At 46.8% G+C, this 48,678-nt stretch carries 43 protein-coding genes; 17 read left to right on the forward strand and 26 right to left on the reverse strand.

Annotated features, from left to right (window positions below; genetic code table 11):
• Window positions 1–99: 99 nt before the first annotated feature.
• The 11 genes from QUB24_RS26180 to nfi all read right to left on the reverse strand — a co-directional run bounded on the left by QUB24_RS26180 (window position 100) and on the right by nfi (window position 13,357).
• Entirely contained in the window at window positions 100–1,389 is a 1,290-nt protein-coding gene (locus QUB24_RS26180; RefSeq protein ID WP_333156540.1) for an HhoA/HhoB/HtrA family serine endopeptidase, read from the reverse strand.
• A gap of 91 nt (window positions 1,390–1,480) precedes the next feature.
• On the reverse strand, window positions 1,481–1,666 hold the full coding sequence (locus QUB24_RS26185) for a hypothetical protein (RefSeq protein WP_333156541.1): 186 nt from the start codon (window positions 1,664–1,666) through the stop codon (window positions 1,481–1,483).
• Between the two features lie 594 nt (window positions 1,667–2,260).
• Window positions 2,261–3,343, reverse strand: a complete 1,083-nt coding sequence (locus QUB24_RS26190) for an AI-2E family transporter (RefSeq protein WP_333156542.1) — start codon at window positions 3,341–3,343, stop codon at window positions 2,261–2,263.
• A gap of 261 nt (window positions 3,344–3,604) precedes the next feature.
• Window positions 3,605–4,675, reverse strand: coding sequence for a D-alanine--D-alanine ligase family protein (locus QUB24_RS26195; RefSeq protein WP_333156543.1), 1,071 nt, complete (start codon window positions 4,673–4,675; stop codon window positions 3,605–3,607).
• A 197-nt stretch (window positions 4,676–4,872) separates the two neighbouring features.
• Window positions 4,873–6,213 carry a tRNA (N6-isopentenyl adenosine(37)-C2)-methylthiotransferase MiaB gene (gene miaB, locus QUB24_RS26200; protein WP_333156544.1) on the reverse strand — a complete coding sequence of 447 codons (1,341 nt, stop codon included), beginning with the start codon at window positions 6,211–6,213 and terminating at the stop codon, window positions 4,873–4,875.
• 195 nt (window positions 6,214–6,408) lie between these two features.
• Window positions 6,409–7,560 (reverse strand): DNA cytosine methyltransferase, encoded by a 1,152-nt coding sequence (locus QUB24_RS26205; RefSeq protein ID WP_333156545.1) that lies wholly within the window; start codon window positions 7,558–7,560, stop codon window positions 6,409–6,411.
• Window positions 7,561–7,684: 124 nt separating this feature from the next.
• Window positions 7,685–8,113 carry a hypothetical protein gene (locus QUB24_RS26210; RefSeq protein ID WP_333156546.1) on the reverse strand — a complete coding sequence of 143 codons (429 nt, stop codon included), beginning with the start codon at window positions 8,111–8,113 and terminating at the stop codon, window positions 7,685–7,687.
• A gap of 399 nt (window positions 8,114–8,512) precedes the next feature.
• Window positions 8,513–10,516, reverse strand: coding sequence for an FHA domain-containing protein (locus QUB24_RS26215; RefSeq protein WP_333156547.1), 2,004 nt, complete (start codon window positions 10,514–10,516; stop codon window positions 8,513–8,515).
• A gap of 247 nt (window positions 10,517–10,763) precedes the next feature.
• On the reverse strand, window positions 10,764–11,294 hold the full coding sequence (locus QUB24_RS26220; protein WP_333156548.1) for an FHA domain-containing protein: 531 nt from the start codon (window positions 11,292–11,294) through the stop codon (window positions 10,764–10,766).
• Window positions 11,295–12,019: 725 nt separating this feature from the next.
• Window positions 12,020–12,250 carry a KGG domain-containing protein gene (locus QUB24_RS26225; protein ID WP_006631632.1) on the reverse strand — a complete coding sequence of 77 codons (231 nt, stop codon included), beginning with the start codon at window positions 12,248–12,250 and terminating at the stop codon, window positions 12,020–12,022.
• A gap of 453 nt (window positions 12,251–12,703) precedes the next feature.
• Window positions 12,704–13,357, reverse strand: coding sequence for a deoxyribonuclease V (gene nfi, locus QUB24_RS26230; RefSeq protein WP_333156549.1), 654 nt, complete (start codon window positions 13,355–13,357; stop codon window positions 12,704–12,706).
• Between the two features lie 203 nt (window positions 13,358–13,560).
• On the opposite strand from nfi, the gene QUB24_RS26235 reads away from it, so the two are divergent.
• The 4 genes from QUB24_RS26235 (at window position 13,561) to QUB24_RS26250 (ending at window position 19,105) form a co-directional block, all read left to right on the forward strand.
• Window positions 13,561–13,785, forward strand: coding sequence for a hypothetical protein (locus QUB24_RS26235; RefSeq protein ID WP_333156550.1), 225 nt, complete (start codon window positions 13,561–13,563; stop codon window positions 13,783–13,785).
• Window positions 13,786–14,083: 298 nt separating this feature from the next.
• On the forward strand, window positions 14,084–14,917 hold the full coding sequence (locus tag QUB24_RS26240) for a prohibitin family protein (protein ID WP_333156551.1): 834 nt from the start codon (window positions 14,084–14,086) through the stop codon (window positions 14,915–14,917).
• A gap of 411 nt (window positions 14,918–15,328) precedes the next feature.
• Window positions 15,329–18,340, forward strand: a complete 3,012-nt coding sequence (locus QUB24_RS26245; protein ID WP_333156552.1) for an EAL domain-containing protein — start codon at window positions 15,329–15,331, stop codon at window positions 18,338–18,340.
• A gap of 48 nt (window positions 18,341–18,388) precedes the next feature.
• Entirely contained in the window at window positions 18,389–19,105 is a 717-nt protein-coding gene (locus tag QUB24_RS26250) for a Uma2 family endonuclease (protein ID WP_333156553.1), read from the forward strand.
• Between the two features lie 159 nt (window positions 19,106–19,264).
• On the opposite strand, the gene QUB24_RS26255 is transcribed toward QUB24_RS26250, so the two are convergent.
• Together QUB24_RS26255 and QUB24_RS26260 are read right to left on the reverse strand one after the other, a co-directional pair.
• Complete coding sequence (locus QUB24_RS26255) at window positions 19,265–22,441, reverse strand: SNF2-related protein (RefSeq protein ID WP_333156554.1); 3,177 nt, start codon at window positions 22,439–22,441, stop codon at window positions 19,265–19,267.
• Between the two features lie 107 nt (window positions 22,442–22,548).
• Window positions 22,549–22,998: a hypothetical protein gene (locus tag QUB24_RS26260; RefSeq protein ID WP_333156555.1), complete on the reverse strand. Its 450-nt coding sequence runs from the start codon at window positions 22,996–22,998 to the stop codon at window positions 22,549–22,551.
• 379 nt (window positions 22,999–23,377) lie between these two features.
• Between QUB24_RS26260 and QUB24_RS26265 the strand changes: the two genes are divergently transcribed.
• Window positions 23,378–23,890 (forward strand): rhodanese-like domain-containing protein, encoded by a 513-nt coding sequence (locus tag QUB24_RS26265; protein WP_333156556.1) that lies wholly within the window; start codon window positions 23,378–23,380, stop codon window positions 23,888–23,890.
• A gap of 448 nt (window positions 23,891–24,338) precedes the next feature.
• Here QUB24_RS26265 and QUB24_RS26270 read toward each other — a convergent pair whose 3' ends face one another.
• Window positions 24,339–24,773: an NUDIX domain-containing protein gene (locus tag QUB24_RS26270; RefSeq protein ID WP_333156557.1), complete on the reverse strand. Its 435-nt coding sequence runs from the start codon at window positions 24,771–24,773 to the stop codon at window positions 24,339–24,341.
• 54 nt (window positions 24,774–24,827) lie between these two features.
• The gene (locus tag QUB24_RS26275) at window positions 24,828–25,601 is read right to left on the reverse strand and encodes a peptidase (protein WP_333156558.1); all 774 of its coding nucleotides are present in this window, start codon (window positions 25,599–25,601) and stop codon (window positions 24,828–24,830) included.
• Window positions 25,602–25,675: 74 nt separating this feature from the next.
• Between QUB24_RS26275 and QUB24_RS26280 the strand changes: the two genes are divergently transcribed.
• Window positions 25,676–25,828, forward strand: a complete 153-nt coding sequence (locus QUB24_RS26280) for a hypothetical protein (protein ID WP_333156559.1) — start codon at window positions 25,676–25,678, stop codon at window positions 25,826–25,828.
• Here QUB24_RS26280 and secG read toward each other — a convergent pair.
• The 3 genes from secG to QUB24_RS26295 all read right to left on the reverse strand — a co-directional run bounded on the left by secG (window position 25,823) and on the right by QUB24_RS26295 (window position 29,240).
• The gene (gene secG, locus QUB24_RS26285) at window positions 25,823–26,062 is read right to left on the reverse strand and encodes a preprotein translocase subunit SecG (protein WP_333156560.1); all 240 of its coding nucleotides are present in this window, start codon (window positions 26,060–26,062) and stop codon (window positions 25,823–25,825) included. The genes QUB24_RS26280 and secG overlap by 6 nt on opposite strands.
• A gap of 334 nt (window positions 26,063–26,396) precedes the next feature.
• On the reverse strand, window positions 26,397–27,995 hold the full coding sequence (gene gpmI, locus QUB24_RS26290) for a 2,3-bisphosphoglycerate-independent phosphoglycerate mutase (RefSeq protein WP_333156561.1): 1,599 nt from the start codon (window positions 27,993–27,995) through the stop codon (window positions 26,397–26,399).
• 429 nt (window positions 27,996–28,424) lie between these two features.
• Complete coding sequence (locus tag QUB24_RS26295) at window positions 28,425–29,240, reverse strand: retropepsin-like aspartic protease (RefSeq protein ID WP_333156562.1); 816 nt, start codon at window positions 29,238–29,240, stop codon at window positions 28,425–28,427.
• Between the two features lie 112 nt (window positions 29,241–29,352).
• Here QUB24_RS26295 and QUB24_RS26300 point away from each other — a divergent pair, with 112 nt between their 5' ends.
• The 4 genes from QUB24_RS26300 (at window position 29,353) to QUB24_RS26315 (ending at window position 33,947) form a co-directional block, all read left to right on the forward strand.
• Window positions 29,353–31,353 (forward strand): hypothetical protein, encoded by a 2,001-nt coding sequence (locus QUB24_RS26300; protein WP_333156563.1) that lies wholly within the window; start codon window positions 29,353–29,355, stop codon window positions 31,351–31,353.
• Between the two features lie 215 nt (window positions 31,354–31,568).
• Window positions 31,569–32,333 (forward strand): MORN motif-containing protein, encoded by a 765-nt coding sequence (locus QUB24_RS26305; RefSeq protein WP_333156564.1) that lies wholly within the window; start codon window positions 31,569–31,571, stop codon window positions 32,331–32,333.
• Between the two features lie 102 nt (window positions 32,334–32,435).
• Window positions 32,436–33,149 (forward strand): MORN motif-containing protein, encoded by a 714-nt coding sequence (locus tag QUB24_RS26310; RefSeq protein WP_333156565.1) that lies wholly within the window; start codon window positions 32,436–32,438, stop codon window positions 33,147–33,149.
• A gap of 177 nt (window positions 33,150–33,326) precedes the next feature.
• The gene (locus QUB24_RS26315; protein WP_333156566.1) at window positions 33,327–33,947 is read left to right on the forward strand and encodes a DUF6391 domain-containing protein; all 621 of its coding nucleotides are present in this window, start codon (window positions 33,327–33,329) and stop codon (window positions 33,945–33,947) included.
• An 84-nt stretch (window positions 33,948–34,031) separates the two neighbouring features.
• Here QUB24_RS26315 and QUB24_RS26320 read toward each other — a convergent pair whose 3' ends face one another.
• The gene (locus QUB24_RS26320) at window positions 34,032–34,760 is read right to left on the reverse strand and encodes a Uma2 family endonuclease (protein ID WP_333156567.1); all 729 of its coding nucleotides are present in this window, start codon (window positions 34,758–34,760) and stop codon (window positions 34,032–34,034) included.
• A gap of 194 nt (window positions 34,761–34,954) precedes the next feature.
• On the opposite strand from QUB24_RS26320, the gene cax reads away from it, so the two are divergent.
• A complete protein-coding gene (gene cax / locus QUB24_RS26325; protein ID WP_333156577.1) occupies window positions 34,955–36,055 on the forward strand; it encodes a calcium/proton exchanger in 1,101 nt (366 codons plus the stop codon).
• Between the two features lie 260 nt (window positions 36,056–36,315).
• On the opposite strand, the gene QUB24_RS26330 is transcribed toward cax, so the two are convergent.
• The 3 genes from QUB24_RS26330 to QUB24_RS26340 form a co-directional block, all read right to left on the reverse strand.
• On the reverse strand, window positions 36,316–37,032 hold the full coding sequence (locus QUB24_RS26330) for a Uma2 family endonuclease (protein ID WP_333156568.1): 717 nt from the start codon (window positions 37,030–37,032) through the stop codon (window positions 36,316–36,318).
• A gap of 98 nt (window positions 37,033–37,130) precedes the next feature.
• Window positions 37,131–37,775: a hypothetical protein gene (locus QUB24_RS26335; RefSeq protein ID WP_333156569.1), complete on the reverse strand. Its 645-nt coding sequence runs from the start codon at window positions 37,773–37,775 to the stop codon at window positions 37,131–37,133.
• A 175-nt stretch (window positions 37,776–37,950) separates the two neighbouring features.
• The gene (locus QUB24_RS26340; RefSeq protein WP_333156570.1) at window positions 37,951–39,648 is read right to left on the reverse strand and encodes a DUF655 domain-containing protein; all 1,698 of its coding nucleotides are present in this window, start codon (window positions 39,646–39,648) and stop codon (window positions 37,951–37,953) included.
• Between the two features lie 158 nt (window positions 39,649–39,806).
• Between QUB24_RS26340 and QUB24_RS26345 the strand changes: the two genes are divergently transcribed.
• From QUB24_RS26345 to QUB24_RS26355, 3 genes are all read left to right on the forward strand, one after another.
• Window positions 39,807–40,208: a DUF7682 family zinc-binding protein gene (locus QUB24_RS26345; protein WP_333072821.1), complete on the forward strand. Its 402-nt coding sequence runs from the start codon at window positions 39,807–39,809 to the stop codon at window positions 40,206–40,208.
• A gap of 110 nt (window positions 40,209–40,318) precedes the next feature.
• Window positions 40,319–41,509: a cysteine desulfurase family protein gene (locus QUB24_RS26350; protein ID WP_333156571.1), complete on the forward strand. Its 1,191-nt coding sequence runs from the start codon at window positions 40,319–40,321 to the stop codon at window positions 41,507–41,509.
• 237 nt (window positions 41,510–41,746) lie between these two features.
• Entirely contained in the window at window positions 41,747–42,403 is a 657-nt protein-coding gene (locus tag QUB24_RS26355; protein WP_333156572.1) for a hypothetical protein, read from the forward strand.
• A gap of 71 nt (window positions 42,404–42,474) precedes the next feature.
• Here the strand turns inward: QUB24_RS26355 and thiL are convergent, their stop codons facing one another.
• The 3 genes from thiL to QUB24_RS26370 form a co-directional block, all read right to left on the reverse strand.
• Window positions 42,475–43,470 carry a thiamine-phosphate kinase gene (gene thiL / locus QUB24_RS26360; RefSeq protein ID WP_333156573.1) on the reverse strand — a complete coding sequence of 332 codons (996 nt, stop codon included), beginning with the start codon at window positions 43,468–43,470 and terminating at the stop codon, window positions 42,475–42,477.
• A 32-nt stretch (window positions 43,471–43,502) separates the two neighbouring features.
• Window positions 43,503–43,817 (reverse strand): hypothetical protein, encoded by a 315-nt coding sequence (locus QUB24_RS26365; protein WP_333058575.1) that lies wholly within the window; start codon window positions 43,815–43,817, stop codon window positions 43,503–43,505.
• A 242-nt stretch (window positions 43,818–44,059) separates the two neighbouring features.
• Window positions 44,060–45,184 carry a peptidylprolyl isomerase gene (locus QUB24_RS26370; RefSeq protein ID WP_333156574.1) on the reverse strand — a complete coding sequence of 375 codons (1,125 nt, stop codon included), beginning with the start codon at window positions 45,182–45,184 and terminating at the stop codon, window positions 44,060–44,062.
• A gap of 439 nt (window positions 45,185–45,623) precedes the next feature.
• Here QUB24_RS26370 and efp point away from each other — a divergent pair, with 439 nt between their 5' ends.
• The 3 genes from efp to QUB24_RS26385 all read left to right on the forward strand — a co-directional run bounded on the left by efp (window position 45,624) and on the right by QUB24_RS26385 (window position 47,362).
• Window positions 45,624–46,181, forward strand: a complete 558-nt coding sequence (efp, locus tag QUB24_RS26375; RefSeq protein WP_041622404.1) for an elongation factor P — start codon at window positions 45,624–45,626, stop codon at window positions 46,179–46,181.
• A gap of 200 nt (window positions 46,182–46,381) precedes the next feature.
• Entirely contained in the window at window positions 46,382–46,939 is a 558-nt protein-coding gene (accB, locus tag QUB24_RS26380) for an acetyl-CoA carboxylase biotin carboxyl carrier protein (RefSeq protein WP_333156575.1), read from the forward strand.
• A gap of 30 nt (window positions 46,940–46,969) precedes the next feature.
• Window positions 46,970–47,362 carry an ArsR/SmtB family transcription factor gene (locus QUB24_RS26385; protein WP_006631662.1) on the forward strand — a complete coding sequence of 131 codons (393 nt, stop codon included), beginning with the start codon at window positions 46,970–46,972 and terminating at the stop codon, window positions 47,360–47,362.
• Between the two features lie 122 nt (window positions 47,363–47,484).
• Here QUB24_RS26385 and QUB24_RS26390 read toward each other — a convergent pair whose 3' ends face one another.
• The gene (locus QUB24_RS26390) at window positions 47,485–48,240 is read right to left on the reverse strand and encodes a GerMN domain-containing protein (protein ID WP_333156576.1); all 756 of its coding nucleotides are present in this window, start codon (window positions 48,238–48,240) and stop codon (window positions 47,485–47,487) included.
• Between the last annotated feature and the right edge of the window lie 438 nt (window positions 48,241–48,678).

Genomic DNA, 48,678 nt, shown 5'->3' on the forward strand with positions numbered 1-48,678 from the left:
GTTCCACAAAAGATAAATTTTCTTGTGGAACAGGCCGAAAAGCCTGTTCCTAAAAGGCTAATTGAGAATGGTGCAACATATGAGTTGCAATCAACAATTCTACCGCTGCTGGTCCGCTGGAAAAGCACCCGCTTTCACCGCCACAGTAACAGGTTGTCCGCCGCGGCTTAATTCAAGCTGCAGATCGCTGCCCACTGTACTTTTCTCGACAATTTGCTGTACGCTGCCAGCATCAGTTACTTCTGTACCGTTGATTTTCTTGATCACATCGGCAAGACGAACTCCAGCTTGTGCCGCCGGAGAATTTTTCGCAACTCCCAAAACTAACACACCTTTATCTTCAGTCAGCCTCAATTTGGTGTTGGGATTTTGATTAAATTCTTTCTTGATTTCGGGAGTAATGCTCAACATCCGAACGCCGAGATAAGGATGTTCTGCTTTTCCTGCTGTTACTAATTGATTGGCAATTTGTTGTGCTCGATCGATCGGAATAGCAAAACCCAATCCTTGAGCGCCTTGAATAATCGCCGTATTCATGCCGATAACTTGACCGCGCTGGTTCAGCAGCGGCCCACCAGAATTGCCGGGATTGATCGCAGCGTCGGTTTGAATAAAGCTGACGCGCTTGTCGGGAACACCGACATCGGCGCTAGAACGGCCTGTAGCGCTAATAATTCCCACAGTCACAGTATTGTCCAAACCGAGGGGATTGCCGATCGCGATCGCCCATTCTCCGGGCTGTAACTCTTCAGATTTGCCCAAACTCACCACAGGCAAATTGTTAGCTTCTATTTTAACAACAGCCACATCAGTAACTGTATCTACGCCTAAAACTTTGCCGACAAATTCGCGGCCATCCTTCAGTTTTACCGTCACCGTATCCGCCCCGTTAACGACGTGAGCGTTAGTCAAAATGCGGCCATCAGAACCAAAAATAAAGCCCGAACCGGAACCCCGTTCTACCCGATTTCCCGGTTGAATGGGAGAGTCTGAACCGAAGAAGCGGCGGAATTGCTCGGGTATCTCATCTGGAACTTGGTTTGTCACCGTGCGAGACGAATTGATCCGCACCACTGCCGGGCCGACTTCCTGCACAACTTTAGTGACAAAATTAGAGTCTTGAGAGGGCAGTATATTGGCAGGCAATGCTGAGATTGGCGCTGTAGTTGAAGGTTCAGCTTGAATGGCGTTAGAACTTCCAGGAACTTGAGAAGTTAGGGCGTTGCACCCAACAGTTGCGGTGGAACCGAGCAAAATGAGAGATAAAAAAGCCAGTTTTTTCGGCAAAGAAGAACGGCGAGAACGCACAGTTGTAGCAGGCATATTTTTAGTTGACATAGTATTGAGTTGGTGGGAGTTAGAGGGAAAGTTATAATTAGGATTTTGCATTTTTAGCACCTACTGTAATTAAATTAGAACTAAAGGTTCTTTAATTTTTATTCAAGCATTTATGATATCTGCTTGACTGGTGGGGTTTACCCTACAAGCTGGGGTAGAAACCGGACAGTCGTAGGCAAATTGTTTGTGGATTCGAGCTTTTGAGTGCGATCGAACTGGGTCGGCACTGGCGAATTGCTGTCTGAGTGCGATAATATAAACTACGGTAGCCAGCTCGCATATTCCGCATTTCCCGCGAACTGTTCATAGGATTGATATCCGAAGTCATGCGATTTTAGATTTTAGATTTTAGATTTTGGATTGACTTGCGCGAGATAAATTCGGGGGCTTGAGGATTTGAGATTTTAGATTTTGGATTGATTCCACGGATCAATCACGTGGCGGGTACCATCAAGAATTTCTTGGTCAACAACTATCTTGCACTCAAAAAAACCAGGTTTCTACGCAAAATCTTCGTTGTGAGCGATCGACGTTAACGTAGAAACGGAGTTTTTGAGCCCGCCTGCATCCAGGAAGGATAGCAGCTAAAGCACCGGAAAGCCTCACCCTACAGCAGGAAGTAAAAAACCTGTAATATCGTTTCCGGTTGTATCGGAATGATTTAACCGCAGAGGGCGCAGAGAACGCAGAGGGAGAGAATACAGAGAGGAATACAGGACGATGCTACCGGATTTGATATAAAGCCTCAAGCTAAAGTACCAACTAAACCTAAGTCAATCGATTTGAGATTTTAGATTTTAGATTAAAGAATTGAAGCATTGACCCCACGGATAAATTCGGGGGCTTGTATCCTGGATGCTTTCGGTCAAAATAGCCTGCAAAAACTATCTTCAAATCTAAAATTTGAACCGATGGATTAATTTTATTGCTCCATAGGTTCAATGGAACTAACCGAATCAATTTCCCTCGACTTGTTCCTCGAACTTTCCAAAACATCAACAGTATTCTTAATAAAACCAGCCATCGGCACAGCCACTAACAAACCTGCTACTCCTGCCACTTTAACCCCCACCAGCAGCGCCACTAAAATCCACACAGGATTGAGACCGATAAAACCGCCTAATAACCGAGGAGCAACCCCGCTTTCAATTATTTGCTCAATTACTGTAGCGACAGCTAAAACTGTGACGCCGAGCCAAAAGTTGTTTAATGTGATCAGCAAACTAACAATGCAAATACTGAAAGGTGCCCCGAAGGGAATCATAGTCATTACACCCACACCCAAACCGAACAGCAATCCGAAGGGAACTCGTAAAATTAAAAAAGCAACAGTGATAGACAGTCCCATCAAGCCCGCCAAAGTTGCTTGGCCGACGAAGTAGTTGTGGAAGCTGCGCGCCAGCAACTCTCGCAATTGAAGGCTATGCTTGGAAGGAAACCATTTAAACAATCCTTCCCATACGCGATCGCCGTGCAAAAGCAAGTAGAATGTCACGACTATTGTGAGGAGGAAATTCAACAGACTGTCTGCAGCACCCAAGCCAAATTTGAGAATTTCCCCAGTGAGAGACTGCAATTGAGATGAAAGTCGATCGCTCAATTGGGTAGTCAAACCGCTAACATCAATGCGGAGATTGCGATTTTCTGCCCAATTGTGGAATGCTTCAATCTGTTCTGTGCCAGAAACTATCCAAGTCGGCAGTCGGGTGGCGAGTTCAGTGATTTGGTTTAGCAGAATCGGGGCCAGAGTTAGACCTAAAACCACCAATAGCAGTAAAGTCAAAAACAATACCGACAAAACTGCTCGATCGCGCTTCAAGCCGTATCTGTGCAGAAAGCGCACGGGATAATCTAGCAAAAAAGACAGCACTGTAGCCACTACCAAAACTGTAATCAGGGCGCGAAAATATTCAAAGACTAGGAGGGCTAACCAGCAGTTGAGTACCGCTAGGGGAAATACCAGTCCGTAAGTCCACCAATGCGACAGTTGAGTGAAACGTCTCATCTAAGTTAACCGAGTTAAATTTTGAGATGCAAGATGTGAGATTGACGCTGCTATTCGCCGTTCTCAGTTAAACATTTTATGTTGCTTTTCATTTATACCAGCCTGCTAAAAATTCCCAGTTGCTAGACCTGCAGCGGAAATATGGCTGCGGGCAGGCACTGCCTGCCACAACCATGTTATATTGTTTCCGCTGGTATGGATATATTACCTGCGAAAATATTTTTTTTTCGGTTGACACGGCAGCGGTTTGCAGCGCGCGATTCAACCTTTTTCCCCGTGGCGTTCGAGAGCTAATTGAATTAAACGGTCTACTAATTCAGGGAAAGAAATGCCGTCGGCTGCCCACATTTGCGGATACATACTGGTAGATGTAAATCCAGGAAAAGTGTTGATTTCATTAATCAAAACTTCTCCGGTTGATTCAATGTAGAAAAAGTCTACTCGCGCCAAACCGGCAGCGTCTATAGCCAAAAATGCTTGCACTGCCATTTCTTGGATTTGCGAGACGATCGCACCGCTGACTTTTGCCGGGATTGAGCAGTCGGCTTGTCCCTGGGTATATTTAGTTTCGTAGTCGTAGAAATCGCTTTGAAAAGTAATTTCTCCCACGGTTGAAGCTTGGGGATTATCGTTACCTAAAACTGCACATTCTAATTCTCTAGCCACCACACCCGCTTCGACAATTATCCGCCGATCGTAGCTAGCGGCGCTGTCGAGGGCTGCTTCTAACTCAGCGCGCGATCGAGCTTTAGAAATCCCCACCGACGAGCCCAAATTAGCTGGTTTGACAAAGCAAGGATAGCCCAAATCTGCTTCAATTTTATCACAGAGTTTGGGGAAAACGCAAGGATTAGACCAGATTTCCGAACGGTTAACAGCGATGTATTTTACCTGCGGCAAACCAGCGTGAGCAAAAGCCATTTTCATGGCAATTTTATCCATTCCCAGCGCCGAACCTAAAACCCCCGAACCGACAAAAGGAACTTGCAATAATTTCAGCAATCCTTGCACCGTACCGTCTTCGCCGTTTGGCCCGTGCAAAACAGGGAACCAAACATCTACAGCATTAAAATTAGGAAACTGTCCAGCGGGAGAGTCGTCTTGTGCTGTTTGTTCCTCTATTTCCAGAGGTTTTCCGGTGGCTAAGACTTCTTGAGGTAATGTTCCCGACAGCCAGCGGCCGTTTTTTTGGATGTAAAAGGGCAGAACTTCGTATTTAGAGGCATTTTCGTCAGCAGCGAGGGCACGGGCGATCGCCCGCGCCGAACTAATTGAGACTTCGTGTTCGCCCGATCGCCCCCCGAACAATAGCCCGATCCGCATCATTGTCATTTTTCTATACTCCCGCTACTTTTTGACAAATATACACGCAGAGAGCGCAACGAAGGCACATACGAACCGCTTTAAAACTACTTATCTCCTCCCTTCCACTCTTCCTCTGTGTCCTCTGCGCTCTCTGCGGTAAAAAAAATTACATCTTCTTAGAAAAGTTCACCAGTAAGCCGTCCCCTATCTCATTCCGGTGCTATTTAAAGCATTTCCCCCGTCAAACTAAAAGCGCGAATATCGGTAATTTTAACCCGCACAATTTTCCCCGCCAATTCAGCAATATCACCCTTAAAAAATGTGAGACGATTGCCGCGAGTGCGCCCCATCACCTGAGTTGGATCTTTGAGATTCTGGACTTCCACCAAAACCTCTTCAGTACGTCCGAAATAGCGCTGCGATCGTTCCATCGCCGTTGTTGTCACCACATGATTGATCCGCTGCAGGCGATCGGCTTTCACCTCCTCACTCAACTGATCTTCCCACAAAGCCGCCGGCGTCCCAGGGCGAGGCGAATAAGCCGCAGTATTCACCAAATCGAAACCAACGTCTTCGATCAACTTCAAAGTCTTCTCAAACTGCGCTTCCGTCTCCCCAGGAAAACCGACAATCGCATCCGCAGTAATCGAAGCATCCGGCATATAACGGCGAATTGTATCAATAATTCGGCGGTATTTTTCCTGAGTATAACCCCGCGACATCGCCTTCAAAATATCATTATCTCCCGACTGAAAAGGAATGTGAAAATGTTCGCAAACCTGCGGTAATTCCGCACAAGCCTTAATCAATCTTTCCGTAAAATAGCGCGGGTGGCTAGTAGCAAATCTGAGGCGATCGACTCCCGGCACATCCTGCAAAAAATAAAGCAAATCCGTCAAAGTATGCTGGTTGCTGCCGTCCGGTTTGCTTCCCGGCAAATCGCGTCCGTAAGCATCAATATTTTGCCCCAACAAAGTTACTTCCTTGTAACCTTGACGGCCCAAATCCTCCATTTCCGCGCGAATTGCCTCCGGCATTCGCGACTGTTCAACCCCGCGAACATTCGGGACAACACAATAAGTGCAGCGTTCATTGCAGCCGTAAATTACATTCACCCAAGCAGTCACCTTGCTGTCGCGGCGCGGCTTAGTAATATCCTCCATAATTTCAACAGCTTCAGTCGCCACAACTTGATTGCCCTCAAAAACTTGTTCCAGCAAATCTTCAAGTCGGTTAGCGTGTTGTGGCCCCATTACTAAGTCTAATTCCGGCACTCTCCGCAGCAGCGCTTCACCTTCCTGCTGCGCGACGCATCCAGCTACAATTAAAGTTAAACCCGGTTCTTGGCGTTTGCGATGAGCTTGCCTTCCGAGGTTAGAATAAACTCTTTGTTCGGCATTGTCGCGAATTGTGCAAGTATTGTAGAGAATCAAGCTAGCTTCGTTCGGGTCTTCCGAGAACTCAAAGCCCATATTTTCCAGAATGCCGGCCATCCGTTCCGAGTCGGCTTTATTCATCTGGCATCCGAAAGTAGTGATGTGATAGCGGCGGGGTTTAACGGTCATGGCGAATTGCAGGCAAATAAAAAATATAGGTTTTCAACCTTAACACTTTATTATAACACTTCTCTGTTAAACGACATACGTCTGGGAATTGGGAATTTTAATAATTATAGAGTGTGCAATGCGCCCCTTATCGCTACAAATAGTTTTAGATACCGACAAAATCTGCGAAGTCGGGTATCTGGATCTTCTGTTTTTTTAGTGAGATAAAAACTGTAAAATTGTTTTGGCAATACCTTGGGCAGCCAAATAAGGAACCCCATTGCCAACAGTTTTAAACATATTAGTCAACGTCATCTTAGTCGGCAGTGCAAACTCTTTGGGCAGTGACTGAATAGCCAGTGTTTCTGCAACAGAAAGCCGGCGAAGTTTGTAAGGGTGCAAGTGAACTTCGTTATTGCCGTAACAAGCTGTTGGTGAATAACGCCATCGGTGCAATCGCTTGAAAGATTTTTTTGAATCATCTCCTTCATCAACGGAAGCAAACCGCTTAAGGCCTGCTTTGGGTTGAAAATAGTTTTTGGCATTGGGATGGTTGAGAACGTCATTTTTTTGGAACCAAAATTCTACCGTTAAATCTTGGGGAATGCCATCAGGACAAGGCACGAAACCATCACCTGCAAAGGCAGTTCTATCCGGCCAAGGATGAGAAAAAATTTCTGATTTGGGATATAATATCTGACTTTGCCAAGGAAATAAACTTTCGGATAACATTTGGCTTTTTTCTTCTAGGGAAATGCCCAGATTTTTGACAAAGTTTTTTCTAATCCCAATCAAAATAATTCTATCCCTATCTTGCGGAACACCGTATTCTATCGCATTAATTAAACGTTCGGCAAAAACGTATCCCGAATCAGCCAACTGATTTTTGAGTGCGTCGTAAAAAGCTTTATGTTTTTTGGTTCTCCACAAACCTTTGACATTTTCAAATAAAAAGAAATCTGGCTGCTGCTGACAAATCAATTCAATGTATGAAGCTGAAAGTTGACCTTTATCTCCTTCCCCACCCCGGTTTTTGCCACCAATAGAAAAGTCAGGACAAGGTGGCCCCGCGATAAATCCTACAATATCGTGATGCTTGCGGGCATCCTGCATCAATTCCCGCAGGCGAAAAGCTGGTTCTCCCCCTACAAGTCGAGTTACATCTGCTTCCTCTCCTTCGCAATATCCGTATTCTGGTAGCGGCAAATTCAGGCACTGCCGAGAATAGCGGTATGCTTGCATGAAAGGTGGGAAAATTTCATTGACATACGCTACATTAAAGCCGATCGACTCAAAACCCAGATCGAGTAAGCCAGAACCCGAAAAAAATGAGAATATACAGGGGATGGGGAATTGGGAATTGGGCATGGGGAATTGGGAATTGGTAATTGGTAATTGACCGGGGCGGGGCGGGTTTATGAGATTATTAATTTGAGGCAATTATTATTTGTAAAAAACCCCCTACAGGCATCACAAAAATCACACAATATTATTACAACCATTGGCCGCCTCGGAAACGCCAGTGGGGAAACAAAATCCGCATGAGTGTTTGCGACGCCAGATAAATAGCTAGCCACACTAAACTATAATGCAAAGCAAAAGCTCCCAAGTCAAAATCTTGTGCAGGTATCCCCGGCAAACCGATAACTTTGATTAAAAATAACACAAAAAGCGCTTCCCAAATCCCAGCGAGTAATTGAAACGCGCCGGGCCAATCTCGATCCCAGCGGAACTGCTGGATGTAGATATATAAAGCATCCCAGCCGATGCCAAAAATCGCTACATACCCTAAAATCCAGAAAAAGATTGAGCCTGATTGGGAGGTAATTAAACCCATAAAAAAGGGCAGGGTTACTAAAACGCCTACGGTTGCAAATAACAGTAATCGAGTTTGCCAGCGGCCGAATAAGGTGGGAGTCATGCGATTTTAGATTTTAGATTTTAGATTTTAGATTGAATGGGAAGGTTGTTCGATTTTAGATTTTGGATTTTAGATTTTAGATTGAAGGCGAAGCTCTTTTAAATCAGTTAAATCTTACATCTTTTACCATTTGTAAGAACAGGCAAGATGCCTGTTCCACAAAGAGTGAGTTTTCTTGTGGGGAGTAGGGGTTGGGCCGGAGAGCCCTCCCGTAAAAAACCTATTGAAATACTGCAATATCTCAGTTAAGCTGTTGGGCATCTAAATTGTATTTTTTTGGCGGGCTTTCTGGCCCACCCCACAAGACTTTTCTTAAACTTGACTATACAATTTAAATGCACTTCAGCTTAAATCTATTAAATCCCCTACATTGCTTGTTGCCGAACTTCCTCTTTCCAGTTAGTCGGGAGATTTATTTAAAACCCACTTCAACCACTGCACGAACGATCGCCAAACGCTCAATTTCCGCACACCAGGAGCTCGGTTAGCTGCCAGACTTTCAACGGAACGCAAGGCAGCGTATTGCAAGCCCAAAAAACTGTCTACTGGCGCGTAAGGCCCCCCCAAAGTAATCGCGCCGGCTGCGTATACCCGGCCTTCTGTGTTGCTAGCAGAAAAATTCCGCAATTCGGGCACTTCAAAATCGTTGTTAACACTCAGCCGGCCCAAACCGTTGAGGGGAAGATTATATTGAGCTACCAAATCGTTTAACAGGGGACTGGTTTTTACCTTAGCGTCCAAACCCGTAGCATCAATAATAAAATCAGCTTGTAACTTAATTTGCCCCTTGAGTTCCTTCTCCTGAATGTACGTCACCGTGCGGTTTTGACTGTCGCGCTCGACTCGCTCGACTTCGCCGAAGGTAATTTGATACCATCCTTGACTTAAACCTTCTTTGACAATCCGCCGCCAGTCGCTGCGCTGGGCTGTGGTAGTGCCGCCCCAGTCTGTGAGCAACTGCGGGCGAAATTCCGGGGCGGCTTGTTCCAAAAGTACGCGGAGTTCCCCGCCCCAGCAAGCTTTCGGCCAGTTGAAAGGTTGAAATTCGTAGTGATTTTCGACTCTTCGCTCAGCGAGTTTAAATTTGTTACCTTGAGGTTTGGGCGATCGCATCAAATGCAATACTTGAATGTTGCCGTTCCGCTGTCGCGCTTCGTAAATCCGCTGCACAACGCGCGAAGCCACAATTCCCCGGCCTCTAATTAACACGCTGCCGCCCCTAGCCTCCAATTTTTCGTAAACACTGTCGTGGCTTTCGTAAGCGTTGACAACCGACTCAAAATCCTGGGTTTTTTCGCGATAAGCTTGCAAGTCGGGCAGAAATTGAATGGCGGGATAGCCGGTGGCTAAGTGTACGTATTTGGCGATTAAAAAAGCGTGATCGCGGTGATCCGCATTCGATCGAGAATAAGCGATCGCGTACCTGCCGTCATCTGTTTTGCGAATTCCCCGCACTCTACCGTAGCGAAACATTTGATTCCACCCAATTCGATCGACCTCCCTGTCAATAGAATCAAACACATTCCCCGCGCGAGGCGTATAAGTTTCGGCAAAAGTCGGTTCAGCAAACACCTGCCACATCAACTTCAACGACATTCCCAAACGCCCTTTGAGCAATTCCTGCCAAGCTTCCCGCAAAGCATAGGGAGGCCAGCCCCAAATGTTGTCTGGACAAGAGTCAGAATTCGATCGTAGGCGTTCCCGCAGCGGAATTTGGGAATTCAGGCATAGACGCAGGTAGCGGGCGTAAGGCTGGCTTTCCATGCCCAAAACTGCAATTCGATCTGTTTTCACACCGCAAATTCTCAGCAAATCCACCCAAATAAAGCTGCCCAAACCGCCGCCAACGGCAGCCCAATCAACTTCTGCCACAGGGAGTCCCATAGATTCTAGCGAGCGCATTGACACTTGAGAAGCGTGCAAAAATGCGATCGGCGGAAATTCTTCCCTACTACTTGTTTGAGGAAGCTGCAACATTATTTGCTGGCCCAATGCCGGGTCTGGCCCATTGGTCTGCGGGTTAAAGAAAATGTGAGAATTGACCGACGGCGTTTCTGGGGAATTAACAGCAAAAGAAATGCCGATCGCGTAGGGCCCAACTTGCAGCATATCCCCGTTTGCCAGCACGCAACGGGTTTGGCGAATGCCGTTAACAAAAGTACCGTTGCGGCTACCCGTGTCAGTGAGTAAAATACTGTTACCTTCGGTGCCAATCACTGCGTGAAAGCGAGAAACTTGACTGCTGCTGAGGGCAATTCGAGAAACTCGTTTCCCGTTGATAGTGGCGGGCATAGCTTCAAAAATTCGTCCCAAAGCGATGGGTAAGTCGAGTATCGGGGATCGACAATCCCCCGTAGCTGTATCTGTCCAAGTCAGTCGCAGGCGCAAGGGTTGAGAATTCATGATTATTTTTTAAACATCAGCCGTCGGCTTTGAGCTTTCTGCAAAAAAAGATTTTTGAATTTGAGAGTGTTTAGCGGATAGCCAGATTTTCCCTTTTTCTCCTATGTTGCACCATTGTCAATTAGCCTTTTATGAACAGGCTTTTCGGCCTGTTCCACAAGAAAATTCACTCTTTGTGGAACGGGCCGAAGAGCCCGTTCCTAAACAAGTAATTGAGAATGGTGCAACATCTCAGTTTTTCCAACTTTCACGGAGACAGCATCACACTCGCCGCCGCCGCCAAAGAAGTACCGCACCACGGGCACCCCGCATTCAACTGCGCGTAAGGCGAAATTCGGCTGCATTTGGGACACTGCAAACCATATTGTGAAGGCCCCGTCGGGTGAAAGTTAACAGGTGCGGGAGGCCCAGACAGCAAAACAGTCTGGGGCGCGGCTACTTGCACCTCCGTCACATTCACCACCTCAATTTGCACTTGGCCTAAATGGATATGGCTTCCCGAGTTCAATTTCGCTTCGCCTCGGGCGAGAATTTTTCCGTCTACCAGCGGCGGATTGCTTTCGCGCAAATTCCGCACTGCATACTCCTGCAATTCCTGATTAAAAAATATTTCAACGTGCAGCCCCGATACGGTGGGATGCGAAAATACTATATCGCACTTCGCCGGATCGCGCCCTAGCCTCACGGTTCCCGGATTTTTGCTCGGCTGTCCGTTTTCAATTGTCTGAGTTTGACGCACCCCAGCTTCTGTCCATGCTAAAGTGAGCTGGTTTGTCATGATTGTATAGTTTGCTGCTCAAAAATATAAAAAAATATTAACTGATTTATTTTGAGGACGGACTTCCTCACCAAAAAACTTAATTATAATTATTGACGCCGACTCGATCGCACTTCTAAAAATATTATGTGCAGCTATACAAAAAAGCCCTGACTTCGGGGCTTTTCGTGCTCGTATTGGCTTTTTTTGAGAGACTGAATCGCGCTTACCGAAGAAGAATTCAGAATTCAACAGCCAGAATCCAGAATGGATTGTGTGCGATACGATGGAGAATCGGGGTTTAAAGCCGCCGATTTTAATCGTGGAATAGAAAAAATTCTTTCCGTGACAGTTACACCTGAGATGTTGCACCATTCTCAATAAGCTTTTTATTAACAGGCTTTCCGGCCTGTTCCACAAGAAAATCTACTCTTTGTGGAACAGGCCGGAAAGCCTGTTAAGCGAGAATTGTGCAAGATGTGAGTTACACCTCACTTGGGGCATGGGGTATTCTGATTGGTTAAAAAATTGCTGTTCAAGATGTGCCAGCGATTGCTAAAAACTCATTCCTGTGGGGTTTTCAAATTTGCCAAGCTTTGGTGCGCTAGTTACGAATTTTGGAGGTTGGGCGATCGAACTACCTTGGTAACTTCGATCGCCCCACCTCCTCAAACGTTCACTGTCCTAGTGCTATCTCTCACCCTGCAACTGTGCAATCTTTCATTACAGGGTCAGCCTTGAGAGACTTAAGCTTCGCTCTTGCGGCTTTTCCGACCGCCTTCGCGACCAATTTGAGCCATGTGTTCGCGATTTCTGCTGACAGCTTCGCCGCCTTTTTGGCCAGCTTGTCTGGCTTCTTCAGGGGTGAATTCGTGTGCAGTGCCTTTCTCGTGTGCAGCTTTTCCGCCTTTGCTAGCAATTGCGCGCTGTTTTTCTGCATCCATAGAAGCGAATCCGCGTTTGCTTTTCTCAGCCATGACTGTCTCCTTGTTTGTTTCTGATTTTTTAGCTCGATCGCGCCTTCGCCTCCCACTGTCATGGTTACTCCCAGCCAGTGGTGAGATATCCGACGGTAAATTATGAAACCTCATCAGACGAATCTAAGCTTTTGGTTTAACTCGCAGGATGAATATTTCATACTTTACAAATGTGAACTAAAAATAGTTCACGTCCGGGCACTATAGTTAGAGCCGCCAATGTTTTAAGCTGGTTACTGTCTTTCAATCATTCTATAAACCCCCCCAACTTTTATACCTCTTTCTCAGGTATAGTCATTCTTTAGTTCGCTGGAAGGATGGAACCGAAAGCTGATTGGCAGTAGACTCAGAGGATTTTTCGACTTAACCGCGCCTCCTCAAAAACTAAAAGTCCAAAGAGGGATGCTTTTTTGGTCTTTTTACTTTTTTTTTGATGCCTTCCGCGCTTGCCATTTATCCCGACGTTAGTTGGTCTGCCGATCGAGTTGTTTCTGGTAAGCGATATTTTGGGGCGCAGCGCAGGACGTACTCGATCGCACTTATCAAGTTTACCTTATGACCTATCGAAACATACATCGGCTTTACCCCTGTTTGCGTCCTTAGCGCTGCGCCTACCGTTGATCCCTCTAGCAGCAAGGGTTGCCAACTGCCCCGGTCGAGTCCGACTTCGGAATGTTCTCCCATAAATCGATTTTTGGCAACTCCGATCGTGGGAATCCCGGTCAACACCCCCAAATGGCACGCAAGACCGAATCTGCGGGGGTGGGCTAGTCCTTGACCGTCGCACAATATCAAGTCTGGCGTCAAACTGATATTTTCCAAAGCTTCGAGAACTGCCGGCACTTCTCGAAAAGACAGGAAACCCGGAATATAAGGAAAAGTTGTAGGACTGCGAACCACAGCTTGCTGCTGCAATTGCAAGTCGGGAAAGCTCAGAACTGTTACAGCGGCCCGCGATACGTCGTTTGCACTGTCGTAGCCGACATCTACGCCTGCGACATACCGAACTGTCTCCAGTTGATTGGCGGTAATTACCTCTGACCGAAGCTGTTCTTGAATGGCGATCGCCTCTTCAATTGTCTGCGGCCAAGGGTGTCGCTGCAACATTTTGATTTTTCTTCAACCGTTCTCATCTAAGCTTAACTTATTTTCGGGCATTTTTAAACTCGGATTTTTATCGTTTGTAGCTATAAATTCCCAACTTGCCCAAGCAGTCTTTTTTCTACTCAGGAGGGTTGAGCAAGGCGGGCCGATGCCAATTCTACAAATAGAGTCTGTACGTCGCAGATGGAAATTCTATCTTTCCTGGCTTGCAGCAACCCGCAAAGGTTTTAGCGGGACGCACCGGCCATTTACCATTAAAATTTACCCAAAAATTAGCTGTTCAATTCGGATTTTTTCCCTCTCTAGAAAGCTTTCTTTCTCCGATCGCCCTTTTATCGCTTGTCCCAGAGCGATCGAGCTATCTATTTACTTCTGCTTTATCTAAAAAACACCTCTTTGTCAAGATGATTGAAACATTTATTCATCAATAATCTCACCCAGCTATATAGCAATCCTTGCAGGAGTCGTAAACTTTTTACCCCACCCCAACCCTCCCCGAACTCGCGGGGTGGGAGTAAGAAATTCCCAATGATTTAGGATTGCTATATGTGCCATTGTACATCCCTGCTCATCTAGCTAACAGGTTCCCAGACCCTCGCAACTATATGACTTTTATGAAAAAACATCAATGAATTTATGAGTTGTTCCACCCTTAACATGAAGTTATAATCTTAGATAATAGCGACGAGAAAACTAACATCAAGTAACACAACATAGGTGAATTAACATATGAAAACCCTGCAAAGTGTTCAGTACAACCTAGCTCTCTACATCGTCGGTGGCATCGTCTTCATCATCGCCGCCTTAATTTTAAGACCTTTTGCCCTCGTCGGCCCAGGGGAACGGGGCGTAATGATGCGCTTCGGGAAAGTTCAAGACGCGATTTTAGATGAAGGCATCCACCCTATTTTACCGATTTTCACCTCTGTAAAAACTCTCAGCGTGCGGGTACAAAAAACAGATTTAAAAGCAGATGCAGCATCCAAAGATTTGCAAAGCATTACTACAGATTTAGCAGTCAACTGGAATGTTGACCCCGCCAAAGTTAATCAAGTTTTCCAACAAGTGGGAGACGAAGAACAAATTGTGACCAGCATTCTGAGTCCGGCAATTTCGGAAGTTCTCAAAGCAGCAACTTCTAAAAAAACCGCCGAAGAAATTATCACTAAGCGCAACGAACTCAAAACAGAAATCGACAACAGCCTCAAAAAGCGTTTGGAACCTTACGGCGTCATCGTCAGAGATGTTTCGTTAATAAATTTTGGCTTTTCTCCAGAATTTAGCAAAGCCATCGAATCCAAACAAATAGCCGAACAAGAAGCTAAACAAGCAGAATTTACAGTTCAAAAAGCCACCCAAGATGCTCAAGCTGAAATTAACCGCGCTAAAGGTAAAGCCGAAGCTCAACGCTTGCAGCGGCAAACATTAACAGCCGAAATTTTGCAGCAGCAAGCGATTGAAAAATGGAATGGCCAGTTTCCGACAGTAATGGGAGGAGGGGGAACTTTGCCATTAATTAATATTGCGCCGCCGACTTCTCAAGCTGCAACTCCTGCGAAATAAGTGGCAGCGGATCGTGATGGCCGGGGCGCGGGGAGAAGGGGAGAAGGGGGGAGGGGGAGAGAGTCTGAGGGGGGGAAGAATAGAGGGTTTTTCACTGCGGATGTGAAGATGTTCTTTTTTAAATGCCGAACAGCAAGGGTAGAAAATACAACTAACAACTAAGGTTAAATCTCACATCTTGCACCATTCTCAATTACTTGTTTAGGAACAGGCTTTTCGGCCTGTTCCACAAGAAGAAAACTTATTCTTTGTGGAACGGGCCGGAGAGCCCGTTCTTGACAATGGTGCAACATCTGAGTTAAATCCCGCTTACTTAAATACCAAGATACAATTTACGTTGCGCGAGTCCTGAAAAACGTTAAAGTAAGAAGCAACTCGGAAATTGTAAAGGTTTGCTTGAAAGTTCGGCTGATGGGAGATCGGGAGAACCAGTCAATTTCTAATTTAGGTGAAGTGGGGGGGGCCGACGATCGCCATAGTGCGTCAGAAGCCCTGTGGCTACGCGATCGAGCCTTGGCAGCTACTAGCTGCGGCATTGTCATTGCTGACGCCAATGCACCCGATTGTCCCATAATTTATTGCAATCCGGCCTTTGAACGGATGACGGGTTACTGCGCCAGTGACATCTTGGGGCGTAATTGCCGATTTTTGCAAGGCCCGGATACCGATCGAACTACCGTAGCTAAAATCCGCGAGGCCTTGCGCCAAGGTCGAGAAATCCAGACACCAATTAAAAATTACCGCAAAGACGGCACTCCTTTTTGGAGCAAATTATCGCTATCTCCCGTGCGAGACGACAACGCTAATTTGACTCACTTTGTAGGAGTTCAGTCTGATTTGGCGGAACCAATATGTGAAGTGCAGCAAGCATTGCAGCAAGCTAACGACCAACTGCAAACGATTTTGGAAGCAGTTCCGGGCACAGTATCTTGGATTAGCTCGGATTTGCGCTATTTGGGGGTTAACCAGCACTTAGCCAAACTGCATGGTTTGCGGCCGTCGGCTTTTGTTGGTCAAGATATTGGTTTTCTGGGCGCTAGCTCGGATTTTAACTCTTTTGTGGTGGAGTTTTTTGCCGATGACGCTACGGAAGCGGTTAAAGAACTCAACGTTAAGGTACAAACCGACGGGGGAGAGTCGGAGGGATACTATTTAATTGTGGCTCAAAAGTACGATGAGGGCAAAGCTGCTTGTCTGGTAGGAATTGACATTACCGAGCGCAAGCGGGCAGAAGAAGCTCTGGTGCTGACTCGCAAGGCGGTGGAAAGTTCGAGTGACGCGATCGGCATCAGCGATGCGAACGGCACTCACATCTATCAAAATCAAGCGTTTTCTCAGCTATTTGAGTGGGACACGGCAGAGGAATTTAAACTAGCCGGAGGTATATCGGCAGTTTTTACTGACCCCGCAGTCGCTAGGGAGGTACTCGACACGATCGCCCAAGGTTATTCTTGGTTTGGTGAAATTACCAACCGCACTAAAAGCGGTGAAACTTTGCAAGTGTTGCTGCGGGCCGATGCTATTAAAGACGCTACAGGGAAAATTGTCGGTCTGATTTACATGAATACCGATATTACCGACCAAAAGCGCACCGAACAAGAGCTGCGGCAAAGCGAGAAGCGGTTTCGATCGTTGATTGAAAATGCTAGAGACATTATTGTGATTCTCGACGAGAAAGGCTTTTGCCGCTATGTCTCTCCTTCCGCCGAGCGGATTTTGGGCTACCCGACGGCAGAAGTGCTCGGCCGATCTATATTTGACTTGATTCACCCTGACGAATTGCTGATAGTGGATCAAGTGTTCAAAGGTGTCATGCAAATGCCGAAAGTTAGCCTGGGAATGGCGGAATACCGAGTGAAACACAAGGACGGTTCCTGGTGCGTGTTGGAAGCGGTGGCGACGAATTTGCTCAACGAACCTTCGGTGCGGGGAATTGTGGTCAACTGTCACGACGTGACTGAGCGCAAGATGGCTGAAGAACAACTGTTGCACGATGCTTTGCACGATGCGCTGACGGAGTTGCCGAACCGTGCTTTGTTGACTGACAGGTTGGGCCAAGCTTTTGCCCGCGCCCAACGGCACCCAACCTATCAGTTTGCGGTGCTGTTTCTGGATTTGGACAGGTTTAAGGTGATTAATGACAGTCAGGGACACCGCACGGGCGATCGGCTGTTGGTGGCTGTGGCTCGCCGTCTCTTGACTTGTTTGCGGCCAGGGGATACGGTGGCTCGTCTGGGGGGAGATGAGTTTGTGATTTTGCTTGAGGAAATTAAAGGTGTTGATGAGGCGATCGCCCAAGCAAAGGCAATTCTCAAAACGATCGAACGACCGCTGAATTTGGAAGGTAATAAAGTTTTAATTACTGCTAGCATCGGCATTGCTTTGAGTACCGACAAATATCAGTGGCCGGGAGATATTTTGCGCGATGCTGATATTGCGATGTACCGGGCAAAAGCTCTCGGTAAAGCTCGCTACGAAGTTTTTACCAGTGCGATGCACACTCAGGCTGTGGCTTTGATGCACTTGGAACACGATTTACGGGAGTCGGTTGAAGAACTAAATTTGAAATATTCGATAGTGGATTTTGCCTGTGGGACGGCGGCGGAAAACTCGCCGATGAGTGAAATCGATCGCAGATTGGAGCGTCCGAAGTCGCAATTGCCTACTTTAAAATTGGAATGTCCTTTTACTGTTTATTATCAGCCGATCGTTAGTTTGAAAACTGGCTCAGTTATCGGATTTGAGGCGCTGGTGCGCTGGCTGCACCCGGAACGGGGTTTAGTTTCCCCGATGGAATTTATTGCGATGGCGGAGGAAACTGGGTTAATTATGCCTTTGGGTTTGTGGGTTTTGAACGAAAGCTGTCGCCAAATTATTCAGTGGCAGAGTTTGAATTTACCTGTGGGAAATTCGCCGCTGACTGTAGCAGTAAATCTTTCCGGGAGGCAGTTTGCGGAACCGGAATCCATCGAGCAAATTAAACAAGTTTTGCTGGAAACGGGTGTTGACACTCGCTGTTTGAAGTTGGAGATTACTGAGACTGTGGTGATGGAAGATGGGGAAGCGGCGGCGGCGATGCTTTCGCAGTTGAGAGACTTGGGTATCGGGCTGTGTATTGATGATTTCGGCACTGGTTATTCGTCTCTGAGTTATTTGCACAAGTTCCCGATTAATATTTTGAAGGTCGATCGCTCTTTTGTCAGTCGCATCGGAGAAACGGGTGAAAATTTGGAAATCGTGCGGGCGATCGTCATGCTGGCCCGCAGTTTGGGGATGGAGGTAGTGGCAGAAGGTGTCGAAACCGCTGTCCAATTGGCTCAACTGCGGGCGATCGGCTGCGAGTACGGTCAGGGATACTTTTTCTCTAAACCTCTCGACAGTGAGGCAGCTACAGCCTTGTTGAGGCGATCGCCCAAATGGTAATCCGATCTACAATAGGAACTGTATCAAGGCAAACTCATACCAAAACCTATGTCTCAATCGATCGCCCCAGTTTTACCAGACCAGCAAATTGATACTTCCCCAACTTTAACCTTTGAAGAATACAGAGTTTATCAAGGAGAAATAGATGTACAATACGAACTGTACAAAGGCAAATTAATCCCGATGCCAACAGCCACAATTTTACACATCAAAATTTGCGAATATTTAGTTTACCAATTGCAGCGTTACCTAGCTGAACACAATCTCGACTTAGTAGTAAAAACGGGTCTGGGAGTGAGAACAGATGAAGATAAATCTCGGATTCCCGATGTAGTTGTCTGCACTCAAAGTCTTTTGGAACAAGCTGCTGCTAGACCAGGTGCAGGTATCCTCGAATTAGATGAAAAGCCGCTGTTAGTGGTAGAAGTAGTCAGCGAAAATCGCCGCGAAGATTACGTGATTAAACGCGGAGAGTACGAATTAGCGAATGTGCCAGAATATTGCATTGTTGACCCTAAAACGGGGAAGCAAAAAATCCGGCTTTTTGCATTGATTGAAGGTGAAGATGGTTACACGTATACAGATTTCTTGCCGGGTGAGGAAATGGAATCTGTAGTATTTCCCAATCTGAGATTATCAGTCAATGAAATTTTAGATCCGCCATTGGTAGAAGGGTTAATTAAGGCAGAACAAGCTCAATTGCAGAAAGCTGAAAGATTAGCGGCGAGGTTGCGGGAATTGGGCGTAGATCCTGATGCTGTGTAGGAAATTGGATAAAGTACGTGAAGCGAAGATATCCCGCAGGGAATCGCCCTTGACCTCTCTCAATCCTCTAGTGGCAAGTCGCGCAGGAAATAAAAGCGATCGCTTTGCGAATTGTCTCCTTTAATTCGCCCTAAGTAACCCGTCAAAAGTAAAAGAATTTCAAGGCACGCCAATAATGGCAGCAACAATCCGCTCCTCAAGGGGTTTGACTGTATCAACTTTAAGCGCATCTTTTAGTTTTTCTGTAAGAATCGGATGCTCAATTAAATTTTGATATAGGTCTTTAAGTCGCAGAGGTTCAGAACGGGGTTCTTGCAGGCGCTCGAACCATCTAGGCTGAATTAAATCGAGCCAACACTCGGCTAAAATGTTTAAATCTACTTCCCTGCTTGGGACTTCTCTCATCGATGGTACTTTATTAAACAGAGAAAGCAAATCGTTGACAGATTTTTCACGCTCTCTGTCTTGGTCTTGAACAGATTTATTCTTGTATTCTTCAAGAACTTTATTCATCAGCTCAAGAGCACGCTGCTTCTTCTTTGGTAGCATCTCTTTTTCTGCCTTCATAAGCTTACCTAAGAAATCTTCTAGGCACCAAGAAGCTTCTTCTCCTAGCGGAAAATCATTAACCTCTGCACCCAGATTTTCTTTGAGTTTTTTACTAATGTAATCCAACTCAGTTATCGGCTTGCCTTCCAAAAAATCGAAATAGACCCAGCGGGGTGAACCCCATTCTGTTCCGGCAATGGCAAAGAAAGCCCAAGGGTAGCCGTTTTTAGAGAAAACAAGACTCAAAGAAGTCCGTACTTTATTTGCTGCTCGTACACGATCGTAGACTTGGCATGAAACTAGGCTCTGCTCGTCATCTACGAGCGATCGCACCGGGTCAAAAACATCGTTTAATGTCCAGATTTCACTTGCTTTTTGCTCTTCATTATTAGCAAGTTCTGCCATCGATGCAATCACTTCATCTGATGATTCTGTGTCTTCCTCTGGTGATAAGTGATCGGGTAGTGATATATTTGACCCCAGCAAATCAGACACCAGATTGTGGCGAGCTACAAATTTGCTCTCCGAAGACCGCAGGGCAAACTCATTGCTATCTTTTGGCCACCATACTTCAATCGCAGGGTGAGGACTGTCCATGCGAGCGATCCTACCTATCCGCTGTTCTGCCAAGCGAATTACACTGGGCATCGTCAATTGAACAACGGCGGAAGCTTGCTGGAGGTTGACCCCCTCCGACATTGCATCTGAACATAACCCAATGACTCTAGATTCCTCGGAACCAAGTTTAAATGACTCATTAACCCGATCGTAGTCTGTTGTTGTATCTCCAGTTGCGATCAGCGTCTTAACCCCTTCTCTTTCCAGGAAATGTTTAATCTGATGAAGAGTAATCAAACGACTATCGAAAACTATCATCAGTTTGTGATGCTTTAATAGGTTGGCCAGATGCGCTGCTTTAGTGTTTTCTCGCGAGTCCGAAATCTTTTCACATAGATTAGCAATATCTGTGTAAACCTCTATTTCTTCCTCACAAGCTTCTTTATGTCTGGCAGGATCGCTCAGCCATTCAGGCAGTTTAATGCCCAGCTTATTTTTTGCTGTTTCGCCTGATATTTTCTCCAATGTTTTGATTAAATTACCTGTGTCTTTCTTGATTCTGGTATTAGGATCAATGTCGAAGTGGTTCTGTGCACGATCAGTTCCATAAATATGTTCTATCAGTGCCGCACGAGAAGATCGCAAGCAAGCCATAACCTGATAAGCAGGCAGTACCTTAGCACTTTTCAGGCGTGCTTCAAGATACTTTTCTTCGCTCCAGCCTTGCTTACGAAGAAATTTTGGTAGTTCGGAAATTTCCTTCAGGTATACTAAACCGCGCAGTCTGTCAGTGGCTTGACGAATCTGTTGGGCTAAGTTGCGATCGCGATCAGTTTCACCGCAATCATACTCTTTTGATATCTCTTTCGGATAGCGACATAGAGCACCCAACGTATTCTTATAACGTTCGGGTTCGAGAGCTATCATACTATTAAACAGACCTTTTGTTCGCCGAACAGTAAATTGCTGAATCGCTCTCCGCAGGTTATTGCTAAGCTCTTTTGGCATCCTTTCATTCTGTTTTTCGTGCTGGCTCCATAGCGATTTAAGAGATTCCACCAATTCATCATCAAAGTTGTCAGCTCCTAACAATTCCACGATGGAAAGCAAATCCTTAACTCCTTTGTTGATCGGAGTAGCTGTAAACAGCAATACATAGTCAGCAATGTTGCTAAAGAGTGCCTGCGTCCGATTAGAACTGTCGTTGAAAAAGTTATGCGCTTCATCGACAGCAAGGACTTGACCGCGACGGATAACATCAATAAGATGCTGGTGCTTCTTAGATTTGGCACTACTCAATGAGCCGTGAGAGTAAGCAAGGAGATGGGCGCCCTCGCAATTCCCAATCTCTTTCTCCCAAGAGTTTAGGACTTTAGGCGGACAAATTAACACTGAATCGCCTTTCCGCACCCGCCCAGTTCCCCAAATGTGATTGATTACATTTTTGATTAGGTGGACGCCCATTCGAGTTTTACCTGAACCCGTTGCATCGGCTACGAGCACGCTGCCAACATTTTCAATGACCCAAATTGCCTGAGCTATTCCTTGTTCTTGAGATGGCCAAAGCAGAGGTTCATCACTCCAATAATTGGTTGGTTTGTATTTTTTTGCCCACTCACCTTCTAGCAATTCTGCACAAGCTCTGGCTAAAGTCACCTGCCATGTTTCATGGCTGAGAAGCCTGGTTAATAGCTCTATTAATTCGTCATTGTAAAATCTTCCTAAATTCCAAATTGTTTCTGCAAAACTACAAGATTCATCGAAGCGTGGTTTCTCTTTTTTTGAATTTTGAAACCTAACATTTGCTTCAATTTGGTAGCTTAAACCTGACGTGCTGTAATTACTAGAACCAATGGTAATAGCACTATCTCCCTTAAAAATTTTGGCGTGGATGGGTTTTTTATTAGCAATCCTGGTTTCTACTATTTCCTTTTGGAGTAACTCGATTGCAGCAATAACTTTCCCACATTTACGGATAGAGATACCTTGCTCCATCCAGTAGTCTTCTATTTCCTGAGAAAACTTTTCGGAATAGATAAATTCCTGGGCTTTTGTTGGATATGGTTCATTGCCGAGCAAGATGCGGATTTGCTCAAAAGCATCTGGATTGCTTTGCCAACTACTATGACAATCCGCCAGAAAATCGATAATTTTTTCCAGTGAAGCGTAGCCAGTAATAATTAGTGGGTTTTTTGAGCGGCGCAGATCGTTCTCGATAATCGAGCCCACGCTAGATTTTGCGTAGTTATACGGAAATCTCTCGCGATCGGGCCAGCCGCTATCGGTGTCGCAATTGGAATGGTTCATGTTCCTTGTTAATTAATTGAGATGATGTCTCAAACTCCGATCGCCCCGACATCCGCCTTCCCCTTTTCAACCGCAACACTTGCCGCACCATCCTGATGCCGAATCCACTTCAACAAAGAATTTCCCAGCCGAGTACCAATTTGAGAACCATCAAACTCAAACAAAGAATCCCGACTTTTCAGCCCCTGCGCTAAAACTTCTTTCCCCTTCGCCGTCAATTCCACCAGCGTCACCCGATTTACCAGCGAATACTCGATCGCCCCAGTCGCCTGCAACTCGCCCAGCACTTCCACATATCTCTGACTCGTCTCATTAGTCCGCACAATCCGCTTAGTCAACTCCCCCTTTTTCACCTTCATCTTCCCGCCGCTCAAATCCCACAAATTCAGCAGTACCCGAACTTTCGCCTTCGCATCCCACACCGCTTGCTCTTCCGGTGTCAAAGTTATAGGCACCGCAATTTCACTTTTCTCAGACATATCCATACCTTTAAATACTTGTTTTTACTCTTAAATTTTACCAGAAACCTTGCTGGCAAACATTTAAACTTTTCCGCAAAAATCCGCGCGACGCTATGCACAACTTATGCAAAGTTAATTTAAAAATAATAGGCATTGACTAAAATGTGATTGTTTGATAAAATAGCGAATCAAACAAGCGATAGCAGTTCAAATTATCCGCAGTAAATGCGATCGAAACAATTTTAAGCACAGCCCGCTAGGCTCTAGCAACCTCAACAAATGTAGCGATCCCAACCGCAGCTAACCACCCACAAACCAGCTTAACTGCGACTTTAGTTCAATGCCCGATTCAGTCTTTAGAAAGACGAATTCACCCTAAACATCTTGTTACATTGCAATGGCAATCAAAACATTGAACAAGATTTTACCCATGAAAACTATTCCCGACCAAATTTCCAACATCAAAGAAAAACTTCCCGACTTTACTCCCACCCCTCCCGGTTTAAAAGCTCAAGCATCTAGCCACGACCTCAAAGCCCGTTTAGATTGGGGCGAACCCGGACTCACAATCATCGACGCCCGTGACTTTGAAAGCTTCACCAAAAGCCACATTACCGGCGCCGTAATGATGCCAATGGACGAATTAGTTGAGCGCGCACAATCGAGTTTAGAACCCATCCGCGACATCTACATCTACGGCGAAAACGACCAACAAACCGCCGAAGCTGCCAATCTTCTCCGCGCAGCAGGCTTTCAAAAAGTAGCCGAACTCAAAGGCGGAATTCCTGCTTGGAAAGCCATTGACGGCCCCATCGACGGCGCTGCCGAACACGATACTCCCGGCCCCGACGCTTACAACGTTTTCTCTCGCTTGCAACACCACGCCGAAGCGCAGAAAACCAACAAATAATATCAATTCCGGTTGCATCGGAATGATTGTTGACTGTTGACGGTTGACGGTTGACTGTCAGTAGAAAAACTGAATAATTTTTGAGTGTTGACTGTTAACTCGATTTTATTATTCCGATGCAACCGGAAACGATATAACCTCAGATTTGTGGCAGGATTCGCCCACCAAATCTGACACTTAATAAACCCGGTATCGCAAAAGTTACCGGGTTTTTTAATCAGAACTTATACCCCAATACGCTTGGGTTAAAACTGTTTATTCCCCGGAGATCCCCCTAAATCCCCCTTAAGAAGGGGAGTAGGGGTTGACTTTGAGTAACTTCTTGTCCCCCCCTTCTTAAGGGGGGCTAGGGGGGATCGGGCTTAACTGAACCATATTGACTTATACCAAATGCTGCCTCAATTTTCTTAGTCTCTTACAGAGTAACTTCCTTTGTATAGCCTCGGTTTCAACCGCCGACTCTTAACTTCCTGCCATCCAAATATGCCTTAACTTCCCCAAACATTAAGCGGTTTGCATCAAAAGTAATCCGTTTAACAGCCTCCTCAAAAGAAAGCCAAGCAGAATTTTGAACCTCCTCCTCTTGCAAAACAACTTCCATCGAATTGACAAAACCTAAAAAATAAGTCACACTCTTTTCAATCGGCTCCCCATCCTTAACAAAAGAATAGTGTTCCGTAAAACTCGGCTCATCCAGCATTTCAAAATCCGATATACCAGTTTCCTCCTCAAATTCCCGCCTTGCCGTTTCCGCAGGAGATTCCCCCGGATTGGCGTGACCTTTCGGAAACGCCCAATGTCCCGCTTGATGTTGAATCAACAAAAACAAAGCATCAGCTTCCTTTCCAAAAATCGGCACAATCCCAAAACATTCATCTTTCATTTTTCTGATATTTCCTATTAATTATCGTGTTCTTAGAGTCCGCGAAGGCGGACTTCATTTGTGTATAAGCGATTTCCAATCGCCGGGAATTTGTGGTGAAAATTCCCACCCTAACCGAGTCTGCTGTTCATAAACCCGCTTCAAAGTATTAACATCCCTCGCTGAAATAGGCGGAGGAGTTCTCACCTGAGAAAAATAAAGCACATCAGTTTCCATCAAACTGTGGCCCCAAATTCCCAAAGCGTGACCCAACTCGTGCCGCGCCGTCGCCGGAATATACTTACCCACTTGATTCGGATTCAAATAAACCGAAAACCGATGAGATAACACAGTTTTATCCCCATCCCGACGGGCATATAATTCATAGGTAGCCTCTCCAGAACGCGATCGCAAAACCCCTTGACGCAAAGGCGGAGCCCGACGTAAAATCCTAATATCAGCCACCTCCGAACTATCCACCACTTCCAAAGGCAAATAAACCCCCCATTCCCGCACCACATCCAACACAGCCGCCACCCATTCTTCAGACTTATTAGCATCAACTGGACGCTCAACATAAACCTGAATTGGAAACTTAGACCACAACAAATGACCGAAATTCGGTGGCTTAACCTGGTCAAAATAATCACCGCTATCCGTGGAATCTTGCCAATTTGCTAGCGTGGGCGGCAAAGGATGAACCTGTGGATGCGGCAAACTATTCGGGAGAGAAGAAAGAGTCGCCGCCGGAGTATTAACCTGACTAAAAATTATCAGGCTAAAACAACATAAAGCCAATCCCAAGACAGCCAGCAATCGAGGTTTTAATGTCACTTTCCCCAACCGCATTTTTGCAACCGCACTTAAATTTCATCTTTAGGGCGGGCTAGAAGCCCAACCCCTACTCCCCACAATATTTATTTATGTGGCACGGGCGTCTCGCCCGTGAACTCATGTGGCACGGGCGTCCCGCCCGTGAGCTAATGTTAATGTGGCACGGGCGTCTCGCCCGTGAACTCATGTGGCACGGGCGTCTCGCCCGTGAACTCATGTGGTTAAAAATCCGAATCTTATAACTTAGGCGTCAACCAACCAGCACTCAAAATCACAGTCAAACCCATAAAAACAATAGACAGACCCCAAGTAATGCGGTTCAGACTCGTTTCTGCACTCTTGGCGCTGGTAAACAATTGAGCTTGTCCGCCAATCCCTCCAATACCATCGCCTTTAGGACTGTGCAGCAACACAAAAATCACAAGTCCTAAAGCAGACAAAGACCAGATAACTTGTAACACAGCAACAATATTCATAATCGGGGGGAATTGGTAATTAGTAATCGGTAATTTATTATCATATCAAATTTGGTCGATCGCCCGCAATTTATCCAGGGACACGGCACTGCCCAAGGCGTGTCAACTTAAGCCTAAAACCCTTGATAAATATCGCTTTTACCTGAGTCTAGATCCCCCTAAATCCCCCTTAACAAGGGGGACTTTGATCCATTTCCGGTCCCCCCCTTCTTAAGGGGGGCTAGGGGGGATCGAGGCCTAATCGTCAAACCGCAGACCGGTATTACGTTTGACGTTAAGTTGACACCTATGGGCAGTGCCGTCCCTACCTGTAGCGAGATTTGACCCAGCCCTCCTACAATCGGACTCGCACCGGAGTGCGATTGGCGCGAACTTCAAACTCAGCCGATCGAATCATAGAACGTCCCGTCATCTCCGGGGGCTGAGGCAACCTCAAAAGCTCCAGAATCGTCGGGGCAATATCCGCCAAACAACCATCCGCCCTCAGAGGAACATCCGTTCCGTGACCCGGAATCTTCAGACCTTCACCCTCTACCAGAATAAACGGCACGGGGTTAGTAGTGTGAGCCGTCCAGGGATTCCCGTCCTCGTCAAACATCTGCTCAGCATTGCCGTGGTCAGCAATAATAATTGCCGTTCCCCCAGCTTTACTAATGGCGCTCACCAGCCGCCCCAAACATTTATCCACAGTTTCGATCGCAACTATCGTCGCATCCATCATCCCCGTATGACCAACCATATCCGGGTTAGCGTAGTTAATCACCATCAACGAATAGATGCCTTTTTCCAAAGCCGTCACCACCCCATCCGTCACCAAATCCGCCGACATCTGGGGCGCCTCATCGTAAGTCCCCACCATCGGGCTCTGCACCAATTCCCGGTGTTCCCCGATAAAAGGCTCTTCCAGACCCCCATTAAAAAAATAAGTCACATGAGCGTACTTTTCAGTTTCCGCCGTCCGCAACTGCTGCAAACCGTGCTTAGAAATCACCTCGCCCAGAATATTGTTCAAATTCTGCGGTTCAAAAGCCACCATTACCGAAAGTTTCGGGTCGTACTGAGTAAAAGTCGCAAACGCCAGCGGCTCAATTAACTGCCGTTCAAACCCCTTAAAATCTGGAGATACAAAAGCCTGAGTCAATTCTCTAGCCCTGTCCGGGCGAAAATTGAAGAAAATTAGCCCATCCCCGGATGCCACCGCCCCCGGAGCAATCCGAGTCGGAACAGCAAACTCGTCGGTCACTCCTTCAGCATAAGAGGCCTGCAACACATCCACAGCCGATCGACCGTCAGGAGCACCCTCAGTCGTCATCACCTCGTAAGCGCGCTGCACCCGATCCCAGCGCTTGTCCCTGTCCATCGCGTAGTAGCGGCCGCTAATGGTCGCAATCCGACCGACCCCTACTTCTGCGATATAACTTTCAATCTTGCCTAAAGCTTCGACACCTTCTTTCGGAGTTGTATCACGGCCGTCTGTAATCGCGTGAATGCAAACATCAGAAATTCCCTGTGCTTTTGCTAATTGCAGCAAACCCTTAATATGACTGAGATGGGAATGAACCCCACCTTCAGAACAAAGACCAGTTAGGTGCAACTTGCCGCCCGTGGCGCGGACTTTCTCGCAAAGCCCAACCAGCGCGCGGTTGTCCAGCAAAGAACCATCTTCCACTGCATCCGAAATCCGCACCAACTCTTGAGGAACCACGCGGCCCGCGCCCAGATTCAAGTGACCAACCTCTGAGTTACCCATTTGCCCGTCTGGCAGCCCTACCGCCCGACCCGATGTTTTAATCAGAGTTCTGGGATAAGCGGCCCAGAGACTGTCCATCACGGGTGTTTTCGCAGCGGCGATCGCATTTCCGTCTTTTTCTTCACGATAACCCCAGCCGTCTAGAATAATCAGCACTACAGGAGATACAGACGCTTGTGCCATGTGAATACCTTATTTACAATAATTAATTTCTCGATGGTCATGATTTCCGATTTTGCGGAACATCTGCCGCTAATCAGTTTACATATTTTCTAGACTCCGGCTGAACAATGCCAACCAAAATTCCCTCAGCCACAGCATTGTGGGAACTAATTTCGACCTGCTTTGGGAATTGTTTAATTGATTGCCTTGGCCTGTACTGTGAATCGTTGTCGGAGACTGTTACCGAGATCACCAACAACAGCCGTGCTTTTGTGGCCGGATTTCACGGATAGTTTAACCGTCGGTGGCTCTTTAAACACTAAGAACGATACCACACTTGGTTGCATTTTGCTACCGCCTCAACCAATAAATTTAAAAGCCTTGACCGGGTTGCTAATAACTGTAAAGGACACGAGTTGAGCAAAAATCGGTTTCCGACTCAGCTCACTCTCAGCGGACATAAAATTCTACAACATCTTTTTTAATTTTGACATCGTAATTGCCAAAGAAATCGTGACCGAGCAGACCTATTGGCATTTGTTTCGCGATCGCCACTTCGACATTTTGGATCGCAGCACCCCCAACCCGAATCGATCGCACTACGCCGATCGGGAACTCGACAACGCTACCGTCAGCGATCCCCGCTCTGATAGTACGCACCGGCCTCACTCCCAGTGCAGTAGCCATCCGCTGAGAAATCAAAGTGCCGCTCGCCCCGGTATCGACAATCATTTCAAAAGTCTTGTTGCCGTTAAATACCACATCAATCACCGGCGTCCCGCCTGCGCGACGCTTGATTTTAGCTTGAAATACCTGTGGATTCCCCGGTGGCTTAGCCCGTTGATTTGCTGGCGGTTTAGCACCAGGATTTGACGGGTTCCAAAACTGAGAGTACAATTTGCCAGTTGTGAATCCCGATCCCGTTATAGTGCGATTCCCTACCCTTCGGGAACCCCTACGGGGAACGGGATAGCTCCGCCGCGCGTGCTGCTGGGAACTCACATCGGACACCAATGTCATCACCTGGGTTTCTGGCTGATGTGAATCAGAATGCACCTCGCTGCCTCCCACCGATCCCACACCCACCAAAACGGTTGCAAAAACAAAGCCCGATCGCCAAATCCGGTTGAGAATCACTTTTGCCATTATCTTAAATACCTTAATTAATTCAATGATGTCGAACAACGACCGCCACTGATATCCTAACCCGCTCCAGAAAACCCAGCGGCCGAAGAGTCCGATCGAATCATCAGGAAAACTTGGCAATTTTCAAGCGATCGCATAACATCGAACACAGATAAACTGATAAACGGCAACAGGCTGTAATTGCAGAGCCTTGTTGGATATCTTGAAATTAAGCATTTAGGGGCGATCGGCAATGCACAAACTTTTATATTTTGCAACTATAGGACTACTAGCTTTCTCGATCGGAGGATGCGGTGGTGGCGAGGGCAGCAACACAGCCAGCCCCAGCCCCAGCCCCAGTGCAGCCTCTCCATCCCCCACCGCCTCTGCCAGCCCCACCCCAGGAACTCAGACATTCCAGTCTCCAATAGTAGCCGCCCAGCCTCCAGGGTTAATTCGATCGACCAACCCAGACGAACGAGCGAGACAGGCTCAAACAGGCATCGGCGACAAAAAGGACAGGAATCCAACGCTTCCGCTTCAGCCGGTGCCCCAAGGCCCTGTGACAGCCAATCCTTCTCAGCTAGACCCCTTTGGGCCGCTGCCACCGATCACAGTTCAAAACCCTCCCGGAGTTGGCGATTTCCCGGGCGGAGTCCCAGCAGGGCCGATGACAGCCAATCCGTTGCCCAAACTGCCGCAGCGACAGGTGGCCATGATACCTAAACTGCCAGAACTATCCCGCCCAGTCCAAATTGGAGGAACTAAGCTCAGAGGCCCTGCCGCTCCCCAAATCAATCTCAGCCCGACAGCAAGAAGCGTTGTCAGTGAATTCAGGACGCTTCAGGCTTTGCTCGATGACACTACACAATATTCTGAGTACGGTACGGATGTGGGTGAATTAGTGGAGACTATTTACGGAAGAGAAGGAGCAAAGAATTCAACCAGACGACAGTTACTACTAACTAACCGACCATTCTTCAGAAGAATACAAAAAGCCCTGGGTGAATATGTGACAGCCTCAAACTTGTGGGATCTTTACGGAGAAAAATCACCTCCTGATGCTCTCCGGTGTTCCATAGTGCCGGAAATTGCCGAGGCAATTGAGGTATATCGACCGCCGACAGTAAGAAGGGGAGAACTTTCCTGCGTGACGCGAATAAATTTGCTGCAAGCAGTTTGGCGGCAGGGCAAGAACAGACTTGATGCAGCCCTCCGCGATCAAGACTATGAGGCTCGAACAATCGCAAAAGCGCCTCTTCTGCCAGTTCTATCCGCAACCCCGACAAATCGTCTAGCTTCGTTGCCAGAAGTGCCGAGGCTAAGCCCCCCGCCAGTAGGGCGCCGCCCAGCGGGATCTCCCTTAATAGCAGCGGGCCCCGGAGATCCTTCTCTGCCGGGAGGCGAAGGCGCGCAAGTTGGCTCGCCCCGCCAAGTTCCGGGGCTGAATGCGCCTCAATTGGGCAGTCGCGGCGGAGAGCCTGGTTTTCCGGGAGGCGAAGGCGCGCAAGTTGGCTCCCCGCGCCAAGTTCCGGGACTCAATGCGCCTCAATTGGGCAGTCGCCCCGGACAGCCGGGTTTTCCCGGAGGCGAAGGCGCGCAAATAGGCTCGCCGCGCCAAGTTCCGGGGCTGAATACGCCTCAATTGGGCAGTCGCCCCGGACAGCCTGGCCTGCCGGGAGGCGATGGAGCCCAAATAGGCTCGCCGCCCCAAGTTCCGGGACTCAATACGCCTCAATTGGGCGGCCGTCCAACTTCACCACCAACTACCGGTAGGAATCCGCGCCGTCCAGCACCCCCGCGCCCGCCCCAGCCAATTGCAGCTAGACCCATAGGAGTGCCGGATCTGCCGGAACTGCCAGTAGACAAGCGCCCGCCCCAGTGGAGAGACCCCAATCCCCCACCACCTCCGCAGATACCAGCAGTTCCTGCACCACCGCCACCGCCTTCTACTGACCTCGCTACAGGCACTGAAGTCAGTGGCGTGGTAAAAGTCGGGAACGAGACGCAAGTGATTGTCAAAGTACCGAATGAACCAACAAGTCGATATGTCAAAGTAGGGCAGCGGTTGTCTAACGGGCAAGTGTTGGTGAAGCGGGTGGAGATCAAGCCCGGAGCAGATCCAGTCGTGATTCTGGAGGAAAACGGCGTTGAGGTAGCCAAAGGTGTTGGCGAAAAACCCGCCACTCGCCAACAACCCGCCAATGCAGTTATTAGCCGTCGGCCAAATCCGAATAGCTCAACGCGGCGCTGAAAATTGACATTAAAGCATGAAAAATGCTAAGGGCAAAAACTCTAATTTTTGCCCTTAGCGTTTATGGCTGATATCGAATCTGAAGGTAAAATTAATATAGAGTGAGTTAGTCGCTTCTGGGAAGAAACATTAGGGATTAAAAAATAGAAGACTTTTCAGCGAGTCTTAGCTTTTGTAAAAGCTCTATCACTAATTGAAGTCAAAGGAGATTTCCCATGCTCGGTTCAATTCAAAAATTAGGGATGGTGATATTAGTTGCTTCTTGTATCGGCAGCGCCACTAATCTCTTGAATCCCCAGCCATCAATGGCTCAACCAACACCAGAGCCAACACCAGAGGCAAAACCCGAAGAAGAAAAACGCTCTCCCTTCTGCCAAGGAAACCCTCCTACGGGAAGAGTGAAATGCAATTACGAGGGAGGCGATAACTACGAGGGAAATTTCGTCAACGGCCTCCCCGATGGCAGTGGAGTCTACGTGTACGCTAATGGCGATCGCTACGAAGGACAATTTCGGAATGGAGTGCCAAATGGTAGAGGGACTTTCATTTTTAAAGATGATGCCCGCTACACAGGCGTGTTCCAAGACGGCACGATGAGGTCTGGGACGGTCGTTTTTCCCAACGGCGAGCGCTACGTCGGAGAGTTCGCAGTCGTCAGGAACGTTCAGACTGATGTTATTAGCAGCCAACCAGCAGGGCGAGGTCAATTTTTTTACTCCAACGGCGATCGCTATGAAGGACAATTCTTTGCAGGCTCACCCTTTGGCCCAGGGGTATTAGTACGCAAAGATGGCACTCGCTGTTCAGGCAGGTTTTTTAATCAAGAACTAGATGCTAGTGTCACCTGCACTTTCCCCAACGGTACGCGCTATGAAGGAGAATTGCGAAAGGGACTGCCTCACGGTGTCGGGACGATGATCGATGCTAGCGGCAGGCGCTTTCCGGGGGTATTTCGCAACGGCAAACCCGGAGTTTCCTAAAGGATAAATTCAGTTTTTCAGGGGACTTTTGACCAGAAATCGGACAAAAGACAAAAGACAAAGGAAAATAATATCCAGAAGCGCATAGGAGAGACTTTGTTAATGATTTCCCGTTTTAAAACCAGTGGAATCGCTCTATTAGTTACATCAGTGTTGGGAATTGGTAGTTACGCGACTTATCCCTTGCCATCAATGGCGCAAGGAACAGGAGCTAAAACTGGTCGCTGCGTGCCAGCTATCCCTACAGGTAGAGTTAGGTGCGATTACGACGATGGCGATAGCTACATCGGACAGTTCGTTAACGGTTTGCCCAGTGGCACGGGGGTATACGTATATGCCAACGGCGATCGCTATGAGGGGCAGTTCCGTCTCGGCCAGCCAAACGGTCGAGGACAATTTATATTTAAGGACGACGCCCGCGTCGAGGGCATATTCCGAGATGGCAAAATCAGCTCCGGGACAGCTATTTTTACTAATGGCGATCGCTATATAGGCCCGTTTTCTCTGGATTGGAAGGTGGGTACGCCGACTGGACAGGGGCAATTCATTTTTGCTAACGGCGATCGCTTTGTCGGTCAATTTTTGGGGGGCAAGCCTTTAGGTGCGGGGGTGTTCACCCGCGCTGACGGTACCCGGTGTTCGGGACAGTTCTTTAATGAAGAACTTGATGCTAGGGGTAGCTGCGCGTTTTCTAACGGTATCCGCTATCAGGGAGAGTTCCGCCAGGGATTGCCTCACGGCAAAGGCACAATTATCGATACCAGTGGCCGGCGGTTTCCGGGAGTGTTCCGCGACGGCCAGCGGCTCGAACGATAAACTGGGAATAAGTGCGATCTATTAGTAAGGGCAGGTTGAGGGCTAATAATTTTTGCACAAAACCTGCCCTTGCTAGGTTTTAAAGTCAAAACTATTGATAATGTATGACCGACTTTTTCTCAACCGAATTGCTAATGTTAAATATCCACTTCATGGAGTTAATGGAGGCGTTTTGATATGACAACTACTGCTTCAGCTTCCGGCCGCACCGGCCAGTTTCCCTTCGACTTTGCCCCGCAGCGGACTCAAGATGCTGATTTGTTGCGACAACTCAATTTTGTGCCCGGTTTGAAGGAAGTCTTGACTTTGCGCCAAGTTCATGCTTTGGAACACGCTACTGTTTGGGTACTGGGCCAATCTGGCGGTACGGCGACAGCAAGAGCCGATAATGAGTTATTGGGCGGGATGTCCACAGACCAAGGGTTTTATCTTTATGGTCACGTTAACATTGCACAGTTGCGTCAGGCAGTGCGCGAGGCTTTGCAGCGGATTGCCAGCGGAGAGTGGGATTTAGCTGTACATCCCCGCTGTGGCACGAATTTGTCGGTGGCAATGCTGCTAACGGCAGGACTTGCTGTTGGCATCAATTTAGCCCTGCCTCGCGGGCCGATTCTACAACTTTTAGGTTTGGGTGCAGCAGCAGCAGCAGCGGCTCAGTTAGCCCCTGATGTGGGATCTCTGGCTCAGCGGTACGTTACAACTGCTATTCCGTTTAATTTGAGTGTTGTTGATATTACTGTAAGTCACGACTTCTGGGGACGCGAAGCTCATTTTGTGCGGGTGCGTTGGGTTGAATAGTTGCACAGTATCAAGCCCACCTCAAACAACAGAATACCCAGATCCCCGACTTTTTTAAGAATTTGGGGATCTGACAGAAAGCTCCTAAATACGATCGGGATCTACTCCTAATTCTCGCAACCTCATCGCCAATCTTTCAGCACGTTGTTCAAGTTCCTGGAACCGAGCTTGTTCTGCTTTAATCAACCCTTCAACTAATGGCGGACAAAGTATTTCATTCACTGATAATGTCAGATTTGGAAATACTACAGACACCATTTGTTGCCCCGGCACAAAATCTGTTTGTGTATAGATGTCTTCACCTTCAGGAAAGGCTAAAACTCGCACCAGTTCTTTGTTAGGTGTAGGGTCAACAATTACATATTCAGGTACGTTAGCTAGTTCGTACTCAGCTCGTTTAATCACATAATCGGCGCGCCGATTTTGACTCACTACCTCTATGACTAACAGGGGCTTTTCCTCAAAATCGAGGATACCAGCACCTGGTCTAGCAGCAGCTTGTTCCAAAAGACTTTGAGTGCAAACAACTACATCAGGAATCCGAGATGTATCTTCTTCTGTTCTCACTCCTAAACCTGTTTTTGCTACTAAGTCAAGATTGTGTTCCGCTAGGTAACGCTGCAATTTGTAAACTAAATACTCGAAAATTTTGATATGTAAAACTGTGGCGGTTGGCATCGGAATTAATTTGCCTTTGTACAGTTCATATTGTAGATCGGAATCAGTTTGATAAAATCGGTATTCTTCAAAGGTCAAGGTGGGTGAAGTATCAATTTGCTTTGATTCAACAACTGGCACTACAGATTGAGACATATCTTTTCACCGATGTCGATATAATTCTATTATATTCAATCTGCCTCGATCTGGGTGCATTTGCAGTTAAAAATTCCTAATTATCGATCGCACTTGCCAGCAGAATTGTCAGAGAATAGTTGAATAGTGTAAAATCAACTTTGCGATCGCCCCGACAACTCGACCTCACCCTTCCTTACACCATCCGAGTTCCTATGTCAATCAAAAAGATTCTTTCCATAGCGCTGTTAATTTTTATCCCCATTTCCATCGCCGCTGAGTATTTGCACTGGGGCTCCCTCGCAGTTTTCATCACATCCGCTTTAGGCATTATACCTCTGGCGATTTGGTTGAGCACAGCAACAGAAGAAGTGGCGATCGTTACAGGCCCCTCCATAGGCGGCTTATTAAATGCAGTCTTCGGCAATGCTACGGAATTAATTATTGCCATAGTTGCCCTGAAAGCTGGCTTAATTGACATTGTGAAAGCCAGCATAACCGGTACAATTATCAGCAACTTGCTCTTAGTCATGGGATTTTCCATGCTGTTAGGAGGCATCCGCTACAAAGAACAAGAATTTAAGCCAATAATCGCGCGGGTGAACGGTTCCACAATGACTCTAGCAGTGATTGCCATCCTGCTGCCGACAATGGTAATTTATACCTCCAATGGAGTCGAACCCGCAGCCATTCAGAATCTTTCCTTAATAACTGCGATCGTCCTAATAGCAGTTTACGCTCTAACTCTCCTATTTTCATTAAAAACCCACAGCTATCTTTACGATGTTGGGTTACTCGAACTAGAGTCAGAAAATTCTCAAAATACCAAAGAGGAATCTACTACGCACAAACCGAATTTGTGGCTGTGGATAGGAGTGCTAGTTGCCTCAACTGTTGCCGTTGCTTTTGAATCAGAAATTTTCGTGGGTGTTGTCGAAGAAACTACCAAAGGATTAGGATTGACGCCACTGTTTACAGGGGTAATTCTGTTGCCGATTGTTGGTGGCGCGGCCGAGTATGTAACTGCGGTGGGAGTTGCGATGAAAAACAATATGGATTTGTCAGTTTCTGTCGCGATGGGTTCGAGTTTGCTAGTTGCCTTGCTGGTAGCGCCGGTGTTGGTGATTATCGGATTAATAATTCATCAGCCGATGGATTTAAACTTCAATCCGTTTGAAGTAGTTGCAGTTGCCATCGCAGTGACAATTGCTAATCTAATTAGTCTCGACGGTCGCTCGAATTGGCTCGAAGGAGTGCTGCTTTTAGCAACATATATCGTGTTAGCCGCAGCATTTTACTTTCACCCCATTACTTGAACTAACAATTTTTTTGGAGGGGCAATTAACTGGTTCCTAGGCTCTGCCTGGGAACCGATATCCAGAGGCTCTGCCTCGTTTGCTTCCATGAAAATACGAGGCAGAGCTTTAACTGGTTCCTAGGCTCTGCCTGGGAACCGATGTAAGCGAGGCTCTGCCTCGTTTGTTTCCATGAAAATTGGAGGCAGAGCCTCCGGATCTGCGTTACCAGGCTCTGCCTGGTAACGAGTAATTCCGAATCTCACAAGATCACTAAAGTGCTAAATAGCATCCGGGTCTATTCCCATCTCCCGTAAGCGCGCCGCCAGTCTGTCAGCTTGCTGTAATCGAGATTGTTCTTGTCTGATTAAATCTTCGACAAGTGGGGGAGATAGAATTTGATCCACCGATAAAACCAAATCGGGAAACTGCAAAGACACGATGTTTTGCCCGGGGACAAAATTCGCTTGCTCGTAAGCAGTCTCATTTTCGGGCAAAGTTACAACTCTGACCCTAGTCCGGTTAGGTTTAGGGTCTGCCATCCAATATTCCGGCACTCCAGCATTTTCGTATTCTGCTCTTTTTGTCACGTAATCTTGACGCTCGTTTTGGCTGACAACTTCAACAATTAACACTGGCGTTTCATCTAAATCGAAGACACCAGCACCAGGTCTGGCAAGCAGTTGTTCCCAAAGACTTTGAGTACAAACAATCACATCAGGAATGCGCGAGGAATTCTCTTCCGTTCGCACTCCCACATTAGTTTTTGCCACCAAATCGAGATTGTGTTCAGCTAAGTAACGCTGCAATATGTAAACTAAGAATTCGCAGATGCTTGCGTGTAAAGCCGTTGCTGCTGCCATCGGTATTAATTTTCCCCTGTGAAGTTCGTAGAGAACGTCAGGTTCTCCCTCATAGACAAGATATTCTTCAAAAGTTAAGGTGGGCGAAGCATCAACTCGATCGGTTTCCGAAACAGGTAAAACAGACTGAGACATATTTATCCGCGCTCCGGTTTGAGTTCTCTTAATTAATTTTAGCCTCTATTCTTTTATTCCTCTGGGGTTAATTAAAAGAATTGGTATTTTTCAAGTAGTTACGGACAGCGACACTGTTGAACAGGAAAACACTCTTGTCTGCAACTTCTTTTTCGGCCTTTACGGTCGCGACAATCAGAAGTATCTTTACATTCTATCTTATCTTCACAAATTTGCTGACGGGGAAAAGTACCTAAGTTTTGTATAGAAACTTCAGCCGTCAGCGAACCCTGTTCTATAACTTGGTCATTTTCTTTAATTTCATAGAGAAACTTATTTTCTCCCTCTAAAACCGAAAAAGTTCTTGTTTTGTGACTGTTACCCAACTTAAATCCAAAATCCTCGGAAAACTCACCTTTGTTGTAACCTCTGTCTGTGTAGGGATAGGGGTTAGTTTCCATGCCATCAGTCACATTTTTAATCATTACCCTTCTGTTAGGGCCGGGAGGAGTTTTGCTGGAGACAAATCGAGCGCTTTGCGAATCAGGGGAGAAGACAGTACCGGCACACGGCCCTACATATTCAGTGCGCTTAAATTGAATCAAATTAATATTAAAAGCGTTTTCGTTTTTGACCCTAAATTGTGCTTCGCTAGTCTGCTGGGCGCTAACTGTGAAAGCTGCTAGCGTCAAAAAAAATGCTCCCACCAAAATAGCTACGAATTTGATTGTTGGCCTCCCCGTAATAAATCTGGCGTGTTTCATTTCTCTCTACCTCTAATGTGAATAGATAGCATTTTGTTTAGCAGTTATTTTAACTTGAGAGCTGAGGTGTTGTCAAAGTAGATAGTGTAGGTTGGGTTGAGGAACGAAACCCAACATCCAATTAATGAGTGTTGGGTTTCGTTCCTCAACCCAACCTACAGAATTACGAACTTAACTACCAAGTTACTCGATCGCGCCATCTCTCTAAAAGCTTGTCCCCAATGCCCTGAACCCGCGCCACGTCGTCCAAAGAGGTAAAAGGTTGCTGTTGCCGCGCTGCAATAATTCTCTCGGCTAACTTCGGGCCAACCCCAGGCAAGGTTTCTAATTCTTCCTGACTCGCGGCATTCAAATTAACTAACTTTTTTCCCGCAGCAATTTGAGGTTTAGCACTCGCAGATTTTGATGCTGCTTGTAGTGAATCGCACTCTTTTTTCTTAGCTTCAATTCTCTGTTTGATGCGGGCGGGAATTCCCAAGGTTGCACCTTTGTAAAGCCGATCGAACTCCCGCTCAAAATGGGCCGCAACTTTGGGACTCTCGATCGCCAGCAGCGTCTCGTCATTCCCGTGATTTGCCGCCTCACTCCAGTTGTGAGAACCTGTAAGCACCGTTTTGCCGTCTACAACGCCGAATTTGTGGTGCAGGCGATCGCCCATTGGTAACAGCGGCACTCCCACCGTAGTCAGCGGCTTTCTCCAAGGGCGATTGTCAGTTTCTAACCCGCAATCTTGCATCAAAGTCGCCCCCATCATATCCAACCCTTCACTATAAGAGCGATAAATAAAATTAGAGTCAATTAAAGCTCGCACCGCAACTCCCCGGCTAGCTTCAATTTCCAAAGTATTTGACAACCGCTGAGCCGAAAATACAAACAATGCCAAATCAACCGACTTTTTCGCACTACCCAAATTTCGATTTATCAAACTGTTAACGCTTTTTTCCCAAGGCAAAGTCTGGGAAGTCGGCGAAAATTGCACCGCCACTGTCGAATTCCCTACTCTTACTTTTTGCACTTGACGAAACGGCTTTTTGATGCCAAACTTGCTGTCCGGTTTGCCTTTGGGCCCGTCGCCCCACATGATGTTAAATTCTTGAGTAAATAGTTGCGCTACTTGAGCATTTTCAATTTTCAGCAAATTGTTCGCATTGCCGCGACTTGTGGCTGTCTTGAAATCGCCATGTATATCGCTTGTGGTAAAATTAGCAGAAGTGACGATTACGGTTTTGCCATCAATTACCACAAATTTGTGGTGCATCAAACCGCTGCCTTTACTGCCGTCGGCAGTATCGTCAATTACAGGAATACCCGCATCCTTGACAATTACCAAAGCATCATTTTGCTGGATTTCCTCGGCGCTTAATTTACCGTCTTTATTGCGATCGGCAAGTTGCACAAATTCGTTATAACGATCGCGCTCTCTTTCGGGTAATTTCGCCAACTCCTGGGCTGTAAAATCGCTCCAAGGGCGACTATACATATGTTCGACAATTAATCTCACTTTAATTCCCGATCGCCGTCGATCGGCCAAAACCCTCGCAATACCGGGCAAGCGAAACTCCTGAACCGCTACATCTACCGTCGATCCAGCACTGGCAATCGCCACAGCGATCGAGTTTTCCAAATCATCTCCCGGTCTAGTTTGCTGGCGGTAAGGCTCTGTATAACTCGAAGCGATCGACTGATTGAAGTATACTTGCAACAAGGGGTCTTGAGGCAATGGAGCCAGACTGAGAGGTAAATTCTGCACGTCTTGCTTTGTTTGTCCGCACCCCGCCAGATTGAGCGCCACCAGCCCAGCACAACAGAAACCTAGTAAATGATAATAGAATACAGCCACAAAATTTAAAAAAAAATAGAGGTTATTAGCCATCCCACAGTTCCAAGCTATTGGATCAAGTAAAGTTACAACCTATTAAATTTATGCAAGGGAATAGATTTTGCGTCTTGTAGAACTGCCTCGATGCCGGAAGCATCACTGGTAAGGTAGCAGCATTCAGGGGCGTGGGTCAAACCCGATACCGCTGCTTTATGGCTAAAAGAAAAAGAATTTTTCCGTGCGGTCACAAAGGATATGGTAAAGCGTGCCATCGCTGCACGCAAGAGTTGGTGGCGCAGCAGCATTACGTTGAAGTGTTGACACAAAAACAAACCAAAAAACAAGAGAGGGAAGCATCATTTGCTAGAGATATCATCGATCTCAGAGGTCTGCCCGACCACGTAGTTACTAAAGCCCGCGCAATTATAGCAGCTTTGGGCGAAAATAAGAATTACAGAGATTTCGGCGGCAAACGCCTGCGTCACAACCGTTTGATAATCAGTATTCCTGTAACTCGCAACTACAGAATGCTTTGTGAAGATTGCGGCACTTTCTTAATTCCCCAAAAAGTTTTGTCGCACGAAGACTACAACGTCTGCAAACCAGGAAGTTAGTCATCAGTTATTGGTTATTGGTTATTGGTAGCCACTCACAACAGTCAACAGTCAGCAGTCAACAGTCAACAGTCAACAGTCAACATTCATTAATTAATTAGTTATTTATCATGCAAATTTACCTCGACTATAGCGCCACAACACCCGCACGCCCAGAAGCGATTCAAGCCATGCAAACAGCCCTTACTCAGCAGTGGGGTAATCCTTCCAGTTTGCACGAGTGGGGACAAAGGGCGGCGACAGCTTTAGAATTAGCAAGAATGCAGGTTGCTAGCTTGATTAACGCGCTACCGGAATCGATAATTTTTACCAGTGGCGGCACGGAAGCGGACAATTTGGCAATTATGGGAATTGCCCGTCTTTATACAAAGCCGCAGCATATTATTATCTCCAGCGTAGAGCACTCCGCAGTAGCAGAACCGGCGCGACAACTCGAACAGTTGGGATGGGAAGTGACGCGCCTACCAGTGGATAAATTTGGCCGCATTCACCCTTTGGATTTGCAAGAGTCACTGCGATCGAATACAGTGTTAATTTCAATCATTTACGGACAAAGCGAAGTTGGCACGCTGCAACCAATTGAGGCATTAGGACAAATTGCGCGCGATCGCAATATCATGTTTCATACCGATGCAGTTCAAGTGGCCGGCAAGCTGCAAGTAGACGTGCACAAACTGCCCGTAGACTTGCTTTCGGTTTCCAGTCACAAACTTTACGGGCCACAAGGTGCAGGCGCGCTTTACGTGCGTCCGGGAGTAGAATTAGTGCCAATGTTAGGCGGTGGTGGCCAAGAATTGAAACTGCGTTCTGGGACACAAGCGCTGCCGGCAATCGTCGGTTTTGGGGTGGCAGCGGAGTTAGCATTGCAGGAGATAGATGTGGAAACGCCGAGGTTAATTGCATTGCGCGATCGACTTTTTGACCGATTATCCCACGTACCCAGTTTAGTACCAACGGGCGATCGATATTGTCGGTTGCCGCACCACGTCAGTTTTTGCATAATCTCCCCTTCTTCCCGCCCTTATCAACAGAGAGATACAGGGCGTATCACAGGCAAAACTATCGTGCGGCAGCTAAATTTAGCAGGAATTGGCATTAGTTCCGGTTCTGCTTGTAGCAGCGGCAAACTAACTCCCAGTCCGATATTATTAGCAATGGGATATGACGAAATCGGGGCCGTTGGTGGAATTCGGTTGAGTCTGGGACGAGAAACCACAGAAGCTGATATTGATTGGACAGTAATTGCGATCGAGCAAATTTTGGATAGATTAATGCCCAAGGTAGCATTATCTAGACGCTAACATTAACTGCTGTAAACCCAGATAACCGTATTTATCCGCGTCCATCCGCGTACATCCGCCAACATCTGCGGTCATTCGATTTTAGATTTTAGATTTTGGGTTGATTCCACGGATAAATCCGGGGGCTTCTACCATCAATAAATTCTTGGTCAAAATCATCAAAAATCAGAAACAAGCCCAAAAACCCACCCCCAAGCATGATAAAATAAATCCCGGTGTTATTCACAACTCCCCAAAATGGAAGAAAACCGCGCCCAAGCCTATCTGCAATTAATTCACACCCTGCTGAATGCCCCCAACGGAGAGGAAGCGCAGATATTACAGGATAACTCAGAATTACTCGATCGCGGATTTCTGGAAACTTGCGAGGTAATAGCATCAACCTTGGCAGAACAAGGAGGGGAAAATGGCGCTAAATTCCTCCGACATCTAGCTAGTTACCTAGCGCCACTCATCGATATGAACGATGACGTAAATAGCAATAACTCTGCCAGTGAAAAATTCCAAGAGTATGCAAGTTTTTTCCTAGAATTATTGCAAGCAGAACAAGATAGCAACGGGGATACAGCAGTAATTTATCCTATGCTGGAAGGGCGACAACATCTCCTTAATGCCACTTTTGCCGAGACTTTACAGCAAGTGGTGCCGAAGTTAATTGCCGGCGAAAACTCAGAAACAATTAGCTCAATTATCGGGCTTATTGAAAATTTGAGTATTCATATTAGTGACTTTCCCGGTGGCAATAGAGCGAATAATATTGAAATTGCCATTACTGGTTATCAAATAGTTTTAAATAATCGGGAACCCGGTAGTGAAAAATGGACGGAAACCCAAAATAATCTGGCTACTGCCTACAATAACAGAGTCAACAGTTCGCTGGCGGAAAATTTGTAACAGGCAAAAACCAAGCGGTTGAAACCTCGTCTACACAAACCAAGTCCGCCTATGCGGACAAGCGAGATAATTCAGAAGTGTTGAAATCCTCGATCGAGCTTTAATATAGCATCAGGATAAATGCCGGTGCTATCAGTTAACCAGATATCGGTGCTATCCGTAGCGGTTCCCACAATCGCGGCTCTATTTCCTATTTTTTCTACCAATAACTGAGCGCTTGTTATTGGCAAAAACAGCACTAACTCAAAGTCTTCGCCGCCGTATAATGCCCAATCTAAAGCTTTTTCGGTTGATACAATTTTGCTGAAAATATCGGGAATTGGTATTTTTGTGCGATCGACTTTTGCGCCAACACCGCTAGCCCGACAAATTTGAATAATCGCATCTGCTAAACCGTCGCTGCTGTCCATTCCGGCGATAGAAAACTCACCCGCAGAATCTAAAATTTCCCTAATAATCGGCAAAACATCCAGTCTTGGTTTAGGGCACTGGTGAGCGAGAATTAAAGAAGCTCGATCAACCTTTTCCAGATTTGGCCCAAATTCGGGATTTAACAGCAATTCTAATCCCGCACGGGAGGCTCCGTGAACACCCGTGGCGACAATCGCCCAATCCGATCGCGCATTTGACCGACTAATGGTACGATCGCACTCAACCTCCCCAAAAGCAGTAATCGCCACAGTCACCACGGGCGATCGCACAACATCGCCACCGACGATCGGCGTATCATATTCTTGCAAGCAAGCCGTCATCCCCCGATAAAACTCTTCAACCCACTCCACAGCCGTATCCGCCGCCACAGCGAGGGCTACAGTCACCGCCAGAGGCGTTGCTCCCATCGCAGCCAGATCCGACAAATTTGCCGCTGCTGCGCGCCATCCTGCGTAATAAGGCCCCGTAGTGCGATCGCTAAAATGCACTCCATCCACCAACATATCTGTAGTGATAGCCAGAGATTGGTTGGGATTTGTAGGCATGACAGCGCAATCATCACCCACTATCTCTGCAGGGCAGAATTTTTGCAATATTCTTAAAAGACCTTGTTCACCGATATCTTTAACTTGCATAATTTTGAATTAGTCGATCGCACTTTCTCAATTCACCATTCCTTACCCGAACTCGGCGGCAAGCGCAACCTAGGAAACCTATAAAAAGTATCCCCTTCATCATCTACCTCTAAAACCGCCGAAAAAATCTTAACTTGCCGAGTTAAATACTGCTGAGCAACTTCAGCCTCAACCCTAGCACTAGCCGCCAGTTGAATCAGCGAAATTTGACTGTTTTGAGTTTCCAACAACTGATAAAAAGCCTCATCCAACCGCTGCTTTTGCTTGTTTTCATTCACATTTTTTACAATCAACAAGCCTGCGAATCCGCCCAAACCCATTACCAATAAAAATTGTAAAATAGCCATATTTTCGATGGAATTCCTAATTTCAATAACGAAACTATAAAAAATATCTCTTCTTCCAGCCTGATTCCGGCGGGCTTTGTCTGTGTCAAATTGATTTCAATCGCCGTCATCTGTATTTAGAAAAGATTTCAATGCCTGTCACTATTGATTTTTTCAGCCCGCGCAGGCGGGCTTTGTTTCTGTAAAAGCGATTTCAATCGCCGTCACTTTGGTGTAGAAGCGATTGAAATCGCCGTCATTAATTAAACTTGAGGTCGCACCAAATTTTCGATTCCTTTAACTACCTTAGCAGATACAATCTTGTCTCCCTGCTTCAGTTGCTCCAAAACTTCTTTTCCTTCAATCATGTAACCAAAAACAGCATAGCGGCCGTCCAACAGATTCAGACCAGCGGGCGTGAGTTCAGGTTCAAACAAGAAAAAGAAAAACTGAGAAGAAGCGCTATCCGGGTCAGTTTCTGTACGGGCCATGGCCACAGTACCGAAAGCAGAAAAAGGCAAAACAGGTTCGTCGCGATAACGCCCCGCATCTTCTAGAGTAATCCCGTAAATAGGTTCTTTTTCCTCCCTGACGAGCACTTCTAGCGGTATATTCCGGTATTTGCCAGTAGTTGGGTCAATAAAACCCTCTTCCTTGCCTTCGGGGTCTCCTGTTTGCAAAACGTAGGATTCTTCCGATCGAATAAACGGCAAACCGTCATAAAAACCTCGATCGACCAAATCCACAAAATTACCAGCCGTAACCGGGGCGCTGTAGCCGTCAAGCACAACAGTAATTTCCCCTTTTTCAGTTTGTACAGCCACAGTAGCGCGCCCTTTCAGTTGAGGCAGATTAGCATACTTGGCAGGCACTTCAAACGGAAACTTTGTCACCATCAACTCTTCGATTTCGCCTACGGAACCTAGGATTGTGGCTTTCAAGTCAATCACTTTGTCCCTGTCTTTAGCCTCAACAGCCTTTTCCAGTTGAGCAACTTTCTCCTTGACTCCTGCAACTAGCGCCTCAGCTTCCGGCTTTTTGGCGTCGGGAATACTCTCTAAAAGGTCAGATTCCCGAAGGTTGAGAATCCTGGAAGCTTTACTGACATCGCTGCTAATAGGCCCCCAACGTTTAGACCGTATGTGGTTGCCAATGTCTTCGAGACTGATTTGCAAATCTCGTACAGTCTGATTGTCAATAGGTAAAGCGAAGCGCAGCAGCGCCCGGCCGTCCGTAATCGCATTCCCCGCAGGCATACTGCTGCTGGGCCGTTTGGCATGGGAGACTGCACTGAAACTCAGTCCGAGAGTGAACAGCAAGAGCGCTAAAGCAAGGGTTTTGACCCAGCGCTTGCACGTATCGATCGAGAAATTAGGCCAATGCAACATAACTTTAACTTTTATTGCCTCTATTATCTTCCCACAGCGCTGCCCGCCCGCCTTTGCTGCTACCCATCTAAAGTGTCTGTTCGTTCGGCTGGGGAGGAGTTGCCCACTAACAACACTCAACAGTCAACTGACAACTGACAACTGCCCACTGCCCACTGCCATTAACATTTCAGTACAGCACTTGCTCCCTTTGAACGGTAAAATAAAATGCCAATTGCTTTTTGATGCCGTCAGCTAGACTGCGGCTTTAACCTGACCCGCTCAAAAACGGATACAATCCCCAGACTCCTGTCGTGGAGAGATCAAAATTTTAGACCAAGGTTCAATCTCCAAAATTCATCTGTGGAGTAAATCTAAAATCTAAAATCTAAAATCTAAAATCGACTGACTGTAGTTCCCCCGTGCCGCCAAGGCGACGGGATTGCCCGCAAAAATTTATATGATTTCCAGTAACGACTTTCGACCAGGTGTTTCAATTGAATGGAATAACGGCGTGTGGCGGGTTATCGAATTCCTCCACGTCAAGCCAGGAAAAGGCTCGGCTTTCGTGCGGACAAAATTAAAAAACGTCCAAACCGGAAACGTAGTAGAACAAACCTTCCGGGCGGGCGAGACTATGCCTCAAGCCAACCTGGAAAAGAGTGTGATGCAGCATACCTATAAAGAGGGCGACGATTTCGTCTTTATGGATATGGAAACTTACGAGGAAAGTCGCCTCAATGCTAAGCAAATAGGCGATCGTGTCAAGTACCTCAGTGAAGGGATGGAAGTCAGCATCCTGCGCTGGAACGACCAAATCATGGAAGTTGAACTGCCCAACTCTGTCGTCTTGGAAGTGCTGCAAACCGATCCCGGAGTCAAAGGAGATACTGCCACTGGTGGCAGCAAACCCGCGATCGTCTCCACCGGAGCTCAGGTTATGGTGCCTCTATTTATTTCCATTGGAGAACGGATTCGGATTGATACTCGTGAAGACAAGTACCTCGGCCGAGAATAGAAACGAGGGAATAAAAGGGAGTTTTTAGTTTTTAGTTATGAGTTATGAGTTAAAGAAGTCAAAATTCAATACTCATCGCTCACAGCTTAAAAACTATCCCTTTTGCCTCCAAACTCGGTGAATTCTCCTAGCTTCGCCTGATTCTGAATTCTCAATTTTCAATTCTCAATTTTCAATTCTCAATTACCCTTGAATCTGCTGTGCAACTAGACTTAAACCAGCTTTGTGACCTGCTAACTGTATTAGACAAAACTGGCATTTCGGAACTCACCTTAAAAAGTGGGGATATTGAACTGACAGTACGCAAAGGCATTCTGGCAAGTTCACCAGCCACCTCTGCAGCGCTCCCTGCTGCTGTGGCGAGTGTCGCTCCGATCGCGTTGGGCGCGGTTCCTAGCCCCACCTTAGCCTCACCTCCTGCTGTTGACCAAAATTTAGCAGCGGATCTGGCTGCCCCTGTACCCGTCGCCCCTATCGCCGTACCTGCAGCCGTACCTGCTTCTGTCGATACGAAATGGGTGCCAATTATCTCGCCGATGGTAGGAACCTTTTATCGCGCTGCTGCTCCTGACGAGCCTCCTTTTGTCAATGTGGGCGATCGCATCAAGGTCGGCCAGACAGTCTGTATTATCGAAGCGATGAAGCTGATGAACGAGATCGATGCTGATGAAGTCTCCGGTCAAGTGATGGAAATTTTAGTTCAAAATGGCGAACCTGTCGAATACGGTCAAGTGTTGATGCGAATTAATCCGGATTGAAGGATTACTTTATTGTTATGGACAGAATAAATGCTAATATTTCCCGATCACTTCTCTCCGGTGAGTTTGATGAAGTCATCCCAGCCTGTCCCGCAAGAGGTTGTGCAACAAGTTGCTGAGTATTTCAGTATTTTGAGCGAACCCATGCGTTTACGAATTTTGAACTTGCTTCGCGACGGCGAAAAATGCGTGCAAGAATTGGTGGAAGCTACTCAAACGAGTCAAGCCAATGTTTCTAAGCACCTAAAACTCATGCTCCAAGCTGGTATCCTCACTCGCCGGAGTGAAGGGACTTCAGCTTATTATAAGGTGCAAGACGAGTTAATTTTTGAGCTGTGTAATATGGTGTGCGATCGGCTTGCCAGCCGGATCGAACAGCAAGCCCTACACTTTCGAGCATTTAGCCTAACTACGAAGCACTGAAAATTAGTTGCCAGTCCTCAATCCTCAATCCTCAATCCTCCGTCATGAGTCATCAGTTATCAATTCCTATTCTCGGCCTTGAGACCGATGACTAATCACTTGTAACTAATGACTCATAATTACTAAAGGGGAAAATTTTTGTCAAAACTTTGGCGGGTACTCGGCTGAGCCACCTCCAAACCTTCGCCGCCTAAAAGTTCTAAAGGCTTCCCTTCCACCGAAATCCAAACCTTGGTATTTGGTTGTAAACTCGTAGCCGTATAGATAACTTGCCCCAACCGGCTAGTCATCGAATTGCTCCCTCCCCCCGAAGTAAATTCGGACGACAAATCGACATAAACTCCGTCATTCTTAACACTCAAACCCCTGAGTTTTGTCCCATTAGGAATTTCGCTAGAAACAGTTCCATCCTTCGGCCCAGCCAACAAACTGTTAAAAGCAGCTTGTAAAGCTGCATCAGGCTTGTCAGCTTGTTTGACAGCTACTTTCGTAGGAACTCCCTCAAATTTGCCGCTGGCATCTTTAACCCAGTAGACTTGCACTGTCTGGACATCAGTCTGCGGCAAAGGCTTTGGCTGCGGCGACTTTGGGATCAGAGCGTTAGGCGTCTGAACCTGCGGCGTCTGAACCTGTGGCGTCTCAACCTGTGGCACTTGTACAGGATTTGGTGGGGGTACGGGGATAACTACAGCAGGAGATTCCGCAGGACTTGGGGAAAGCGGCGGAGCCGTAGTCTGAGCAGAAGACGGCGTATCTGCGGGGGTTGGCGAACGATTCGCGGTCCACCAGGCAATGCCCCCTCCCGTCAGTAAAGCCAACCCGCAAACACCGGCAATGACGGCTGTGGAGACGCGGCGTACTTCTTGTCCATCTTTCATAATACAAATTCTCCTTACAGATAGAGCGCTTGGGACGGTGAGGAGCGACTCCTGATCAGCTACATTTGTCTATGGTTAGATTCTGGAATTGACACAATTGCATTGCTGCTCGCGAAAACTTTATAGCAAGCCCAACATATTCTGAATCCGACTATTGGAATCCTAGACCATAATATAAGATTTCGCCCGTGGAGTATGTCACAGTATCTCGATCAGCCTAGTGGCTATACTCTATAGTAATCATAAAAAATTAAAGAATAAAGGAAGAAAAAATAAGTAAAAAGCAAGAAGGAAGGCAACGGAGGTAAGGGGGGTTAAGGATTTAAGGGATTTAACCGATAGAAACAGGTCTATAAAAATATTTTCCCCAAACAAAAAGCGCCCCTATTTCTAGGAGCGCTTTTTGTTAATCAAAAACTAAAACTTAGCCATTGATAG

Source organism: Microcoleus sp. B9-D4, assembly GCF_036705105.1.
GTDB lineage: Bacteria > Cyanobacteriota > Cyanobacteriia > Cyanobacteriales > Microcoleaceae > Microcoleus.

Bases quoted from the DNA above. Each gene is read 5' to 3' on its own strand.
- QUB24_RS26335 (WP_333156569.1), bottom strand. From the start codon at position 37,775: ATGAAACACGCCAGATTTATTACGGGGAGGCCAACAATCAAATTCGTA.
- QUB24_RS26345 (WP_333072821.1), top strand. From the start codon at position 39,807: ATGGCTAAAAGAAAAAGAATTTTTCCGTGCGGTCACAAAGGATATGGT.
- QUB24_RS26370 (WP_333156574.1), bottom strand. From the start codon at position 45,184: ATGTTGCATTGGCCTAATTTCTCGATCGATACGTGCAAGCGCTGGGTC.
- QUB24_RS26225 (WP_006631632.1), bottom strand. From the start codon at position 12,250: ATGGCTGAGAAAAGCAAACGCGGATTCGCTTCTATGGATGCAGAAAAA.
- QUB24_RS26190 (WP_333156542.1), bottom strand. From the start codon at position 3,343: ATGAGACGTTTCACTCAACTGTCGCATTGGTGGACTTACGGACTGGTA.
- QUB24_RS26180 (WP_333156540.1), bottom strand. From the start codon at position 1,389: ATGCAAAATCCTAATTATAACTTTCCCTCTAACTCCCACCAACTCAAT.
- cax (WP_333156577.1), top strand. From the start codon at position 34,955: ATGTCAATCAAAAAGATTCTTTCCATAGCGCTGTTAATTTTTATCCCC.
- QUB24_RS26355 (WP_333156572.1), top strand. From the start codon at position 41,747: ATGGAAGAAAACCGCGCCCAAGCCTATCTGCAATTAATTCACACCCTG.
- QUB24_RS26205 (WP_333156545.1), bottom strand. From the start codon at position 7,560: ATGCCCAATTCCCAATTCCCCATCCCCTGTATATTCTCATTTTTTTCG.
- QUB24_RS26250 (WP_333156553.1), top strand. From the start codon at position 18,389: ATGTCTCAATCGATCGCCCCAGTTTTACCAGACCAGCAAATTGATACT.
- QUB24_RS26270 (WP_333156557.1), bottom strand. From the start codon at position 24,773: ATGAAAGATGAATGTTTTGGGATTGTGCCGATTTTTGGAAAGGAAGCT.
- QUB24_RS26330 (WP_333156568.1), bottom strand. From the start codon at position 37,032: ATGTCTCAGTCTGTTTTACCTGTTTCGGAAACCGATCGAGTTGATGCT.
- QUB24_RS26350 (WP_333156571.1), top strand. From the start codon at position 40,319: ATGCAAATTTACCTCGACTATAGCGCCACAACACCCGCACGCCCAGAA.
- QUB24_RS26390 (WP_333156576.1), bottom strand. From the start codon at position 48,240: ATGAAAGATGGACAAGAAGTACGCCGCGTCTCCACAGCCGTCATTGCC.
- QUB24_RS26385 (WP_006631662.1), top strand. From the start codon at position 46,970: ATGCTAATATTTCCCGATCACTTCTCTCCGGTGAGTTTGATGAAGTCA.
- QUB24_RS26195 (WP_333156543.1), bottom strand. From the start codon at position 4,675: ATGACAATGATGCGGATCGGGCTATTGTTCGGGGGGCGATCGGGCGAA.
- efp (WP_041622404.1), top strand. From the start codon at position 45,624: ATGATTTCCAGTAACGACTTTCGACCAGGTGTTTCAATTGAATGGAAT.
- QUB24_RS26215 (WP_333156547.1), bottom strand. From the start codon at position 10,516: ATGAATTCTCAACCCTTGCGCCTGCGACTGACTTGGACAGATACAGCT.
- QUB24_RS26320 (WP_333156567.1), bottom strand. From the start codon at position 34,760: ATGTCTCAATCTGTAGTGCCAGTTGTTGAATCAAAGCAAATTGATACT.
- QUB24_RS26220 (WP_333156548.1), bottom strand. From the start codon at position 11,294: ATGACAAACCAGCTCACTTTAGCATGGACAGAAGCTGGGGTGCGTCAA.
- miaB (WP_333156544.1), bottom strand. From the start codon at position 6,213: ATGACCGTTAAACCCCGCCGCTATCACATCACTACTTTCGGATGCCAG.
- QUB24_RS26300 (WP_333156563.1), top strand. From the start codon at position 29,353: ATGCACAAACTTTTATATTTTGCAACTATAGGACTACTAGCTTTCTCG.
- QUB24_RS26260 (WP_333156555.1), bottom strand. From the start codon at position 22,998: ATGTCTGAGAAAAGTGAAATTGCGGTGCCTATAACTTTGACACCGGAA.
- QUB24_RS26365 (WP_333058575.1), bottom strand. From the start codon at position 43,817: ATGGCTATTTTACAATTTTTATTGGTAATGGGTTTGGGCGGATTCGCA.
- QUB24_RS26185 (WP_333156541.1), bottom strand. From the start codon at position 1,666: ATGACTTCGGATATCAATCCTATGAACAGTTCGCGGGAAATGCGGAAT.
- QUB24_RS26280 (WP_333156559.1), top strand. From the start codon at position 25,676: ATGTGGCACGGGCGTCTCGCCCGTGAACTCATGTGGCACGGGCGTCCC.
- QUB24_RS26305 (WP_333156564.1), top strand. From the start codon at position 31,569: ATGCTCGGTTCAATTCAAAAATTAGGGATGGTGATATTAGTTGCTTCT.
- QUB24_RS26245 (WP_333156552.1), top strand. From the start codon at position 15,329: ATGGGAGATCGGGAGAACCAGTCAATTTCTAATTTAGGTGAAGTGGGG.
- QUB24_RS26240 (WP_333156551.1), top strand. From the start codon at position 14,084: ATGAAAACCCTGCAAAGTGTTCAGTACAACCTAGCTCTCTACATCGTC.
- QUB24_RS26315 (WP_333156566.1), top strand. From the start codon at position 33,327: ATGACAACTACTGCTTCAGCTTCCGGCCGCACCGGCCAGTTTCCCTTC.
- nfi (WP_333156549.1), bottom strand. From the start codon at position 13,357: ATGTTGCAGCGACACCCTTGGCCGCAGACAATTGAAGAGGCGATCGCC.
- QUB24_RS26340 (WP_333156570.1), bottom strand. From the start codon at position 39,648: ATGGCTAATAACCTCTATTTTTTTTTAAATTTTGTGGCTGTATTCTAT.
- thiL (WP_333156573.1), bottom strand. From the start codon at position 43,470: ATGCAAGTTAAAGATATCGGTGAACAAGGTCTTTTAAGAATATTGCAA.
- secG (WP_333156560.1), bottom strand. From the start codon at position 26,062: ATGAATATTGTTGCTGTGTTACAAGTTATCTGGTCTTTGTCTGCTTTA.
- QUB24_RS26310 (WP_333156565.1), top strand. From the start codon at position 32,436: ATGATTTCCCGTTTTAAAACCAGTGGAATCGCTCTATTAGTTACATCA.
- QUB24_RS26210 (WP_333156546.1), bottom strand. From the start codon at position 8,113: ATGACTCCCACCTTATTCGGCCGCTGGCAAACTCGATTACTGTTATTT.
- QUB24_RS26275 (WP_333156558.1), bottom strand. From the start codon at position 25,601: ATGCGGTTGGGGAAAGTGACATTAAAACCTCGATTGCTGGCTGTCTTG.
- gpmI (WP_333156561.1), bottom strand. From the start codon at position 27,995: ATGGCACAAGCGTCTGTATCTCCTGTAGTGCTGATTATTCTAGACGGC.
- QUB24_RS26265 (WP_333156556.1), top strand. From the start codon at position 23,378: ATGGCAATCAAAACATTGAACAAGATTTTACCCATGAAAACTATTCCC.